The following is a 56,644-nucleotide window of genomic DNA, read 5'->3' on the forward strand; positions in this document are numbered from 1 at the left end:
CGAGCGAGGGTTCACGCCCACCCCTCGCTCGGCGCTCGGGCTCGGACCAAGAAGATCACTCGCACTCAGTGTCAGTCGTCGTCGATGGCGGCGAGAACCGCGGCCGAGAGCCGGTCGGGGCGAACGCAGAGGATTGACAGGCATAGCACGCTTCGAGCGAGTTCGTGGCTGTCGAACCAGAACCACTCGCAGGCTTCGGCGCGGAGCGCGATTCTCTCGACGCTCTCCTCAACGCCGCAGCCGGTCAGCCAGCCCATTGACTGCCATGCGTGCAACCGGCTGTAGGCACCGAACACGCCGCGGCCGTAGACGCTTCCGCCCCGGGCAGCGTTGAACAGTCCCCGGAGAGCATCGGTGCTCGACATCGGACGGAACGTCGCGGCGTGACCTTCGACGTTGCCCAGGAGACTCTGCGGGAACGCCGGCAGCCAGTCGAGTCCGTGGCGCGCGACGGTCAGGGGGCGGTCGAACACGAACGCGGCAGCATCGGCGTCGCCGTTCGACTCGGCCTGCCACTGACGGACCGCGGCGAACGCGCGGCTGCCGGCCGCCGCACGACCCAACTCGACGGGTCGCGGGGGCGGGTCCGACAACGTTCGCGATGTCGCTTGCTGCGCGGCCGTAACCTGCCATCCCTGGTTCACGAGCAGTCCGGCCTCGATCGCATGTCGTTCGAGCGGCAGCCACGCGAGCGGATGGCCGCGTTCGCGCATCGCGGCAACGTGATCCGCGACCGCTCGGCCCCCGGGCGTGCAATCGCGCAGAACGAGTTCGTGGATCAGGCACGACTTCCACTCGAACGCATCCAGCCCCTTCGGGATGCGGGCGGAAATCCGCTGCGAAGCTGTCCAATTCGCGGCCCGCTGGGCAACTTGCTCCCGGAGGGCCGCAACCTGCCGCTGTCGGTAGTGCCGCCAGTTCCCCAAGAACGCCGCTGTGTTGAGCGTGTCGCCGTACTTTCGTGCCGGCGGTGCAGCCGGGTCGAAGGCGACCGGAGTCTCTGGCGTTGTCGGAAACAGGTGCCGGTAGCGCGTGAGCATCCGGGCTGCCGGGAGAAGATCCCACGCCTCTCGCATCGCGCCGCTCTCGTAAACCTGGAACCCCCACGCCGGGACTTCGTCCCACCGCCTGAGCGAGTGCAGAAGCGGCACCAGTTGCGGCACCCCGCGGAGCGCGGTTGCGAGCGACGGTTCGTCGTGCTCGTCGAACCAGTCCGCGAGCGCCAGCGCCGGGGTCGTCTCGGCGGGGTTCGCCACCGCGGCCAGGAACAGCGCCTCGTCCTCGGTCATCGCCGCCCTCCACTCGGATTCGATAGACGGATGGATGTCGGGTGGACCGGGTTCGCTGCCCGCGATTGTACCCTCCGGGCGGTTCGCGCTTGGACGGCCGCGGGCGGCTGGTACAATTGACTTCCTCACCGCAACGAACATCAGGATTCGTTCATGCACCCCGCCCCGCACCTGTCCCGCCGCGACGTCCTCGCCCGCTGCGGCCTCGGCATCGGTTCGCTCGCGCTCGCAGATTTGCTCGCACGCACTGGGCTCCTCGCGGCGGATCAGACGGCCGGGTCGCCGCTCGCCGCACGGTCGCCGCACTTCGCCCCCAAGGCGAAGCGCGTGCTGCACATCTTCCCGGAGGGCGGCCCGAGCCACGTCGACACGTTCGACCCCAAGCCGGCGCTCGACAAGTACCACGGCAAGCTCGCGCAGGAGGTGTACGCCGACTACATCAAGAACGCCCCCGCCAGCGCCACCGACATGGGCCGCCTCAGCGGCAAGCTCCAGCGGTCCGCGTTCAAGTTCGGCAAGCACGGCCAGAGCGGCACCGAGGTCAGCGAGCTGTTCCCGATGCTCGCCAAGCACGTCGACGACCTGTGCGTCGTGCGGTCGATGTTCACCAAGAGCAGCGTCCACGAGCCGGCCCAACTGCTCATGAGCACCGGCGAGGCGACCCTCGTGCGGCCGAGCATGGGGAGCTGGGTCACCTACGGCCTCGGCACGGTGAACCAGAACCTGCCGGCGTTCGTGGGCCTCGCGCCGTCGGGAACCACGGCGAGCGGCGAGAAGCACTGGTCGGCCGCGTTCCTGCCGGGCTGGTCGCAGGGCACCGGCATCGCGACCCGCAACGCGACCGCCGAGAAGATGCTCGACAACATCCGCAGCGGGAGCACGTCGCTCCGCGAGCAGCGGCGGCAGCTCGACCTGCTGAGGGCGATGAACGGCGACTTCGCCGACCGCCGCGGCCCCGGCGACGACGCCCTCGACGGCCGCATCCAGGCGTTCGAGACCGCGTTCCGCATGCAGGTCGAGGCCCAGGAGGCGTTCGACATCGCCCGCGAGCCGCAGAAGGTCCGCGACCTGTACGGCGACACCGAGCAGGGCCGGCAACTGCTCCTGGCCCGGCGGCTGCTGGAGCGCGGCGTGCGGTACGTGCAGGCGTGGCACACCGGGTGGGACACGCACGACTTCAACGACGAGAGCCACCGCAAGCTCGCCCTCGCCGCCGACCAGCCCCTCGCGGCCCTGATGACCGACCTGAAGCGGCTCGGGATGCTCGACGACACGCTCGTGCTGTGGGCCGGCGAGTTCGGCCGCACCCCGACCACCGACAACAACGACGTGGCGACCAAGAAGAGCATCGGCCGCGACCACAACGCGGGCGGGTTCACCGTGTGGATGGCCGGCGGCGGCACGAAGGGCGGGCTCGTCCACGGCAGCACCGACGAGTTCGGCGCGATCGCGTCGCAGGACCGCGTCGAGGTCCACGACCTGCACGCGACGATGCTCCACCTGCTCGGGTTCGACCACACGAACCTGACGTACCGCCACGCCGGCCGCGACTTCCGCCTCACCGACGTCCACGGGCACGTCGTCAAGGCGCTACTGAAGTAAAGCCGGGCCGTCATCCAACACACCAAGACAGTTAATCCACAGATTACGCAGAAGACACAGATTGGAAGACAGACACCGGGGAGCAGAATTCGGGTCCGCCGTCTGTTCTTAAAATCTGTGTCCTCTGCGAAATCTGTGGATCAACTGGATTATTCGGTCCCACCACCATGCTCCGCACACTCCCCGCCCTCGTCGCCCTGTCGCTCGTTCCCGGTCCGGCCGCCGCAGCGGATGTCGCGCCGACGCCCGAGCAGGTCGCGTTCTTCGAGAACAAGGTCCGGCCGGTCCTCGTCGAGCACTGCTACTCGTGCCACGGCGAGAAGAAGGACAAGGGCGGGCTCCGGCTCGACACCCGCGCCGCCACCCTCAAGGGCGGCGACACCGGCCCCGCGGTCGTCCCCGGCAACCCGGACAAGTCACTGCTCGTGCGGGCCGTGAAGTTCACCGACCCGCACCTCCAGATGCCCCCCAAGGGGAAGCTCGCGCAGGCGCAGATCGACGCGCTCGCCGAGTGGGTCAAGCAGGGCGCGCCCGACCCGCGGACCGATGCCGGCACCGCGTCCGCCGACCCCTACGACTTCAAAAAGGTCATGGCCGGCGTGCCGACGCACTGGGCGTTCCGGACGGTCGCGGTGCCGAAGGTGCCCGAGGTGCAGAGCCCGCAGGCCGCCCGCACCGACGTCGATCGGTTCCTCCTCGCGAAGCTCGCCGAGAAGGGGCTCGCGTTCGCGCAGCCGGCCGACAAGCGGACGCTGATCCGCCGCGCGACGTTCGACCTGCACGGGCTGCCGCCGACGCCGGACGAGGTCGAGGCGTTCGAGAGGGACATGCGGCCCGACGCCTACGAGCAGCTCGTCGACCGGCTGCTCGCGAGCCCGCGGTACGGCGAGCGGTGGGGCCGGCACTGGCTCGACGTGGCCCGGTACGCCGACAACCAGGGCGGCATCTTCGGCGGCCAGGGGGTGTACCCGCACGCCTGGACGTACCGCGATTACGTGATCCGCGCGTTCAACGCCGACCTCCCGTTCGACCGGTTCGTGACCGAGCAGCTCGCCGCCGACCTGCTCCCGGCCAAGCCCGGCGACAACCGGCACCTCGCCGCGCTCGGGTTCCTCACCGTGGGCCGCAAGCCCAACGGGAACGTGGACGACGACGTGATCGACGACCGCATCGACACCCTCTCCCGCGGGCTCCTCGGCCTCACCGCCGGGTGCGCCCGGTGCCACGACCACAAGCTCGAACCGATCGCCACCGCCGACTACTACGGCCTGTACGCCGTCTTCAAGAGCACCAAAGACCCCGACGTGCTCCCCGTGCTGGAGCCGCAGGAGAACACGCCCGATGCGGTGAAGTACCGGGCCGACAGCGGGAAGGCCCGCACCGCGGCCGCTGAAGCGCACGCCCGCATCACCGCCCTGACGCTCACCGACGTGCGGGGCCGGGTCGGCGACTACCTGCTGACGGTCCACGAGGCCGGCGGCAAGAGCGTGTACCAGAACCCGAAGGCCAAGGACGACGTCGTCAAGAAGAAGCTCCACGAGTACCTGCACAACACGGTCGCCGGCGCGTGGGCCGCGTGGGTGAAGGGGAACCCGGCCGTGTTCGGGCCGTGGGAGGAGTTCGCGAAGCTCCCGGCCGCCGAGTTCGCCGCCAAGGCCAAGCCGCTCGCCGCGGCGTTCGCCGCCAACGCCGACAAGAAGCTGAACCCGCTCGTCGCGAAGGCGTTCGCGGGGCCGCCGCCCGAGTCGCTCGCCGACGCCGCGAAGCGGTACTCGGAGCTGTTCGACGGCGTCCACAAGGCGTGGCACGCGAAGGCCCCGGGCGACCTCGCGAAGCTCGCCAAACCCGAGGACGCCGACGCCACCGCGACCGGTGCGCAGCTCGGCACCAACGTCATCGCCCGGTACTACGCGCTCGAACAGGCGCTCGCGCTCGACGACGCCGACGCGGAGAAGGTGCGGAAACTGCTCGTCGATCCGAAGTCGCCGTTCGCGCCGCCGGCCAACCAGTTCGGCGGCTCGCGGCTGTACGCGAAGGCGGCGCAGGACGAGATCAACAAGGTGACGCAGGCGGTCGCGGCGCTCGACGCGCACCCCGGTGCACCGGCCCGCGCCATGGTGGTGCAGGAGGCGCAGCCGCACAACGGGAAGGTGTTCGTCCGCGGGAACCCGCGGACCCCGGGCGCACCGGCCCCGCGGGCGTTCTTCTCCGCACTCGCCGGCCCGGACCGCAAGCCGTTCCCGGCGACCAATAGCGGCCGGCTCGAACTCGCCCAGGCCATCACCGACCGGGCCAACCCGCTCACCGCCCGCGTGTTCGTGAACCGCGTCTGGGGCTGGCACTTCGGCCGCGGGATCGTCGGCACCGCCAGCGACTTCGGGTTCCGCGGCGACCGGCCGACGCACCCGGAACTGCTCGACTTCCTCGCGGCGAAGTTCGTCGCCGACGGGTGGTCGGTGAAGAAGCTCCACAAGCTCGTCATGACCTCGGCCGCGTACCGCCAGTCGTCCCGCTCGGCCGACGCGCTCGCCGCCGGGGCGAAGACCGACCCGGAGAACCGGCTGCTCTGGAAGATGCCGGTGCGGAAGCTGGAGTTCGAGGCGTACCGCGACTCGATCCTCGCCGTGTCCGGGCGGCTCGACGGCACCCGTGGGGGCAAGCCCCGCGACGTGGCGCAGCCCGCGACCCTCTCCCGCACCGTGTATGCGTTCGTGGACCGCAAGACGCTGCCGAACCTGTTCCGGAGCTTCGACTTCCCGGACCCGAACTTCTCGACCGGCGCGCGCACCAGCACCACGCTCCCGCCGCAGGCGCTGTTCCTGATGAACAGCCCGTTCGTGCTCGACAACGCCAAGGCGCTCGCGGCCGCCGCGAAGCCCGCGAGCGCCGCCGACCGGCCCGCCGCGGTCCAGAAACTGTACCGGGCGGCGCTCCAGCGCCCGGCCACGCCGGCCGAGGTGTCGCGGGCGCTCGCGTTCCTCGACTCGTACCCGCCCAACGACGTCGTCGTCCCCGAGGCGACGACCTGGAGCTACGGGTACGCCGACTACGACGACGCGGCGAAGAAGGTGACCGCGTTCACCCCGCTCGCGTTCGCCGGGAACGTCGTGAAAGGGGTGAAGCTCGCGGGCGTCGATCTCACGGGCCTGGAGATCGGCCCCGACGGCGGGAGGGCCACGAAGGTGCGGGCCGCGTGCCGCCGGTGGACCGCCCCCGAGGACGGGAAGATCGACGTCGCCGCCGAACTGAGCCACACCGCCCCGGCCGGCGACGGGGTCCTGTGCCGGATCGTGTCGAGCCGGACCGGGCTGCTCGGCGAGTGGACCGCCGCGAACGACAGCGTGCCCACGAAACTCAAGGCCGTGGAGGTCAAGAAGGGCGACGCGCTCGACTTCCTGACGTTCTCCAAGGCCGACCCGGCCGGGAACGCGTTCCGGTGGGCGCCCACGATCACGATGCCCGAGCGGCAGATGGCGGCGCTGCCCGGCACGATGATGAAGTGGGACGCGAAGACGCACTTCCTCGACACGTCGAAGCTCCCCGCTCCGCTCGGCCCGTGGGAAGAACTGGCGCAGGTGTTGCTGCTCTCGAACGAGTTCGCCGCCGCGGAGTGACCACCACGCCGACCGGCAAATACGGCGGCGGTGCCGGCGAAGTACAAGCAGCGCCCCCGGTGGCTCTGGGAATAAAACCGTCGAGATCTGCCGGAGGCGGTTGGCGGGCCGCCACGGAGGGCGGCCCCTACGATCCTTTTTGCCTTTGTTCTGTAGGGGCCGCCCTCCGTGGCGGCCCGCGTGAGGCGAAAGGTTCCAACACCGCGCCCCCCGGTCCGCCCGCACACCCCGAAGAGGTTCACCCGATGTTCACGGCCCCGGTCCTCGCACTGCTGATCGCCGCGCAGGGCGACGCCCACACCCTCCAGTGGAAGCTCAAGGAGGGCGACGTCTTCTACAACAAGTCGTCCGTGATCATGGACCAGAAGATCGAGGTCCTGGGCCAGAAGGTCGAGCAGAAGATGGGCATCAAGTCGGTGCTCAAGTTCAAGGTGAAGTCGGTGAAGGCCGGCGAGACGGTGGTCGAGATGACCTACGTCGAGATGACCGTCGACGCGCCGAACCTTCCCGGGGCCAACGCCGCCGGGAACCTCAAGGGGGTCACGTTCACCGCCACGCTCAGCGACAAATTGGAGGTGACCAAGCTCGACGGGTACGAGAAGTTCCTCGACGCGGTCGTCGGCGAGGGGGCGGCCGAGCGGAAGATGATGAAGGCGATGATGCCGCAGGCGGCCGTGAAGCAGATGTTCGCGCAGACGTTCCTGGCCGGCCCCGCCAAGCCGGTCGCGGTCGGCGGCACCTGGGACCGCACGACCGCGGTCGCGATGGGCGCGATGGGGAACGTCGAGACGAAGGAGAAGTACACGCTCGACGCCGTGAAGGGCGACCTGGCCACCCTCTCGGCCAAGGGCGACCTGAAGTTCAAGCCGGGCGACGACAACGGCGACTCGGGCCTCCCGTTCAAGATCACCGCGGCCGACCTCAAGGCCGACAAGTACGCCGCGACGCACACGTTCAACATGAAGGCCGGCCGCGTGACCGAGTCGAAGATCGAGATGGACCTGTCCGGCACCATGTCGATCGAGGCGATGGGCCAGACCGTGGACGCCAAGCTCACGATGAAGATGAAGACCGTCGGCGTCATCACCGACAAGAACCCGGTCGTGGACTGACACCAGATCCGGGTGATCGGTAGCCGTGGCGGACTCTTGCCTTCCCCCTGGTGGGGAGGGTGGCGAGGCTCTGCGAGCCGGGTGGGGGGAAACGCCTCGACACGTCATAAGGTGTCACTCCTCACCCGCCGCTCGAGGACTCGCGGCACCCTCTCCCGCAAGGGGAGAGGGGAAGAGAGACACCACGGGTGCGGATTAATCGTATTTGGCCTGACCCCGCCCCCGCTCGGTGACCGCGTCTTCCCCCCGCCCTTATAATGCCCGCATGGGACCGGGGCAGGGGAAGGTGATGTCACAGGATCTGATCGTTGGGTCGGCCGCGTGGTTGCTGTCTGTTCCGCCCGCCCGCGCGGTCGCTGTCACGCACGCACCCGTCGCGGCGCAGCCCGCGTCCCCCGCCGAACTCACCCGTGCGGCGCTCGACAGGCCGGTCGGCTTCGAGCCGCTCCGCCGCGCGCTGACCCCCGACGACCGCGTCACCGTCGTGGTTGATTCCGGCGTGGCACAGGTCGTTCCCGTCGTCGAAGCGGTGCTCGCGTACCTGCGGGACGCGGGCGTCGCGCTCGGGTCCGTCACGCTCCTCACGCCGCCCGAGGTACCCGCCGACTGGGCGGCCGCGCTCGCCGTCGAGTTCGCCCCGGTGCGGCGCGAGGCCCACGACCCGGCCGACCGGAAGCGGCTCGCGTACGTCGGGTCCACGGTCGACGCCCGGCGCATCTACTTGAACCGCACGCTCGCCGACGGCGACTTCACCGTCGTCGTCAGCGGCCGCGGGTACGACCCGCTCGCGGGGTACGCCGGGGCCGAGTGCGCCATCTTCCCGGCGCTCGGCGACGCCGAGAACCGGGCCGCGTACCAGGGTCAGGTGTCGATCGACGCCCCGGGCGAGGCCCCGTGGCCCGTCCGCGAGGAGGCCACCGAGGTCGTCGCTTTGCTCGGGATGCCGTTCTTCGTTCAGGTGATCGCCGGGGCCGGCGACGCGGTGCAGGACGTGATCGGCGGGCTACCGACCAGTTCCGCCGAGGGGGTCCGCCGCCAGGACGCTCGCTGGGCCGGCACCGTGGCCGAGGAGCCCGACACGGTCGTCGCGGCGGTGTCCGGCGACCCGGCGCAGACGACGTTCCTCGACCTCGCGAAGGCGCTGGTGTGTGCGGCCCGGGTCGCCCCGCAGGGGAGCCGCATCGCGCTGCTGACCGCCGCCGCGCCCGAGCTTGGAGCCGGGGCCGCGATGCTCCGCTCGATGGCCGCGCCGTCGGGCGCGAAGCGGCGGCTCGCGCGGCTCAAGCCGGCCGACTGGTCCGCGGCGCGGCTCTGGGCCTACGTCACGCGGACGTACAGCGTGTTCCTCGCGAGCGGCTACCCCGACGACGTCGCCGAGAGCCTGTTCACCACCCCGCTCCACACGCCGGACGAGGTGCAGCGGCTCATAGACGGCGGCGAGAAGGTGCTGCTCGTCCCCGACGCGCACAAGACGCTGCTGACACTCGCCTGACGCCCACGGGTCGCGACCCGTGGGTTTGGAGACGTTGCATGACGCCACCCGACTACGCCGCCGCCGTTTCCAGCGCCGCACTGTTCGACACGGCCGCCGCGGGGAAGCTGCTGCTCACCGGCGACGACGCGCCGATGTTCCTGGGCAACCTCTCGACGAACGACACGAAGAACCTGCCGCTCGGCGGCGGGTGCGAGGCGTACCTGTGCGACTCGCGGGCGAAGGTGCAGTTCGCGGTGTGGATCTACCACGTCCTGCTCGCCGACCGCCGGCACGCGATGTGGGTCGAGACCACCGCCGGCCGCGGCGCCGACCTCGCGAAGTACCTCGACCGCTACCTCATCTCGGAGCAGGTCGAGATCACCGACGTCACCGACCAGTTCGCCCAGTTCCACCTCGCCGGGCCGCACGCCGCCGAAGTGTTGGCGAAGGCGCTCGGCGAGCCGGTGCCCGAGTTGCCCGAGTTCGCGCACACCGAGCGGACGTTTGGTGCCAACGCAACGTGCAACGTTCGCCGCCGCGACCTGCTCGGCGTGCCGGGGTTCGATCTCGTGTGCCTGAAGGAGCGGGCCGACGGCGTCCGCGGGTTGCTCGTTGCCGCAGGGGCGGTGCCGGGAACGGCCGAGACGTTCGAGACGCTCCGAATCGAGGCCGGCACGCCGCTGTTCGGCCCGGACATCGACGCGAACCGGTTCGTGATGGAGGTCGGCCGCGCGCCGCGGGCGGTAAGCTACTCGAAGGGGTGCTACCTCGGCCAGGAGCCGATCGTGATGGCCCGCGACCGGGCCGGGCACGTCAACCGTGCGTTCCTCGGCCTGAAAGTCCTCGACGGCGGCCCGCTCCCGGCCGGCGCGAAGGTGTTCCGCGACGGGCAGGAGGTCGGCGTTGTGACATCGAGTTGTCACTCGCCGCGGCTGGGAGTGCCGGTGGCGCTGGCGTACCTGCGGTGGAAGCACCAGGAGCCCGGCACGAAGATGGAGGCCGAGACCCCAACCGGCCGCCAACCCGTCGAGGTGACCGGGCTGCCGCCGGTGGCGGGATGAGTCGAGAGTCGAGAGGGGGCGTTGGAGATTACCTCCGGCCGGACCGTTCGGCGTGGACCGACTCGCGGGACCTGGCTTGGTACTCGGGCAGGCGACCGAATTCTGCCAGGCGGCGGTGGATCCGATCCTGGAGGTCGCTTGACCGTAGAGCGATCCCCTCCCGGTCCGTGGTGCACTTCGCCGCCGGCATGAAGTAGTCGTTGACCATGTTCGGGAGCCAACGGTAGAGGAAGTCGAACAGTGGGATCGGGGCGGGCTCACCGCCCTCGAACTGATCCGCCAGGAGCTCCGCCTCTTCGCGGGTGGACCAGAAGGGCATGACCGACCACTCGCCCGTCTCCCCCGAGTCCCAGTTCGCGAAGCCCCGCGTCATGCGGATGCCCCACACGACCTCGCTGTCGGCGACCTCTCGAACGAATCGCAAGAGGTTTGCTTCGTGGTCGGTGGGGTCTGCCAAGGTCGACTCCCGATTTGGCGCCGGCTGCCTCGCTCACCCGCGGTTCTTGATGATCATGACCTGGATGATCATCTTGGCCTCGTCGTCGTCGATTTCGAGGGCGGACTGGAGCTTCTCGATCAGCTCCTTCTCGTCGTCCTCGACGGCCCCGTCGGCGAGGACGATGTCGACCGCGTTGGCGAACGCCGGGCCGCGGAGCCGCTCGGGCAGGGCGGGGGCGCACTTCTCGACCAGCGCGTCCGGCCCGCCCTTCTTGAGCACCTTCAGCAGCGTGTCCATCAGCTTGTTGAACTTGTCGGGCGTGAAGCTCGAAAACAGCTTCATCCGCTCGATCGCGCCCCACAGCCCGCGGGCCTCCTCCTCGGAGATGTGCCCGTCGGCCGCGGCCGCCGCCAGCAGCACGCCCGCGAACCCCTCGTGGGGGCCGAACGTGGTCTTGTTCTCCCCGCCCCCGAACATGTCGAACAGGCCCATGGCCGTCTCCTGTGTGCCTCGCGTGCCACAGATTCTCCGCCACGCCCCGGAGGCTGTCAAGCAGCGGGGCCGGAACGTCGCGTCACTTCCCGCCGGGGAGGTCCACCTGCGTCTTTTGCATCAGGTACGCCACCAGGTCGCGGACCTGCTCCCTCGTGAGCGAATCGAGCTGCCCCTCGGGCATGATCGACAGCGGCGAGTCCTTCACGCCGTCCACATCGTCGGGCGAGAGCGTGATGCGGTCGGTCGCCGTTTGCACCACGACGCGGGCCGCGGTGCGCTCGACGATGATGCCGGTGATGACGCGGTCGTCGGCCGTGCGGACCACCGACATGCGGTAGTCGCGGCCCACCTCGGCGCTCGGGTCGATCACGTTGCCGAGCAGGTAGTCGAGGTCCGACCGGTTCGAGCCGGTGATGTCCGGACCGACCGTCCCGCCCTCGCCGAACAACTTGTGGCACTGCTGGCACGACTTCGTGAACAGCGCCCGACCGGCCTTCAGGTCGGCGGTTCTGAGATACGCGGGCGTCAGCATCCCCTTGTACTTCGCCATCAACTCGCCGCGCTTCGGGTTCGTGTCGCGGACCTCGCCCCACACCTCCTTGAGCCGCGCGTTCAGCTTCGGGTCGCCGAGCGCGAACACCTGCCGGGCCGCGAACGCCGACACGTCCACCCGCGGGACCGCCTTCGATTCGAGGGCGTCGAGGAGCGCACCCGCGTACTCCGTGCGCGACGCGAGCGCCGCCACCGCGTCCTGCTTCTCGTCGGAACTTAGCGCCGGGTAGGCCGCGAGGATGTGCTTCGGCGTGTTCGGGTCCGAGAACGCGCCGAGCCCGCGGAGCGCGGCGCGGCGGGTGGCCTTGTCGGTGAGTTGCTCGTGCAGCACCGGCGCGAGGTCCGGGACTCGCTTGGAGATGAGCGTCTCCAGCGCCGCGACCCGCTCGGCGGCCGCCGCGGCCGGGTTTCGTGCGATCGTGCGGAGGTCGGCGAGCGCCTGCGGGTCGCCGAACACGACCGCGAGCGCCATCGCGTTCTCGCGGGTCGCGCGGTCGGCGCCGTCGCGGAGCTTCGCGTACACCGCCGCCCACCCGGCCGGCATCGGCAGCGACTTGCGGCCGCGGAGCCCCTCGCGTGCGCCGGCGAGCCAGTCGGCCTGCACCGTCGCGCCGGCCTTCGCGATCGCCTCGACGAGCGGCGTGAGGTCGCCCTTGTCCCCCTGCGTGGAAGCGTGGTCCGCGAGCCGCCGCGCCACGAACCGGCGCACCAGCGGCACCTCGGCCTTCGCAGCGAGTTCGAGCGCCTTCGCCGGGTTCTCGGGGACGAGCGGCTCGATCGCGTACCAGTACACGAGCGGCAGGTTCGCGTCGCCGGCGTCCTCCGCGTGCCGCACCAACTCGGCGGCGATGTCCCAGCGCTTGTCGAGCGGGAGCCGCTGGAGTGCGGACGCGAGTTCGAGCCGCACGACCTGCGACGCATCGGCCTTCGCCATCTCGCGGAACTTCGCGAGCACCTCGGGCGTTGGCGACTCGGCCTCGCCCGCGAGCCGCACGGCCCAGCCGCGAACGTGCGCGTCGCGATCGGCGAGCAGCGGGGCCGGGTCGAGCACGCCGAGCGCCCGGAGCGTCCACATCGCCCGCAACCGCCGCGTCTCGTCGGGGTTCTGCGCGAGGATTGCGTCGAGCAGCTTCACCGCGTTGGCGCTCACCTTGGCGTCGCTCGCGGCACGCTCTTGAAGGACGCGGCGGGCGGTGCGAACGTACCAGTCGTTCTTGTGCAGGTGCAGTTCGACCAGTTGGGCGTCGCTCAACTTCGCGAGATCGACCGGCTTCGCCTTCGCGTCGGCGTGCGAGATCTTGTAGATGCGGCCGGTGCCGCGGTCGGGCTTGAGCGTGTGGCACTCGCCCGTGTCGGACCAGTCGGACACGAACACGCTGCCGTCCGGGCCGGTGCGGAGCGTGACGCCCATGAACCACGGGTCGGCCGACAGCATGAAGTCCCTGCCGTGGCTCGCGGTGTACCCGGACCCCTTCGCCTTCAGCACGTCGTTGTTGATCCGCCGCCCGTGGACGTTGCACATGAACGCGGTGTTGCGGTAGTTCGCCGGGAACGAGTCGCCGAGGTAGACGAGCGTGCCGCAGTGCGAGTGGCCGCCGCCGAGGGCGAGCGTGTCCGGCGAGCCGAGCGCGGCCCGCAGGTCGCCGCCGGGGTAGTGCAGGTGGTCCGCGACCGTCGGGATGCGCTCGTAGGCGTACAGGCTCGACGCCCGGTTCCGCCACGGCTCGTAGTGCCCGCCGGGGATCATGTGGAACAGGTGCGGGTTCACGCAGTTCGACACGAAGCACTGGCCGTAGTCGTCGAAGTCCACGCCCCACGGGTTCGTCGTGCCGTCCGCGAACGTCTCGAACACGCGGCGCGTCGGGTGGAAGCGGTACACGCCGCCGTCGCACGGCACCCGCTTGTCGGCGGGGGTTCCCGGCTTGCCGACCAGCGACGGGCTGGTGCGGCCGTGCCCGCCGTACAGCCAGCCGTCCGGTCCCCAGGTGAACCCGTTCGCGAGGTTGTGCCGGCTCTCCTTGTACCCGAACCCGTCGAACACGACCTCGGGCGGCCCGTCGGGCTTGTCGTCGCCGTCGCGGTCCGGGACGAAGTACAGGCACGGGGGCGACATCACCCACACGCCCCCGAACCCGACCTCGATGCCGGTGGCGTAGTTGAACCCCTCGTAGAAGACGGTCCGCTTGTCGGCCTTTCCGTCGCAATCGGCGTCTTCGAGGATCGTGACGCGGTCCTTCCCGGTCGCCTGCCAGTTGCCGTAGTTGAACGCCTCCAGAACCCACACCCGGCCGCGGGCGTCGAGGGTGAAGGAGATCGGCTGCACGACCTCCGGCTCGGCGGCGAACGCCTGCATCCGGAACCCGTCGGGGAGGACCGCGTTCTTCGCGGCCCTCTCGGCGGCGAGCGGCCCGGCGTTCGGGACCGGCTCCGCGGCGGCGAGGAGTGTCGTCAGGGCGAGCAGGGCGGGCAGCGAGCAGCGCATCGGAGACCCCCGGAGACGTGACTGGGAGCAGAGCGTTACGACTGATTATGCGACCCCGCGGGGCGGAACCCAGGTGCCGAACCGCCCGATTTCGGGCCGCGGAAAGGTACTTTGGCCGGGTGATAATAGTTGGCAAGGAGAGCAATTCAGGGCCGTTTGGGCTGCGGCTTGTGTGTTCCGGTCGACGGAACCGTGTCAACGAGCGAGAATCGGTTGATTCCGTCGAGCGGCACCATTCAGGTACGGGCTGAATGGTTGTCCGAAATCCAGACTCGGTGTCGGAATTTTTTGGGCGAACCGCCCCAACCCGCAAGCCTGTGAAGTAGTATGAGACAGAGATCAAGGTTAGTCGTAAGAGGCACCATTGCCTCAAGTTCACCCCCATCTGCTTGCGGGAGGTCTGCGATGATCCGCCAACGGGTGCCTTCGCGTCGGGCAGTCGCCGCGATCGAGTTGGCGCTGGTCACGTCGGCCATCATCGTCCCCCTCCTGTTCGGCGTGTGGGAGGTCGGCCGCCTCGTGCAGGTGAAGCAGATCGTCTCGAACGCCGCCCGCGAGGGCGCACGGCTCGCGGCCCAGGGGTACACGATCAACAGCACCGGGACGCCGATCGAGGTGTACGCGACGGCCGGTTCGTACAACGTCAAGAACACCGTGTACCAGTACCTCGTGTCGATGGGCCTCAAGGCACTTCAGCCGGCCGACGTCACGGTCACGTTCCAGTTCACGTCCCCCAACGGGGCGGACGGCAAGGTGAACCCGCTCGGGACGCCGGCCGACCCCTACCAGGGGATCAAGGGCCAGCCGCTCCTGGTCACCGTGTCCGTCCCCTGGGACAAGGTCCGCTGGATCAACGCCGGGCTCATCAAGCCGACGACCGTGGCGTTCACCGTGCGGTGGGAGATGCTTCGGGACGAGGCGTTCACCGTGAACGAGAACCTCCCGAAGCCCGGTGCCGACCCGGACAACCCCGAGGACTGGTGAGCCGCCCCGCGCCTCCAGGCGAGTTCCCGTTCCATTCCCCGTGCGAGAGGGTCCGTCGATGATGCTCCGAAACACGCGCCGGACCCGCCGCGGGGCCGCCATTGTCGAGGCCGCCTTCACCCTGGCGATCTTCTGCCTGCTCCTGTTCGGGATCTTCGAGTACTGCCGGTACCTGTTCGTGCTCCACGTCACCGACCTGGCGACCCGCGAGGGCGCGCGGTACGCCTGCGTGAACGCGGACAAGCCGACGAACTTCGACACGACCCCCTACACCGACGGGGCGGGCCGGACGTACGTGAGCATCAAGACGTACGCCGAGGCGCGGATGGGCGGCACCGCGGTCCAGATCGTCGGCTACCAGTTCGCGGTGTACGCGGTGGACCCCGCCGGGTTGCTGCAGACGCCGCCGGTCGTGCGGCCGAAATCGAAGAGCGGGACGGTGTTCCCGAACCCGTTCAACCCCAGCGACTCGAACAAGCAGAGCTGGAACTTCGCGTCGTTCCCGGACCGGATCGCGGTCCACGTTCGGGGGACGTTCCGCCCGTTCCTGCCGAGCCTGTTGAAGATGTCGGACATCCCGGTCAACGTCATCAGCATGTCCGGGGTCGAGGGGTAGCGTCCCGCCCCGTCGCCCCGGGCCGCCGCGCGGCGGCCCCGTGTCGGATTCCCTCGCCGCGGCGGCACTGGCCGCCCTTCTGGAGAGCGTCATGGTCAAGCGGGTCCACCACCGCCGGCGGGACGGGACGATCCTCCCGATGCTCGCGGTCTGCCTCATCGGCCTGTTCGGGTTCATCGGCCTCGCCGTGGACCTCGGCATGCTCGCGGTCTCGCGGACCCAGTCCCAGAACGCGGCCGACACCGCGTCCCTGGCCGCGTGCCGGACGCTCAACACGAAGCCCGGGTCGGTCAACAGTAACCTGGTGAACGCCGTCGCCGCCGGGAAGTCCCGGGTGACGACGAACCGGTACATGAGCCAGAACTTCGTCAACGCCCAGATCTCGAAGATCGAGGCCGGCCAGTACCTGTACGACCCGGTGTCCGAGATCTTCCGCGTTGCGACGTGGACCGACGTGACCAATAACCAGTCGGCCACCCCGACCGGCGGGGGGTCGTGGACCGCCATCAAGGTGACGCTCGCGGTCAGCCAGCCCACGTACTTCATGCGGGTGTTCGGGGTCAACGGGATGCCGACCGGGGCCAAGGCCACGGCCGTGTTCAAGCCCCGCGACATCGCGTTCGTCCTCGACATGACCGGGTCGATGGCGTTCTCCAGCGTGTTCAACGAGGGCGGCCAATCGATGAACCCGGACGACATCATCCCGCGGTTCGGGCACTACGCGAACGCACCGACGAACTCGATCCGGGCGACGGCCAACAAGGCCAACGGCAGCGGCGAGGCCATCTCCCGGAACAACTACACGGTCACCACCCCCGGCGGCCCGCCGATCATCCGGAACTTCTACTTCGACCCGTCGAACGTCGGGTCCCCTGAAACCCCGGCGTTCCCCCTGACCGTCGTCGGGGGCTTCCCGAACCTGAAGAACGCCTTCCACCGGTGGAGCCCGGACCAGTCCGGCGGCGACTCGCCCCCCGGCTCGGGGTACACGCCTTACACCTACGACACCAGCGGGTACGACGCCTTCCACAACGGGACCGAGGGGAACCCGAAGGGGCCGACCCCCGCCCCCGCCTCGTTCGGGACGATGACCGACGCGGGGGGCAGCACCTACGAGGGCGACCGGTGGCGGCGGTCCGACGGGTCGATCGACAAGGTCGACACCACCTGGACCAGCGCCAAGCGGGCGCCCATCAACGCCGCGGAACTCCTCGGCTACACTTACACCAGTACGACGGTCGGCGGCGTGAACGTCACCCGGTTCCGCGACCCGGTGTGGGAGCAGTACGGGTACGACCTGGACATCCCCGGGTACCGCACGTTCCGGAGCAGCAGCACGACGCCCTCGAACCCGGGTGCGTACGGGGGCAACGGCGGGCAGTTGGTGCCCCCGGGCGACCGGTTCAAGGGGTACTCGATGGGGCCGGGGTACTGGGGCAAGACGTTCTTCATCTGGCCGCCCGACCCCCGCACCCCGGTCGGCCAACCGGGTGACGCCAACTACGTCGCCGGCGACTGGCGGCTCCGGTTCTTCCACCGGAACGACGGCTCGACGTGGGGCGTGAACTACGACACCCAGGGGTCCACCCCGGCCGGCGGCGTCAACAGCTCGCTGCTAAACACCGGCTCGAGCACGGTCTTGGCGACCGGCACCGGGAACTGGCGGGTCGACTACCCGGCAGTGCTCCGGTGGATCAAGAGCGGGCCTCAGGTGCTCCCTCCGAACCTCCGGGCCGGGCACGTCGTGTACTACACGTCCATCCCCAACGACGTGGACACCGGTGCCACCGGGCTGAGTTCCGTGGAGATCCTCGACCGGGTGTTCTGGAAGCGGTACATCGACTACGTCGTCGCGTACAACCGGAACGACAGTGGCGACCTGTACGGCTCGGCCGACAGTTGGTCGGTCAGCGGGGGCGGGCGGCGGGTCAACACGACCGCCATGGAGACGTGGACCGGCCCGTCGGGCGCCTGGATCGGGGGCGACGTGCGGAAGCCGTACATGGCGTACAACGACAGCTCGAACCGCCCGCGGCTACACTTCTGGTTCGGCCCCCTGTCGATGGTGGACTTTCTGGGCGCGAACAGCTCGCACAACAACTGGCTGCCCGGGACGTGCAACGAGGCCCAGTGCTGGCAGCTCAAGGCCGGCATGAACTCGGTGCTCGACGACGTTAAGAACAACCACCCGAACAACTACGCCGGGCTCGTGCTGTTCGCCAACAGCGGGTACAACAACATCCGCCGGCCGATGGGCCAGAGGTTCGAGTCCCTGAAGAACGCCCTGTTCTACCCGAAGTCGCTGCTCAACACGATCGACGCGGGCGGGGCGGCGGCGATCACCGCAGAGGTCCGGCCCTACAACAGTTCGTTCGGCAGCGTGGGGCAGGATGAGATCCCGAACGCCGACGGGTCGACCGACCCGAACACCGGGCTGTCGTACGGGTTCAACCTGCTGTCCCCGTCGGCCACGCTCCCGACGGGCACCTACGGGACCACCAAGGGCCGCCGGGGCGCGGGCAAGGTCGTCATCTTCGAGACCGACGGGGTGCCGAACAACTGGCGGACCTTCTCGTTCGTCCAGGCCGGGTTCAATTCGTACTACCCGAACTCCACTGCGAACAACTCGGCGGGCAACGGCGACGCGACCTCCATCGCCCAGACGGTCGCGGTCGTCAGCCAGATGAACGTGCAGATGGCCACCACGGCCAGCGGTAACAGTGGGCTGAGCCTGCCGAACGCTCCGGTTCGGGTGTACCCGATTGCGTTCGGCGACCTGTTCGACGAGGTCCTGGCCCCGTCCGCCACGTTCCGGCCGACCGCCCTGAAGTTCATGGCGGACATCGCCGCCGCCGGGAACACGGGGGTGGCCGGTGCCTCGACGATCGCCCCGGCGCAGATCATCACCGGCCCGTACCAGACCCGCATCGACAACCTCAAGACCTGCATGGAGAACATCTTCCAGAGCGGCGTCGGCGTCACCCTCGTGGAGTGACGCGGCACCCCTGGGGCTCACCCGGAGCCCACCCGTTCCGCGGGTGGGCTTTTTCGTTGACACGCGGCTTGCCCCCGGGCGGGATTTCCGTTCGTTGAGGGCAGGGCGAGGCGCGAACCCGCAAGCGAGGCGCGGCCGGTGACACACGCGGCACAGTTCGATCAGGTGACGAAGACCTACCCGACCGGTCTGTTCGGCCGCGGGGCCGGGGTGCCCGCGCTCCGCGGCGTGACCCTCACCGTGCCGATCGGCGGCGTGTTCGGGCTCCTCGGCCCGAACCGGGCCGGGAAGACCACGCTGGTCAAGGTGCTCCTGTCCCTGACGGCCCCGACGGCCGGCACGGTCAGCCGGCTCGGCGGGCCGCTGGGCGACCGTCGGACCCTCGGCCGCATCGGGTACATGCACGAGAACCACGCCTTCCCGCGGTACCTGTCCGCCGGCGAGTTGCTCACGTTCTACGGCGGGTTGTCGGGCGTGCCGCTGCCGGCGCTGCCCGCGAAGGTCGATCAGTTGCTCGCCCGCGTGGGGCTGGCGGATCGCCGCTCGGAGCCGATCGCCCGGTTCAGCAAGGGGATGGTCCAGCGGCTCGGGCTCGCGCAGGCCCTGATCAACGATCCGGACCTGCTGATCCTCGACGAGCCGACCGAGGGGCTCGACCTGTCCGGCCGGCAGTTGCTCCGGTCCGTCGTCCGCGAGCTGAAGGCGGCGGGGAAGACGGTCCTCCTCGTGTCGCACGTGCTGCCCGAGGTCGAGGAGCTGTGCGACGCGCTGGCCGTGCTGGTCGGCGGCCGGGTGGTCCACACCGGCCCGCTCGCGAAGCTCCTGGGCGACGCGCACCCGGCCGGCAAGCGCCTGGAGGCGGCCCTCAAGCCGCTCTACGAGAAGGAGGGCGTCGCGTGAACTCGCTACCCGTCGCGATCCGGACCGTGCGGTGGATGGTGCGGGACACGTTCCGCCAGTCGCTCGCGTCCAAGCTGTTCTGGGTCATGCTCGGCATGTCGGCGTTCTGCACCGTGTTCTGCCTGGGGATGCGGGTGGACACGCCCGGCGAGCGCGAGCGGAACCCGAACGAGATCCGCGACTTCCACCGGCCCGGCATCGACCCGAGCGACGCGGAGGTGCAAAAGGCACGCGAGGAGGGGATTCCGCCCGCCGGCGGGCGCATGTCGCTGGGGTTCGGCCTGTTCGAGCTGGACGTGCCGCGGTTCAAGGCCGACGCGGTGAAGTTCTTCCAGTTGCGGCTCGCGGGCATCGTCGCCGACACGGCCGGGGTGCTGCTGGCGCTGCTGTGGACCGGCGGGTTCCTGCCGACGTTCCTGGAGCCGAACGCGGTCACGGTGCTGCTCGCCAAGCCCGCCGCCCGGTGGGCGCTGGTGATCGGGAAGTACCTGGGCGTGGTGCTGTTCGTGGCGCTGCACGCGGTGCTGTTCGTGGGCGGGACGTGGGCCGGGATCGGCGTCGCCACCGGCGTGTGGGACGCGACGTACTGGTACGCGGTGCCGCTGCTGGTCATCAACTTCGCGGTGTTCTACGCGTTCAGCGCGTTCCTCGCGGTGTGGACCCGGAGCACGGTCGTCGCCGTGTTCGGCACCCTGCTGTTCTGGGTCATGTGCTGGGCCATGAACTTCGCGCACCACCACGCGGTCGGCCTCGAGGTCCCGGGGGTCACGCCCGCGTCGTCGGCCCTGGTCGAGGTGGGGTACTGGGCGCTGCCGAAGCCGCTCGACATGAGCGGCATCTTCTTCGACGCGATGAACGCCGGCACCCACACCGAGCCGATCCGCGAATTGGAGGCGGTGAAGGAGAAGGGGAAGTTCCACCCCGAGCTTTCGGTCCTGTCGTCGCTGGCGTTCGCGGTCGTGATCCTCGGCATCGCGGTGTACGAGTTCCGCAAGACCGATTACTGACGGAGCCGCTTGAGGTCGTCGAGGTTGGCCTGGCAGTACGGGCACCCGATCTCTTCGAGGTGGAACCGGACGTAGTCGAGCAGTTCGGGGTCGCCCGCCTCCAGGACGTAGCCCCCGAGCTGGTCGCGGGTCGGGCAGCTCACCCGCTCGCGCCGCCAGATCGCGCCGACCGTGTGCTCGCCGCGGTCCTCCTGCTCCATCACCTCCGCGAGCAGCGCCCTCACCTCGGCCGACGCCCGCAGCACGCGCTCGACCGCTGCCAGTTCCACGTCGGGCAGGGCGTCGTGCAGGTAGTCGCGCAGGACTTCCCGGGTGATCGGTGCCATCGGGGTTCCGGTACAGCGGGGGGGGCGGCGTTAGTATACGGGCCGGACCGACGGCGAACCCGTGCGACAATCGGACCGGCCCGGTTGCGGCGGGCCGGGTTGTGAGGGATAATCGGGTTGTAAGGCCCCTCTCGCTCACCGAGCACCGAAATGAAGTCTGGCACCATCGCGGCGGTCGCGGCGGCGTGCGTGGTTCTGGCGGACACCGCCCCGGCCCGCGCGCAGTTCGTCGCCGGGCCGGTCTACCGCGGCGGCTTCCCCCGCACGTTCGTCGCGCCGGGGTTCGGCTTCGGCTACCGCGGCGGGTTCTCCGGCGGCGGGTTCGTCGGGGGGTACTACTCACGGTCCGCCTTCCTCTCGCCGTTCGGGTACGGCTTCGGCTACCGCTCCGGGTTCGCGAACTACTACGGCGGCGTGTACCCCGGGTTCCCGCTCGCGCCGGTGCTGCCGGCCATCGCGCCGGTCACGCCGTTCGGGTTCGGGCCGGGGTTCCTCGGGCCGGGATGGGGCGTCGGGCCGACGTTCGGTTGGAACCCGGTGTGGGGCGGTGCGCTGGGGTGGTCCCCGTACTGGGGCACGCCGGTGTTCGGTCCCGGGCTCACGAGCCCGTTCGTGCTGCCGCCGCCGTTCGTCCCGCCGCCGTTCGGCTTCATGGGGAACGCCGACGCAAACCCGAACGGCAACGGCGTTGCGGCGGCGGGCGGCGTTCCGCCCCGTCAAGTTGCGGCGGCGCAGCCGGCCCCCGGGCCGGTGGTCGGAGCCGGCGGGTTCCTGGTGATCGAGCCGAAGCGAGACTTTCCGCCGCCGGGCGTGATCGCCCCGGACGTCGCCCGGGTCGCCGCGCCGCCCCCGCCGGGCCGCCCCGAGTTCCGGTTTGACCCGTTCGCCGACCCGGTCCTGGTGAAGTCCGAGAAGCCCGACCCTGATCCGGTGAAGGAACTCGCCCGGCTGCTCAAGCTCGGCCGCGAGGCGTTCGCGGCCGGCGAGTACGGCACCGCAATCGACCGCTTCAACCAGGCGATCGCGGCCGATGCACGCGCCGCCGAGCCGCACTTCCTGAAGGCGCAGGCCGAGTTCGCGGCGGGGAACTATGCCGTTGCCGCGGGCGACGTCCACGCCGGCCTGGCGCTCGACCCGGCGTGGCCGGCCGGCGCGTTCGACCCGAAGGAGCCGTATGGTGCGAACGCGGGGGCGTTCGCCGGGCACCTGGCGCAGCTCCGCAAGGCGATGGCGGCGAACCCGGCCGAGCCGGCGCTGGCGTTCCTGTTGGGCTACGAGTTGTGGTTCGTGGGGGAGCGGGCCGAGGCGAAGCGGTGGTTCGGGGTGGCCGAGAAGCGCCTCGCCGCCCCCGGCCCGGTCGCGCTGTTCAAGTGACCCGAGGGTGTCACTTCGCCCACGGCAGTTTCACGTCTTCGGGCCAGAGCGGGCCGAGTGCGTCGGGCGGCACCGACGTGTCGTCGGTCCACTTTCGCTGCTTCGCGAGGTACACGAGCTTGTCGAAGTCGCGGCGGATGCGCCGGAGCAGTCGCCGCACGGGCGTCTGAACGGTCGCCGCCGCGAGGATGAGTGCGGCCGCTTGTTGCGCGTCGATCTCGCCCGCGGCCGGGGCGAGTGGCGCGACCCGTGCGGCGCAGCGCGCCAGGAACGCGTGCCGGGCGGTCCGCGGGAGCGCGGCGACCTCGTCGGCGGTGGGCACGAGCGGCCGGTCGGGGGCAAGGACGTCGCCGGGAGCGGTTGCGGCGACCGGAGGGAACGCGTGCCCCTGGTCGACGATGAGTACACCATCCGCCGGGATGAGCCGGCCGCGGCTCTTCACCGGCGGCATCGGCATCGAGTAGATAAGTGGCGCGGCCTCGTCCTGAATGAAGACCTCCCCGCCCGGTTGCGGCACGACCCGCTTCCCGCCCCTGTTCGCTCGCTTCATGGCTGCCTCTCGATTCCGACGAATTCACTTCGGAGGGCCTTTCGCTCGACGCCCCACGATCGCACAAGTTCGACCTGAAGTTGGAACTCGTACGTGCCCGTGCCGGGGAACACGAGGGGGCGGACGGGCCAGGCGGCGCTGACCACCCGCGACCGGTCGTTAAATCGAACCGACCCCAGCGACCGCGAGCCGACGCTGCGTACCCCGCTCGGGGCGTCGTGCCACAGGGTCTCAAGAGCGAAGTTCCGGAGTCCGCTGCCGCTCCCGATTCGGTAGAAGCGAGCGTACACCCAGAACTCGATTTCCTCGAACGGGAACTCGGTGTCGGGCGGGATCAGATAAGCGTGCCCCACCCCTTCGAGCGTTCGCAGCGTCCGCGGGCTCGGCGCGCCTTCCCAGGCGGCGTTCAGGCACGCGACGAAGTGCTGGACGTGGAACTTCGGCCTCGCCCTCGGGCGGCCCCAGGTGCGCCGCGTCAAGTGTACCACGCCCCGCGTCACCCCGCGACGACCGGCAGCTTGCGGCGGCCCAGGCCCTCGACCTCGCCGGGCTGCCGCCCCGGGGTCGCGAGCCGGCCCGCGTTCTCGACCTCCCAGCGGGCGAGTTCCTCCATCAGCCCGTCCACGATCTCGGCCTCGGGCACGCGGCGGACCATCTCGCCGTTGCGGAAGATCATCCCCTGGCCGTTGCCGGCGGCGATGCCGATGTCGGCCTCCCGCGCCTCGCCGGGGCCGTTCACCACGCACCCCAGCACGCTGATCTTCACCGGCAGCCGCTTGCCCTGGAGCCGCGTTTCCAGCTCCGCGATGATCTTCTCCAGGTCGATCGCCAGCCGGCCGCACGTCGGGCACGCGATCAACTCCGGCCTTCGCACGCGGCGCTGGGTGGCCTGGAGGATGTCGAACGCCGCGGCGATCTCGGGGACCGGGTCGCCCAGGAGCGAGATGCGGATCGTGTCGCCGATGCCGTCGAGCAGGATCGGGGCCAGCCCCGCGGCGCTCTTCGTCACCGCGTACGGCGGCTTGCCGGCCTCGGTGATGCCGATGTGCGTCGGGTAGTCGCACAGCTGCGCGAACAGCCGGTACGCCTCGACCGCGACGAGCACGTCCGACGACTTGATCGACACGACGATGTCGTGGTACCCCTCGGCCTCGGCGACCTCGATGTACCGCAGCGCGCTCTCGACCATCGCGGGCGGGCACGGGAACCCGTACTTCTCGTTGAACTCGCGCTCCAGGCTCCCGGCGTTCACGCCGATCCGCATCGGCAGCCCGCGGTCCTTCGCCTTCCGCACCACCTGCCGGAACCGGTCCATGCCGCCGATGTTCCCGGGGTTGATGCGGATCTTGTCGACCGGGTGGTCGAGGGCCGCCAGCGCCATCTTGTAGTCGAAGTGGATGTCGCAGATGAGCGGGATGCCGATGCGGGTCTTGATCTGAGAGAGCGCCCCGGCGTCCTCGGGCTTGGGCACCGTGACGCGGACCAACTCGCACCCGGCCTCTTCGAGCGCGTGGATCTGCTTGACCGTGCCCTCGACGTCGAACGTGTCGGTGGTGGTCATCGACTGCACGGCGATCGGGTTGGTCCCGCCGATGACGACGCCCCCGATCTTCACCTCGCGGGTCTTGTGGCGGGGCTTCCCGGGCACCTTTTGCGCGGCTTCGAGCAGGCCGATGTTGAAGCGGGAAGCGGTCGTCATCGCGGGTTCCTTCCGAAGTAGTGGTGCTGACATGCTATTTCACCAACCGCAGCCGCGGCAACGCCAACAACGGCCGGTCTTGGCGAGCGGGGGACGTGCGGCCCCCGGGGCTAGAGCATTGCGGTTCTACCGGGGGACTCACGTCCCCCGCTCGCCAAGACCGACCGATCCCGCGGCTACTTGCTTCCCGCCTTCCGTCGCACAAGTAGCTGGTGCGCCGCGAACACCAGCACCGCGGCGGCCGGCCACGCGACCCAGGCCGCGAGCGCCAGCCATTCCGGGAGCGGCTCGGCGGCTTCGGCCTCGAAGGTCACCGCGTGCGTCTCCCCCACGCCGCTCACTTCGACCCGGAAGTCCCACCAGCCGCCTTCGGGCAGGTCGAACACCGCGGCGACGAGGAGCTTGTTCGTGGCCGCCTCCGCGGTGGCCGGTTCGGTGACGACGACCGGCGGCGTGGTGCGCGACGTGGCGGTGACCGTGACCCGCACGCTCGGGTCGGGGCGGGTGGTCCTCGCGTCCTGAACCAGCACGCTCACGTCGATCGGCCCGGCCCGCAGCGGCGTCGGCGAGGTGAACACCGTGACCTGCCACCGGCCCCGCGGCTCCGAGACGCGGACGGTCCCGCCGTCGGCCCGTGCGCCGGCCGCCGAGAGGAGCAGGGCGGACAGGATGAGCGGGATCGCCGTTCCCGGCTGACGCACGACCGCTCCTGAAAGTTGAGATGTTGATTGCGGCCGGTTCGGGAGACGATTATAGTACAGATGCTCTCCTGCCCGTTCACCGGGGCTGCCCCGGCCTGCCTGACTCACCGGGCCACCGACCCGGACCCGCCAAGACCGATTACCATGCTGCGAACCGCAATCACCGCCGCCGTGTTGCTCTCGCCGTCGCTCGCGTCTGCCGCGGAGCCGACCGCCGCACAGGTCGAGTTCTTCGAGAAGAAGATCCGCCCGGTGCTGGTCGAGAGTTGCTACTCGTGCCACTCGGCCGAGGCCGAGGGCAAGAAGAAGCTCAAGGGCGGGCTCCTGCTCGACACCAGGGCCGGCTGGGAGAAGGGCGGCGACACGGGCAAGGCGATCGTCCCCGGGAAGCCGAACGAGGGGACGCTCCTCAAGTCGCTCAAGTACGCCGACGAGAACCTCCAGATGCCGCCGAAGGGGAAGCTCCCCGACGCGGTCGTCAAGGACTTCGAGAAGTGGATCGCCGACGGGGCCGCCGACCCCCGCACCGCCGCGGGTGGCACCAAGACGCCGGTCGGCATCGACATTGAGAAGGGCAAGCAGTTCTGGTCGTTCCAGCCGCCGAAGGAGGCGACCGCTCCGCAAATCCGAAATCCGAAACTCGAAATCCGAACCGAGATCGACCGGTTCGTTCACGCGAAGTGGGACGAGAAGGGGCTGAAGCCCGCCCCGGCCGCCGACAAGCGCACGCTCGTCCGCCGCGTCTACCTCGACCTCGTCGGCCTGCCGCCGACCCCCGAGGACGTGGACGCGTTTCTTGCCGACAACTCGCCCGACGCGCTCGCGAAGGTCGTCGACAAGTTGCTCGCGTCGTCGGCGCATGGTGAGAAGTGGGCACGCCACTGGCTCGACGTGGCCCGGTTCGCCGAGGACCAGGCGCACACGTTCGGCACGAAGCCCAAGTCGGCCGCGTGGCGGTACCGCGACTGGGTCATCGCCGCCCTGAACGCCGACATGCCCTACGACCGGTTCGTGAAGCTCCAGGTCGCAGGCGACCTGCTCCCGGACGCGCCCGAGGACCCGTTCACGAAGCTCGCCGGGCTCGGGTTCCTGGGGCTCGGGGCCGAGTACTACAAGAACACCGCCGCGGCCCAGGCCATCGCCGAGGAACTCGACGACCGCGTGGACACGCTCACCCGCGGGTTCATGGGCGTCACCGTGAGCTGCGCCCGGTGCCACGACCACAAGTTCGACCCGTTCCCGACCAAGGACTACTACAGCCTCGCCGGCATCTACATGGGCACGTCGCTCAGCGAGGCGCCGCTCGTGTCGCCGGCCGAGGCCAAGGTGTACGCCGACGCGCTCGCGAAGGCGAAGGACGCCGAGAACAAGGTCAACGCCCACCTCGCGACGGTGGCGAAGGCCGCCCAGACCAAGGCGCAGGCCCAGACCGTGACGTACCTCCTCGCGGCCCGCAAGGTGCGAGCCGCCGGGAAGGGTGGCAAGCCGTCGGCCGATGAGGCCGCGAAGGCCGAGGGGGTGAGCCCGTACTTCGTGAACCGCTGGGTCAAGTTCCTCGACACCCCGGCCGCCAAGAACCTCCCCGAGTTCAAGGACTGGTTCTCGCTGAAGCCCGACGCCGACGCGACCGAGGTGAAGGCCGCCGCCGAGGTGATGCAGAAGGCCGTCATGCAGGGCGGGAAGAACGCGCCGGTGCAGAAGGTCGTCGTGAACGACAAGGACGCCCCGTTCTTCCTCCCGCCGGCCGACGCCGAGAAGTTCTTCCTCACCGACGCCGACAAGCCAAAGCTCACCGAACTGCGCGGCGAACTCGACAAGCGCAAGAAGGAGACCCCGCCGGCCCCGGCGACGGCGCACGTCGTCAGCGGCAACGGTGCGGGGATGAAGGTCTACGTCCGCGGCAACCCCGCGGTGCAGGGCGAACCGGCCCCGAAGGGGTTCCTGCAGGTTCTGCCGTCGGCGGCCCCCGCGGGCGAGAAGTTCACCCGCCTCGACCTCGCCAACGCGATCGGCTCGAAGGACAACCCGCTGACCGCCCGGGTGATCGTGAACCGCGTCTGGTCGTGGCACTTCGGCCGCGGGCTCGTGAACACGCCGAGCAACTTCGGCAAGCTCGGCGACGCCCCGAGCCACCCCGAACTCCTCGACTGGCTCGCGGTCAACTTCGTCAAGAACGGCTGGTCGCTGAAGTGGCTGCACCGGCAGATCGTGCTGTCGTCGGTGTACCAACTCGCCAGCGCGGCGAGCCCGGAGAACGACAAGGTGGACGCCGCGAACGTGTACCTGTGGCGCGGCAACCGGCACCGCCTCGACATCGAGGTGTGGCGCGACTCGCTCCTGTTCGCGAGCGGGAACCTGGACCCGACCCGCGGCGGCCCGACGTTCGACCTCCGCGACCAGAACGCCAAGCGCCGCACCGTGTACGCCAAGATCAGCCGCCACGAACTCGACGGCCTGTTGCGGCTGTTCGACTTCCCGGACGCGAACGTGACCGCCGACAAGCGGACCGTCACGACCGTCCCGCAGCAGCAACTCTTCGCGCTGAACAGCGAGTTCATGGCGAACCAGGCCCGCGCCTTCGCCGCCCGCGTGGACAAGCTCGGCAAGACCGACGCCGAGAAGGTCGCCGCCGCGTACCGCATCTTGTTCGGCCGCGCCCCCGAGACCCGCGAGACCGACCTCGCCGAGCGGTTCTTGAGGCTCCCGGCCAAGCCCGACGACAAGCTGACCCGCTGGCAGCAGTACGCCCAGGTGCTCCTCGCCAGCAACGAGCTGATGTACGTGGACTGAGGCGGGCCGTGGTATGATGGCTGCGGACTCGCCTTCAGGAGCCAGCTATGTCGCAGATTCACGCTGATGCCGAGATGGTTCGACAGTTGGAAGCCGCGAGCGGGCCGGTCACCGTGGTCAACGACCAGGGGGCCACGATCGCCGTGTGCATGCCGATCAAATCCCGGTCGGTGTCGAAGTACACACCCGAGGAGATTGAGCGGCGGCGGCGAGACTTGCAAGCGGTGCGTGACGAGGTGCGGAAGAACCCGGGCAGTGGTCGGCGGCTCGCGGACATTCTGGCGGACCTCCCCCGGCTTGCCGGTGACGCGCCATGACGTGGGCGGTGATCTGGATGCCGCCGGCCGAGCAACAGCTCGCCACCGCCTGGCTGACCGCGCCGGACCGGAACGCGGTGACGAACGCCGCCGACGAGATCGACTTGGTGCTGGAGACCTTCCCGACTTCGGCTGGCGAACCACTGTTCGATACGGTCTACGAGTACGAGCAACCGCCGCTGACTGTCGAGTATGAGATCGACGGTGCGAACCACACGGTCTACGTACTCAGGGTGTGGAACACCGCCGACGGGCGACCGAACCTGACGGGGAACTGATCCGCCCAGGTGCTCCTCGCCAGCACCGAACTGATGGACGTCGATTGACCGCAATGCGGAACGCGGAGTTCGGAATGCGGAATGAAGCAACCGAGCCCGCAACGCTCTCGAATCACTCAAGGGTTCTGCCGATGTCTTCGAACTCCGCGTTCCGCGTTCCGCACTCCGCGCTCGGGCTGTCCCGCCGCGAACTGCTCGCCCGCTCCGGCACCGGCCTCGGCGTGCTCGGTCTCGCCGGGCTGCTCGCCGACGAGTCGAAGGCCGCCGCGGCCGCCAGCGTCGCGAGCAACCCGCTCGCGCCCAAGGTCGCGCACCACCCGGCGAAGGCCAAGCACGTCATCCACCTGTTCATGAACGGCGGCCCGTCGCAGGTCGACACGTTCGACCCGAAGCCCGAACTCACCAAGCGGCACGGGCAGCAACCCGGCGCGGCCGGCCTCAAGACCGAGCGGAAGACCGGCGGGCTGTTCGCCTCGCCGTTCGCGTTCCAGAAGTGCGGGCAGTCGGGCATCGAGGTCAGCGAGATCTTCCCCGAGGTCGGGAAGTGCATCGACGACATCTGCGTCATCCGGTCGATGCACACGAACATCCCGAACCACGAGCCGGGCCTGTTGCTGATGACCTGCGGGAACACGCAGGCGATCCGGCCGAGCATGGGCTCGTGGCTCACCTACGGGCTCGGCACCGAGAACCAGAACCTCCCCGGGTTCGTGGTGATGTGCCCCGGCAAGCCGGTCGTCGGCCCGGCGCTGTGGAGCAACAGCTTCCTGCCCGGCGTGTTCCAGGGGTGCCACATCCAGAACCTCGACCCGAAGAAGGTCATCGACCACATCCGCAACAGCAACGTCGGCACCGGCACGCAGCGCGAGCAACTCGACCTGCTCAACGCGCTCAACGGCGTCCACAAGGAGACGCGGCCGGGCGACGACCAGCTCGACGCCCGCATCCAGTCGCTCGAGATCGCGTACCGCATGCAGACCGAGGCGCAGGACGCCTTCGACGTGACCCGCGAGCCGCTCAAGGTCCGCGAGGCATACGGCAAGGGGTACTTCGCCGACGCCTGCCTCACCGCCCGGCGGCTCGTCGAGCGGGGCGTGCGGATGGTGCAGGTCTTCTACGGCGGCGGCCAGCCGTGGGACGACCACGGCGACATCGAGAAGGGCCACCGGGCGAAGGCGAAGGACAGCGACAGGGCGATCGCTTCGCTGCTCCGTGATTTGAAGTCGAAGGGCCTCCTCGACGAGACGCTCGTGCTGTGGGGCGGCGAGTTCGGCCGCACCCCGACGAGCGAGGGGCAGAACGGCCGCGACCACAACAACCACGGGTTCAGCGTGTGGCTCGCCGGCGGCGGCGTGAAGGGCGGCATGACCTACGGGGCGACCGACGAGTTCGGGTTCGCCGCCGCCGAGAACAAGGTCCACATCCACGACCTGCACGCCACGATGCTGCACCTCATGGGCATCGACCACGAGAAGCTCACGTACCGCTACAGCGGCCGCGACTTCCGCCTCACCGACGTCCACGGCCACGTGGTGAAGGACATCCTGAAGTGACGGGCGATTCACGGTTGCCGGAACGAGACGCCGCACGATAAAGCAGAACGAAGCCGCACGATCGAAACCGAAGAACGCACGATCCGGACACAGAATTCGATTTGAACTCTGTCCTCGGTTCGGATCGTGGCTTCATCGGTTTCGATCGTGCGGCTGATTGTTTTCTGCTCTACGAACGTCCGGACGATTCGCATGCCCTGGGACTTCGCCCACGAACTCCGCCGCTGGGGGCCGACCGCCGCGGCTCCCGTCGGTCTCCCCGCCGCACGCGCCTACTGTGCGCACGTCGCACGGTCGCACTACGAGAACTTCACCGTCGTTTCGGCGCTGCTCCCGCGGCGGCTGATCCGGCACTTCAACGCCGTGTACGCCTACTGCCGCTGGTCCGACGACCTCGCCGACGAGACGAGCGGCGGGGCCGAGGCGCTGCGGTTGCTCGACTGGTGGCGCACCGAACTCCTCACCTGCTACGGCGGCCGGCCGACGCACCCGGTCACGGTCGCGCTGCGCGAAACGATCCGCCGGTTCGCGATCCCGCCCGAGCCGTTCCTGAACCTGCTCGTCGCGTTCACGCAGGACCAGCACGTCACGCGGTACGCCACGTTCGACCAACTCGTGGGGTACTGCCGCAACTCGGCGAACCCCGTCGGGCACCTCGTCCTGCACCTCTTCGAGTGCTTCGACGCGAAGCGGGCGGCGCTCTCCGACGAGGTCTGCACCGGGCTGCAACTCGCGAACTTCTGGCAGGACGTGTCCCGGGATTACGCCATCGGCCGCGTGTACCTGCCGGCCGAGGACCGCGAGCGGTTCGGCGTTTCGGAGGCCGACATCGGCGCGGGGATGTGTACCCCGCAGTTCCGCGACCTGATTCGCTTTGAGGTCGAACGCGCCCGCGGCTACTTCGCCCGCGGTGCGGCGCTCCTGCCGCTGCTGCCGCGGGCGGCCCGCGTGGACGTGGACCTGTTCATCGCCGGCGGCCGTGCGATCCTCACGGCCATCGAGAGCTCCGGGCACGACGTTCTGACGCGCCGGCCCGAGGTCGGGAAGCGCGAGAAGGTGAAACTGCTGCTCGGTGCGGCCGTGCGGGCGGTCCTGGGGTGAACTCGCGGGAAGAGTTTTGGCGGGCCGTGAACCCGGATTACGCACTTCCGTCGGGCGGTTGGCCGTTGATCCGCCCGCCCCATGCCCTCAGAATAGGGCGAAGTTCATCCGACCGGCAGAGGCTCGCAGATGGTCACCTCGCCCGTAATTTGCCAGGCGTGCAGCGCCGTGGTCCCGTCGGCCCGGTTCGCCTCGGTCGTCGCGGACGAGGCCCGGTGCCCCGCGTGCGGCGCGCCGGTCCCGCCGGCGTCGGTGAACGTCTCCCTGCAACTCGGCGAGCCGAACACCGTCATCAACGTCTCCCTCGACTCGGGGAACATCAACGTCGCGCCCGAAGGCGCGACGCGGAGTTGGGGCAATGACGCACCCGAGCCGCCGCGGTCGCGGGACTTCCCGTTCCTGGCCCCGCCCCGCGCCCCGGACGAGATCGGGTGGCTCGGGCCGTACCGCGTCCTGGGCGTGCTCGGCACGGGCGGCATGGGCGTGGTGTTCCGCGCCGAGGACCCGCAACTCAAGCGGCAGCTCGCGCTGAAGGCGATGCTCCCGTCGGCGTCCGCGAACCCGGACGACGTGACCCGGTTCCTGCGCGAGGCGCGGGCGCAGGCGGCCGTCGAGCACGACCACGTCGCGGCCATCTTCCAGGTCGGCGAGGACCGCGGGGTCCCGTACATCGCGATGCCGCTGCTCAAGGGCCAGCCGCTCGCGGGCGCGCTGCGGGCCGGCCCGCGGGTGCCCGTCGCGGAGGCCGTGCGAATCGCCCGTGAGATGGCCGAGGGACTCGCCGCGGCGCACGAGCAGGGGCTCATCCACCGCGACATCAAGCCCGGGAACGTGTGGCTGGAGGGGAAGCAGCGGCGGGTGAAGATCCTCGACTTCGGCCTGGTCCGGGTGACCGGCGAGAACGCGGCGCTGTCGGCCGACTCGGCCCCGGTGACGCAGGCCGGGTTCGTCGTCGGCACCCCCGCGTACATGAGCCCCGAGCAAGCGAAGGGCGACCGGCTCGACCCCCGCAGCGACCTGTTCAGCCTCGGCACCGTGCTCTACCTGATGCTCACCGGCCGCGAGCCGTTCACCGCGACCACGATTACGGCGATGCTGATCGCGGTCGCGACCGACGAGCCGCCGGCCCCGGCCGCGGTCAACCCGCAGGTGCCGCCGGACCTCGACGCGCTCGCGCTGCGGCTGCTCGCGAAGAAGCCCGAGAACCGGCCGGCGACCGCCGAGGAGGCCGCCGCGCTGCTGCGGCAGATCGAGGCGCGGCTCGCGGCGACCGGTGGGCCGCCCGTTGCGGCCGGCGCGGGGCCCGTCGCGCGCCCCGCCGGCGAGCCCTGGGAGGACGCCGAGGCGACCGAGTCGGAACTGCGCGAGCTGAGTTCCGCCGTGACCGCACCCGTTCCGTCGGCCCGAGCGGCGGTGGAGTTCGACGCCCCGCCGCCGCGGAGGAAGCGCTGGGTGCTCGTCGCGGCCGGGTTCGCGTTCGTGGCGCTGGCGGCGCTTGCGGCCGACGTCGTCATCCGCATCACGAACAAGGACGGCTCCGTTACCAAGATCAAGGCCCCCGAGGGCAGCACGGTCGCGCTCACGAAGGACGGCAAGGAGCTCGCCGCGGTCGGCCCGGACCCGAAGAAGGCCGGGCCGGCCGCGCCGTTCGACGCGCGGGCGGCCGCCGAGTGGGTACTGAAGCAGGGCGGGAAGGTGCGGGTGGCGGGCCGCGCCGAAGAGGTCGGGCCCGCGGCCGCGCTGCCCGCCGGGCCGCTCGCGCTGACCGGCCTCGACCTCACGGACCTCAAGGGCGTGGCCGACGACGACCTCGCCCGGTTCGCCGGGTGCTCCACGCTGACCCGGCTCCGGCTCGGGCACACCGCGGTGGGTGACGCGGGGCTCGCGCACCTCAAGGGGTGTGTGGCACTGGCGGACGTCGACCTCTCGAACACCAAGGTGACCGACGCGGCCCTGGCCCGGTTCAAGGGCTCCGTCCGGCTGACCGCGGTGTACCTGAACAGCACCGCGGTCGGCGACGAGGGGCTCGCGCATCTCGCCGGGTGCCCGGCGCTCGCCGAGGTGTGGCTCGACGACACGCGGGTCACGAACGCGGGGGTCGCGGCTCTCGCCGGGTGCAAGCGGCTGCACACCCTGAACGTCCGCACCAGCGGGGTCACCAGACCGGCGGTCGTGGCCCTGGCCGCGGCGCTGCCCGAGTGCAAGTTCGGCCTGCCCGAAGGCCCGTACGAGTACGCGCCGCTCACGCCCCGCGGGGCCGCCGAGTACGTCATCGCCCTGGGGGGGAGGGTCTGGGTGAACGGGAAGCTGGGCCCGGAGGACCGCATCGGGAAGCTCGCGGACCTGCCCGCCGGGGCGCTCGCACTGAGCGGCTTCGACCTGGGCAGCACGCGAATCACCGACGCCGACCTGGCCCCGCTCAAGGACTGCAAGGACCTGGCGCTCCTCGCCGTGTACGACACCGGCGTCGGCGACGCGGGGCTGGCGCACTTCAAGGGTCAGAGGCGGCTCCAGCGGCTCCACGTGTCCGCGACCCGGGTGACCGACGCGGGGCTCGCGCACTTCAAGGACTGTTCGATCCTGAGCGACCTGTTCGTGAACCAGACGGCGGTCGGCGACGCGGGGCTCGCGCACTTCAAGGACTGCAAGACGATCCGGGCGCTCTGGGCCAAGGGCACGAAGGTGACGGACAAGGGGCTCGCGTGCCTCGGCGGGTGGCCGGGGTTGAGCTTCGTGGACCTCAACGACACCGGCGTCGGCGACGCGGGCGTGGCCCGCCTGAAGAACTGCGAGAACCTGACCCGCGTGTCGCTCCGGGGCACGAAGGTGACGGACAAGGGGCTGGCGGTCTTCACCGGCCGCGAGCACCTGGCCCTGCTCGACGTCGCCGACACCGCGGTGACGGGCGACGCGGCCCGCGGGGTCGCCGCGACGCTCCCCCGGTGCCACGTCCTGTGGAGCGGCGGGGCGGTCGCCCCGACGCAGAAGTAAGCCGTCACCGCCGCGGCGGGCCGCCCGCGGGGACGACCTCGTTGAACGCCCCGCGGTACCCGGCCCTCGCGGCCCCCGCGTCGTCGCCCGGGGCCGCCGGGGCGGGGACCATCGGCTCGATCTTCACGTCGTCGAACAGAGCCGTGCCCACGCCCGTCAGCGCCAGCGTCACCGCGATCTGCCCGCTCGCCGGCACCCTGCGGTACAGGTGGTACTGCTTCCACCGGGGCTGGACCGAGAGCCGCACGCCGAGCGGCTCGCCGCCCGCGTCGTCGTAGAACAGCGCCCCGTCGGCCGAGCCGGAGATCTCCTCGGGCACCTTGATCCAGGCGCTGACCCGCACGAGCGTCCCCGGCGGGAGCTTCACCGGCGGACTGTCCACGGCGAGGAACGTGCGCTCCAGGGGGGCCTGGCTGATGTCCGCGGGCTTGCCGTCCCTGGCGATCTCGCCGCGGTGCCGCACGTCGAGCCGCAACAGGCTCTGGCCCAGCTCGGGCACCGGGGCCGCGTACCCGGTGTCGGGGCTGACGACCTCGCGGCCCGGGGCGAACGGCCCCCGCACCGGCACCGGCGGCTTCTTCGGGTCCGGCTTGGCGACGTGCTTCTCGGACGGCACGACCCCGGCCGCGACGTTCACCCGGTCGAGGGTGCCGAACCGGGCGGTCCACCCGGGCAGCGCGTCCACCCGCACCCCCGCGTTGGGCACCTTGCCGGCGAACTCGAACCCGCCGTGCGGCAGCGCGTTCGCGCCCGGCTGCGTCTTCTGGATCTCCTTGAACAGCTCCCAGTGCTTGGGCAGGCTGAAGAAGCTCACCGCGTAGGGGCTGGCGGTCGGGGTGTCGAGCGTGGCGACGGCCTGCTGCCAGTGGTCCCGCATGACGACCCGGAGCGGCCGCAGCGCCCGGACCGCGTCCTGATACGCCTTGTCGTACAGCTCGGCGGCGAACTGCCGGCGGGCCTCCTCGTGGAACCGCGTGGACTGCTGGAACAGGGTGTCGGCGGCCTTCACGTTCACGCCCATCGCGACCAGCTTCGCGTGGACGGTCGCGACCTTCTCGTACTCGACCGCGGCCATGTCGAGCGCCCACTTGGCCGACAGGCGGCCGTACTTGCGGGTGTAGTCCTGCCACCACGCGACGAGCCCGGGCCGGTCGCTGGTGAACACGATCGGGCACACGAGGTCGAACTCGGGGATCGTGAGCTGCGTCCCGCCGGGCACCTTCGTGGTCTGGTGCGACAGGCACTCGACGCCGGCGGGGGAGATCCGCCACGGGTCGGCCCCGTCGTGGACGAGCGGGACCACGACCGTGAGCGCGGCGCTGGCCCCCTGGTCCGGGACGAACTGCGTGCCGGGGCCGAACCAGATCGGGAGCAGCACGGCCCCCCGCTCGCCCCGCATGAGCGCGGCCTTCACGTTCGGGTTGTTCGTGTCGAGCCACTGGGTCCGCTCGCGGGCCGCGAGGACGACCGGGCTGAGCATGTCGATCTCGGCGTTGAGCAGCGCCATCCCCTGGAGCCGGTCCCGGCCCTGGTGCGAGTCGGCCAGGAACCGGTCGGACCAGAACCCGATCCCGCGGCACCCGCACGCCAGCGCGATGTACGCCATCACCCGCACCTGCTCGGGGTGCGGCCCGATCGGCTCGGTGAACGGGTCGCCGGGCTTCTGCCCCAGGACCTGCGTGACGTACCAGTCCGGGAGGTGGTTCTGCACCCAGGTCCAGTACGTGGCCCGGTCCGCGGTGAGCGACTTCCGCTGCGCGAGCCAGTCGCGGTACTTCACGAGGTCCAGGTTCGTGAACAGCGGCCACCGGTGCGCGCCGACCACGTCGAGGAAGTTCGAGTACCCCGAGAACCCGTCCCACACGTCGGCCCCTCGGGGCCGCCGCGGGTCGAGCCGGCGGATCAGGTCGGACGTGCGGAACACGCGGTCCGACTCCTCGCCGGTGCGGCCGCCGCCGAGGTCCCAGAACAGCACGTCGGTGCCCGCGAACTTCTGCATCACCGGGCTGAACTCGTCGCCCCCGCGGTCCCGGTCGGCCGACACCCGGCCGTCGTCCTCGGGGCGGGCCGGCACGAGCGGCACCGTGGGCATCACGAGCCACCCCTCGCGGTTCGCCTCCTCGATCAGGGCGACGCTGGAGTCGGCCGGCAGCGCGAGCGAGTCGAACCCGGCCTGCCGCAGGACGTGCAGCGGGGTGCCGGTGTGGCGGATGGCGCGGAACAGGAACGGCTTGCCGTCCACGAAGATCTGGCCGCCGCGCTGCTCGACCTGCCGCCCGCGGCCCTGGGTCTCGCCGCGGGCGTTCTTGGTGATCGAGGCGGTCACGCCGGGCGTCGCCGCCGGCTTCGCCGGGGCCGTCACCGGGCCGATCTCGAGGTCGTCCACCCACACCTCGACCGCGCCGGGGCCGGTGTACAGGTTCAGCACGAGCCGGTCGACGTACGCCCCGGTGGTGTTCACCGCCCGGCCGGTCTTGGCCTGGAGCACCGGCAGGTGCTTGCCGACGAGGTCGGGGACGTTGTCGAGGGTGAGCTTGTCCCACTGCCGCGACTTCTCGGACGTCTTCCCGACGATGAGCATGGTGAGCGCGGCCTGCGGGTTGGCCGGGTCCGGCTCCTTGGGGAACACGACCCGCGCCCGCAACTGCACCCCGGCCTTGGTGGACTTGACCCACACCCCGGCCGAGAGCACATCGCTGACGGGGGCCGGCGGGGTGTCGTAGTAGTAGTGGGCGAACGCGGCGTCGCCGGTGGCGGCCTCGAGCGTGAGCTTCAGGTGCTCGCTCGACGGCTGGCTCTTGAACGAGAGGGTGGAGACGTCGTGCTCGTTCTCGTCGACCTTCACGTTGGCGTCGCCGCGGACGAGGACGGTGTTGCGGCCGGCGAACCCGAGGCGGTGGATCTGCTCGGCGCGGAGCGCGGGCACGACGGCGAGGGCCGCGGCGAGGCAAACGACGGCGGTGACCGCGAGGGCGGTGGGGCGGCGCATGCGGGTCGGCTCCGGGTCCGAGTAGCTCGGGCACGCCGGGCTATAGCACCGCCCCGCGGGCGGCGGAAGGGCAACCGGGCGGGGTGACGCAGGGCGGGCGGTGAGTTGGGGGGAGTGGGCCAAGTGGGTCGGTCACGGTCGCAGCGTCGTGCGGCTGGCCGGTTCCCCGAGGCCGGTTACGGCGTCGGCCTCGGACAGCGGCAACCGCACCCGCACGCCGTTGATGCCGACCTCGAACGGCCGCCCGCCGGGTATCAGGCCCACGCGGAGGCCGATCACGTCGCCGGCAGGTCCGTGGAACCGGAACAGGTCGAACCCGTTGCCCGCTCCGAGTTCGACGGCCACCTGCGGGCCGTTGAAGTGGCACAACTCCTTGCCGCCGAGGTCGCCGCCCGGGAGGTGGACGACCAACAGACAGGCCGCACCGCTGCCCGGTTCGCGGACCCACTGCCCGGTGTCGAACCGGACCCGCCCCGACTTACCCCGGCCGGCGAGTTCGACGCTGTTGGGGTACGCGAACACGACCGGCGGCCGCGGCCGGCACGCGGCGGCCCGGAGAGTCGCCTCGAGCAGCAGAGCGGCGCACAGGCACAGCACGACAAGAGCTTCGGGCACGACGGTCACTCGGTGAGCGTCACGGGTTTCGTGCCTCGTTCGCGGGCGGGTCGGTCATTAGCCCCCGCTGGATTTGAATGGCCGCGGGGCCGACCATCACCACGAAGGCGGCCGGCAGGCAGCCCACGACCACCCACGCGGCCGCGAGCCCCGCTTGGAGGAACCACGCCACCTTGCTCGGTCCCGCCGCGTACCGGTTCACCAGCAGGCAGCCGGCCACGTACAGCACGGCGCCCGCGAGCAACACCGCGGCGGTGCCCACGCACATCCGCACCCCCAGCGGGTCGCGCACCAACAGGCTCACATAGTCCGGTTTGAGCAGCGCCAGCACTCCCACCAGCGGCGAGAGGAACAGCAGCGGCAGGCCGAGCACAACGGCCTGAGACTGCGTGACGAACCACCTCGGCCCGTGAGCGCTGGGGGCGACTTTATCGTCGAGGTCGGGCATCAGGTCTCCGTGCTGAAACCGAGCGGTCGCTCCCACCATAGCACAGACGACCCACCTTCTCGTCGGACGTTTCTGCAACGCCCATCCCCGGGGGGCGGGGGGCGTGGTACAACTGAGCGTTCGAGCCGACACCGCGAGGGGCCGCCATGTTCGCCGTTCTGGAGTGCGTCGCCGAGGCCGTCAAGAACAAGGGGTTCAAGGGGCTGTGCGAGTTCGTGCCCGGGGGCGGGTACGTCCTCGACATCGCCGCCGACGCCTACCGCATCATCCGCGAGCGGCAGAAGGACGCCGCCATCAAGGAGGAACTCGCCCGCATCGCCGCCGCGACGACCGAGGAGGCCCGCCGGGCCGCCGAGGAGGTCGCCCGGAGGGTCGCGGGCCAGGCCCGGCCCGAGGAGCGGCTCGCGCTGGAGCTGTACCTCACGCAGATCCCCGGCGCGATCCGGCAGTCGCTCAAGCGCGCCGACGACCCGTCGGGGAAGTCGGTCCCGGCCGACTTCGCGCTCAGCGGCCCGCACGACCTCGCGCGGCTCCTGCCGCCGCGCGCCCCGCACTTCCGCCCCGGGGCCGACCTCCCGCACCGGCCGGGGTGGACGCTCGACGAACTCCTCGGGGCCGGCGGGTTCGGGGAGGTGTGGCTCGCCCGGCACTCGTTCATCCCGAACCCGCGGGCCGTGAAGTTCTGCACCGACCCGCTCGTCCGCACCAAGCTCACGTCGCACGAGGGCAAGGTCATCGCGCGTGTGATGGGGCAGGGGCACCACCCGAACGTGGTGCCGCTCATCGACGCGGTCCTCGACGGCGAGACCCCGTGGCTCATGTACGAGTACGTCGGCGGCGGTTGCCTCACCGACCTGATCCACCGGTGGCAAGCGCTCCCGGCGGCGGAGCGCGAGGCGGTCGCGGTCGCCGCGCTGCACCAACTTGCGGCCGCCGTCGGCACGTTCCACCGGCTCGCGCCCCCGATCGTTCACCGCGACCTGAAGCCGGCGAACGTTTTGGTGGCAGGAGTCAGGGATCAGGAGTCCGGAGTCAGCAAGACCGGGCCGGTAGCCGCTTCCCCGACTCCTGCCTCCCGACTCCCGACTCCTGAACTGAAGATCACCGACTTCGGCATCGGCGGCGTCGCGGTCGATTACCTGCAGCAGCAGGGCCCGGCCGGGGTGTCGATGATGTCGATGATGAGCGGCTACCTGGAGACGTCGCTCCGCGGGTCGTACACGCCGCTGTACGCCTCGCCGCAGCAGCGGACCGGGGCCGCCCCCGACCCCCGCGACGACGTCCACGCACTGGGCGTCATCGGGTTCCACATGATGACCGGCCGGCTCACGGACTCGCCCGGGATCGACGCGGCCGAGGACCTGACCGACATCGGCGCGAGCACCGGGTTCATCGCGCTCATTACGAAGTGCGTCGCGAGCAAGCCCGAGCGCCGGCCGAAGGACGGGGCGGAGGTCGCCGAGCGGCTCGCGGAGCTGAAGGCCGGCCGGGCGACCGCCGAGACGAAGAAGCCGACCGAGACCGTGAAGCCCGCGGTGCCGACCCAGACGCAATCGCAGTCACAGGGGGGCGGGTTCTGGCAGAAGCAAGTGGCCGCGGTTCCGGCCGCGAAGGCGACGCCCGCGGGCGGCACGTCGAAGCTCGCGGTCGCCCCGCTCGTTGAAGCGCCGGCCGCCCCCGTGACGCCGGTGGTCCTGTCGCCGACGAAGTGGCTCGTGTCGGTCCGCGGGATCTGGTTCACCCGCCCGGCCGAGAGCGCCGATGCATCGTGGACCCCGAGCAGCGTGCGGCTCCCGGGCGAGGTCACCGCGAAGCCCGGCGAGGCGTACCGTCTGGTGCTGAACCCCGACACAACGACCGACGCCGAACTCGCGAAGCTGCGGACGCTGTCCGGGCTGCCGGGACTGGAAGCGATCGACCTGTCGGGGTGCCGGCAGGTGACGGACGCGGGGCTGATGCACCTCGCGCAGCTCCGCGGGATCAAGGCCGTGGGGCTCGCCGACACGCAGGTGACGGACTCGGGCCTGACGCTGCTGCTGACGCGGTTCCCGGACCTGGAAGCGGTCGGCCTGGCGGGCGCGGAGAGGCTGACGCAAACGGTGATCCCGTACCTCACGCGGCTCCGCAAACTCAAGGCGCTGTCGCTGCCGCCGCGGGCCGACTCGGTGGACGTCCGCGTCGAGTTCGCGAAGCGCCGCCCGGCGTGTAAACTGGCGTGAACGATCCGCATCCTCGGCGTCCTGGCCTTCATGATCGGCCCCGTGCCGCAGCCCGCAGCAGCGTGATGGTCACCCCCGCGGGTACGGGACGGTGATGGTGCGGTCGGTGCCGGGGTTGAGCAGCACCACCGAGGAGCCGTCGGGCCACGTCACCTGGACCCGCTCGGCGCGGCCGCCGGGGCCGAACCCGAAGTGCGCCACCGGTTCCATCTGGCACAGGTACCCGCTGCCCCCGCACACGCCCTTCACCCGCACCCGCCCCCCGGCCTCGGCCCGCACGACCGCCCCGCGGGCCGGCGCGCCGAACCGCGTCAGCGGTCGCACCCGCAGCCACCCGTTCCCCTCCGCAGCGCGCGCCTTGTACAGCCCGAGCGGCTGCGCCCCCCGCTCGCCGCGCGACACCAACAGTTCGAGCACGCCGTCGGAGTCGATGTCGCACACCGCCGCGCCGGTGCCGAACCCCTCGGGGTCGAGCGCGTCGCCGGGGTCGAGCATCGTGAACCCGTCGGCGGCGCGGAACAGGCGGTTCGCCTCGCCGACGTTGTTGAAGAACAACTCGTCGTGCCCGTCGTTGTCGAAGTCGGCGGCGATCACCGTCCGCACCGGTGACGGGAACGCCAGCGCCGGCGACGCCCGGTCCTTCCACGCGACGTGCCCGTCGCGGCGGACCATCGCCCGGTGCGGCCCGTCCCAGTTCCCCCAGCACAGGCCGAACTCGCCGTCGCCGGGGTCGAACGCCGTCAGCCCGCGGCCGTGCTCCTCGTGGTCGGTCAGGCCGTACTCGGCGGCGCACTCGGCGAACGTGCCGTCGCCCGTGTTGCGGAACGCGAAGTTCGGCCCGTTCTCGTTCGCGCAGATGACGTCGGGGTAGTCGGAGAACACGGGGAGGGTGAGGACGCCGCGGCCGGCGGCGGTGTGCGCCAGGTCCAGGGGCGGGGCGAGGTCGGTCAGCGCGCCGCCGGGGCCGGTCTCGTACAGCCGCATCGGGCGGCCGTGGCTGGCGACGAAGAACCCGTACCGCCCGACCCCGCGGCGGTCGATCGCGGCCACGCTCCGGCCCGCGGAGAGGTTGCGGGCGCCGCGGTTCGCGGGGTGCGAGAACAGGTCCTCCCAGCGGCCGTCGGGCTGCGGGTCGAACAGCCGGTCGGCGGCCTGCTTCACCCCCGAGAACGTGTCGGTGTTGAGGACGTAGAGTTCCTCGCGGCCGTCGCCGTCGATGTCGCCGGCGGCGAGGCCGACGGCCTGGCGCGCGGCGTCGGCGAGGTCGGGCGGGGCGGAGTCGCGGAGCGCGCCGTTGGCCCACCGCAGCACCCGGTTCGGGCCGCCGTACCCGGCGACGATGAACTCGAACCGCCCGTCGCCGTCGAGGTCGGCGACGGCCACGCCGGAGTGGAGGGCCGGGGGGTTGTGCCCGATGAGGGGCGAGACGTCGCGGAACATGGGCACCCTTCGGGAACGTCAAAATCCGAAGCACGAAATGCGAAAGGGGGACAGAACCGGCGCTGTCTCCCTTTCGGATTTCGTGCTTCGGATTTCGTGCTTCCGCCGCAGGCGGCTCAGCGGTTGAACGCCAGGCTCGCGTGCGGCCGGCGGCCGGCCTCGATGCTCGCGACCGTGACGGCCGCCGACGCCTTCACCCCGGGGCGGGCGTAGTAGACCAGCGTGCGGCCCGTGTCGATCCCCTCGGGGAGGCGGTGGCTCGGGCCGATCAGGTGGCCGGCGGCCTCGTTCGGGAGTTGCACCATCCACTGGTCGCGGCCGGGCAGGTCGTAGAGGCCCAGGGTGCGCTTCTCGGGGTCGTAGTCGAGGCGGTCGAGGTCCGGGGCGGGGAGCTTCTCGCGGCTCGTGAGCCACGCGGGGTCGTTGGCCCCGAGGGGCGCTGCCGCGGTCGGTTGCGGGCCGTGCGGGGCCGGCGGGGGCGAGGGCGTTCCACAGCCGAACACGCCCAGAACGAGCGCCCCCGCGACGCCGGCCCGCAGGGCCGGTGCGCGTGTGGGCCGCTCGGCCCCGGTTGTCCGTAACGCTGTCATGGCGACCCTCCTGAGTGCCGTGGGAATGCGGCCGCGCCCCGGCGGCGCGGTCGTGCGCTACGGGAATCGTAGCATCGGGACGGGCCGGGGGAAAGTTGGACCCGGGGGAACGCCGGGATTTCGGGCGGTGCGGCGGGTCACTCGCGGTACCCGATGAGCCCGAGCGTGAACGCCGTCAGGCCCGCGAGTCCGGCGTACATGGGGGCGATCCGCTGTTCCGTGAACGGGATCTGTACCAGCGCCGCCCCCGACATCAAGTAGTACCCGCCCCACAAGAGGATGATCCCACCGACGACAATCATGAGCATCGCAAGGAAGCGCTTCATGGTCCGTTGCTCGCTTGGCCGCGGAGAGGCTCAACTTAGTTCATAGCTCATCCGGGCGGGGTGTGGGGCCGGGGCCGCAATTTTCGCCCCCGGTCCGGAACCCGCGGTCCCGCGCAATCAGTCCTCGAGCAGCCGCTTGAACTCGATCTGGTAGCACGTCGTGTTGCCGTTGCCGCAGAACAGGTGCCGCCCGTCGGGGCTGAAGGCGAGCGAGTGGACGGCCGAGTCGAACCCGCGGGCGACCAGGAACCGGCCGCTCAGCACGTCCCACACGCGGACCGTCGCGTCGGCCCCGCCGCTGACCACGTAGCTGCCGTCGGGGCTGAACGCGACCGCGTGGACCTTCTCCTGGTGCCCGCCCAGGACGAACACCGTCTCCTGGGTGCCCACGTCCCACAGGTACACGGCGTCGTCGAACCCGGCCCCGGCGAGGTACTTCCCCTCCGGGTCGAACGCGACCGCGTACACGCCGACGTTGATCGTGAACAGCTTGTCCTTGGTCGGGATGTCCCAGACGCACACGGCCCCGTCCCGCTCGCCGGTCGAGAGGTAGTCCACGCCCCCCGCGGCGATCCGCCGCCCGTCCGGGTGGAACGCGACCCCCTCCAGGGTGCAGCCGTCGGCCGCTTCGATGAGCAGCAGTTCGGGGGCGGCGGTGTCGCACCGCCAGATCCACACCAGGCCGTCGGTCGGGCTGGTGTGGGCGACGTACTTGGAGTCGGCGGAGAACGCGGCGAACCCGATCGGCGGCTTGGTCGCCTCCAGGTCCGCGGCGCGCGTCCCCTCGGGAACGTTCCACAGGCGGGTGAAGTAGTCGGTGCCGCCGAGCGCGAGCCACGTGCCGTCCGGGCTCGCGGCGACCGAGTACGCGGGGGCCAGGCCGGTCGGGGGCACCTCCGCCCCGGTCTCGACGTCCCACACCCGCGGCCGCGGCTCGCCGGTGCTGGCGAGCTTCAGCGGGCGGCCCGGAACGACGGCGATCGCGTGGCGGCCCGTCGGGTTCGGCCCGGCGAGCAGCTTGCCGGTCTGCGTGTCCCAGACGTGGATGACCCGGTCGACCCCGGCGCTGGCGAGCCGGGTGCCGTCGGGGCTGAACGCCAGGGACCGGACCTCGTCGGTGTGGCCGCGGAGCACGGCACCGGCGACCCCCTTCTCCGCGTCGCGCCACAGGTGGACGTCGAAGTTCGAGTCGGCGCACGCCAGCAGCTTCCCGTCGCCGCTGTACGCCAGCGTGTGGACCTGGTCGGCGTGGCTGTTGAGGAGCATGACCGGGTCGGGGTGCGGCGGTCGCCACACCCGGGCCGACGTGTCCCACCCCGCCGAGACCAGCAGCTTGCCGTCCGGGCTCCAGTCGAGGGCCGGGATGCGGTCCGTGTGGCTGGCGAGTTCGCACACGAGCTTGTGGGTGACGTCGTGCCACACGCGGACGACGCGGTCCTCGCCAGCGGTGGCGATGAACTCGCCGCGGGGCGAGAACGCGACCGCCGACACCGGCAGCGGCCGGGCCGATGCCCGCACCTGGCCGAGGAATTTGTGCGCGGCCGTGTCCCAGAACCGTACGATGCCGTCGTCGTGCCCGCTGGCGAGAGTCCGCCCGTCGGCGCTGAACGCGACCGCGGTGACCCACGCCTCCTGCGGCAACCGCTTCGCGAGCTGGCCGGACTCGACCTCCCACACGACGACCGCCTCGCTCCCGCTGGCGAGGTGCCTCGCCCCCGGGGCGAACGCCCAGACCGTTTCGAGGTCCGAGAGGTAGTGCCGGGCGAGGAGCTTCCCCTCGGGGGACCACCGGCGGAGCACCCCGGCCTCGTCGACCGACCACAGGGTGCCGTCGGGCGCGTACGCGAGGGCCGCGACGTCGCCCTCGGTGTGGAACCGCGGCTCCCCGAACACCTTCGTGACCAAAGGGGACGGGCGGAGCGGGACCGGGCTGTCGGGGGTGTTGGTCTGGACTGGCATGGAACCACAGTGTTGTGGGTGGCGCGGCTCGTGAAGGGACTCCGGCTGTTGCGGTGGTGCTGGTGTTCCGACCCCGACGCGACAGTCCTTGACGTGCGCCCGCGACCGTGCGATTCGACCGACCCGTTACGCGACCCCCGGCCCCTAACACCACGCCAACCGATGTCCCAAGAATTTCATTATATCCGCTGGCTGCGGTCCCGAACAACCGCCGACCCGCGGGTACTCGTTGGGCCGGGCGACGACTGCGCCGTCCTCGCGGCCCCGACCCGGCCGCTCCTGGTCACCACCGACATGCTCATGGACGGCACCGACTTCATACTGGCCGAAGTCGGCCCGCGCCGCGCCGGCCGCAAGGCGATGGCCGCCAACCTGAGCGACATCGCTTCGATGGCCGGCGTTCCCCTCGCAGCCGTGGTGAGTGTGGCGCTGCCGCGGGCGTCGCGCGAACTCGCCGAGCAACTCTACCTCGGGCTCCGCGACGTGGCCGATGCGTTCAACGTCTCGATCGTCGGCGGCGACACGAACTCGTGGGACGCGCCGCTGGCGATCAGCGTGACCGCGTTCGGCGAGGCCACCGACCGCGGCGCGGTGCTGCGGAGCGGGGCGAAACCCGGCGACTGGGTGTTCGTCACCGGCCCGCTCGGCGGCAGCATCCGCGGGCACCACCTCGACTTCACCCCGCGGGTCCGCGAGGCGCTCGCGGTGCACGCCGCGGTCGAGCTGCGCGCGATGTGCGACATCAGCGACGGCCTCGCCGCCGACCTGGGCCACATCCTCGAAGAGAGCGGCTGCGGGGCGGTGCTGTTTGCCGACGCGATCCCGACGACCGCCGACGCGGTCGAACTCAGCCGCACGTCGGGCAAGTCGCCACTTCAGCACGCGCTCGGCGACGGCGAGGACTTCGAGCTGGTGTTCACGGTCTCGGCGAGTGACGGCGCAAAAATGTTGCGCGAGCCGCCCGTGCCGGGGCTTGCGAAGATCGGCGAGTGCGTCGAATCGGGGCTGTGGCTGGAATCGGACGGGAAGCGCGAACCGTTGCAAGCGACGGGATGGGTCCACGATTTCTGAGAGCGGATCACGTTGCGGGAAGCAAATCCGCGACCGGCACGGCGAACCCGGGGATGACGCCGTCGGCCGTCAGCGTGTCGGACGCCGCGAACACCGTCGCCGGCTGGTTCGCACGGTACGCGGTGACGGTCCGCAACTCGGGATCGGCGACCCACACGACCACGACGCTCGCGGCGAGATATTCTTGCACCTTCGCTTCGATCTCCGGCTGAGTGTCGTTCTTGCTCCGCACCTCGAGCACGATCGCTGGGATTGTTAAGAGGTAACCCTCCGGGGAGAGTTGTGCCGGTAGAGATGCCTTGGCGACGAACAGCGCGTCCACGCCAACTACTCGGTCCGGGTTGCGGCGCAAGACGACGGCGATCTCATCGCCGGCTTCGCCATAACCTCGCTGTTCGCCCTGACTGAGGAGTTGAGCGGCGATCTTCAACGCCGCCTTGCCGTGAACGTAGCCAGGGGGCGACATGGGGACGGGCACTCCATCGTGAAGTTCCCACCGCACCTCACCTGAGGGGAGCAAACGTGGGAAACGAGGGAGGTCCGCAATCGTGAGGACGCACCGAGTGCCCAGGGGTGGCAGGACCGGTGCAGTCGGGGATGCGGGCGGTGTCAGGGTCGCTGTACTCATACCCGTATCCTACACCTTCGGGCGGCGGGTGTGCCAGTCGGTGGCGGCCTCGTACATGCGGGCGATGCGGAGCAGCTTCTCCTCGTCGAACGGCTTGCCGAGTAGTTGCAGGCCGATCGGCAGGCCGGCCTTCGTGAAGCCGCACGGCATGCTGAGCCCCGGGATGCCGGCCAGGTTGCACGACACCGTGTACACGTCCGACAGGTACATCGCGAGCGGGTCGTCCGACTTCTCGCCGGCCTTGAACGCGGCCGTCGGGGTCGTCGGCCCCATCACCACGTCGCACGTCGCCAGCGCGTCGTCGTAGTCCTTCTTCACCAGCCGCCGGACCTTCAGCGCCTTGACGTAGTACGCGTCCTTGTACCCGCTCGACAGCACGTAGGTGCCGATCATGATGCGGCGCTGCACCTCCTTGCCGAACGCCTCGCCGCGGGACTTCGCGTAGGTACCGATCAGGTCCGTCTTCTCCGCCGTGCGGTGCCCGTAGTGCATCCCGTCGAACCGGGCCAGGTTGCTCGACGCCTCGGCCGGCGCGACGATGTAGTACGCGGCGAGGGCGTACTTGCTGTGGGGGAGCGACACGTCGACGAGCGTCGCGCCCTGCTTCTGGTACTCGTTGAGCGCGTCGCGGACGGCCGCCTCGACCTCGCCGTCGAGCCCCTTGTCGAAGAACTCCCGCGGCACGCCGATCTTCAGCCCCTTCACCGGCTCGTTGAGCGCCCTGCGGTAGTCGGGCACGGGCTCGTTCACGCAGGTGCTGTCCCGCTTGTCGTGCCCGCTGATCGCTTCCAGCAGGAGCGCGCTGTCGGTCACGTCGTGGGCGAACGGGCCGACCTGGTCGAGCGAGCTGGCGAACGCTATGAGCCCGTACCGGCTGACGCGGCCGTAGGTCGGCTTGATGCCGACGATCCCGCACAGGGCCGCCGGCTGGCGGATCGAGCCGCCCGTGTCGGTGCCCAGCGAGAGCGGGGCCTGGCAGCCCGCGACGCACGCCGCCGAGCCGCCCGACGACCCGCCGGGGATGCGGTCCGTGGCCCACGGGTTCCGGGTACTCTGAACCGCGCTGTTCTCGGTGGACGAGCCCATCGCGAACTCGTCCATGTTCGTCTTGCCGAACAGGACCGCGTCCTCGGCCCTCAGCCGCTCGACGACGTGCGCGTCGTAGGGCGGGACGAAGTTGGCGAGCACCTTCGACGAGCACGTCGTGGCCACGCCCTTCGTGCAGAGCACGTCTTTGACCGCGACCGGCACGCCGGCGAGCTTGCCGAGCGGCTTGCCGGCGGCGCGCTTGGCATCAACGGCGGCGGCCTGCGAGCGGACTGCGGCCTCGTCGAGCGACACGAACGACCGGAGCTTCGGCTCGCGGTCCCGGTACGCGGCGAGGAAGGCGTCGGCGATCTCGGCGGCGGTTGCCGTGCCCGCGGCCTGGAGCGCGAGGAGTTCGCTGGCGGTGCGTTCGATCATGGTCTCACCCGGTGTCGTCAAGTCATCACGTCGTCACGTCGCCACGCCGCAAGCGGGGCCGCACGGCTCCCGACTTGAAGACCTGAGGACCTGACGACGCGGTTGGGTCAGTGGCTGACGGGTTCGTCGGTGTCGAAGACGGCGGGGACGCTGAAGTAGTCGCTCCCCTTCTCGCGCTTGGGGGCGTTCTGCAGCGCCTCGTCCGGCGTCAGGGAGGGGACCGGCACGTCGGGGCGGAACACGTTCTGGAGCGGGAGCGGGTGCGCCAGCGGCTCGACGCCGTCGGTGTTGAGTTCGTCGAGTTGCGCGACGTAGTCGAGAATTGCGGACAGCTGCGACTGCATCCGCACGAGGTCGGCCTCGGGCAGTTCCAGTCGGGCGAGGGTCGCGACCTTGCGGACCTGGTCCAGTGTCAGAGACATGGCAGTTCGTCCCAGGTCATCAGGTCGCAAGTCGTCAAGTCGCAAACCGGTTCCGACTTGACGACTTGCGACCTGATGACCTGATGACGATGATTGGTCACACCTTCACGTCGCCGAACGGCTTGACCTTCAGCGGCTTCACGACGAGGCCGGCGTGGATCGCGGCGCACGAGACCCACACGCGCTTCGCCTCGCCGTCCACCATGCACAGGACCTTCTGGAGGTTCGGCTTGAACTTCCGGCGCGACGTGCCGGTGATCTTCTTGCCGACGCCGCCGAGGTACTTCGCCTTACCGCGGTAGGTCTTCTGGTTGCCGAAGACCGACTTCCGACCCGTGAAAACGCACGTCTTGGCCATGACCGTGTCTCGCAAATATCGTCGATCGCCCCGGCGAGGGGCGGAATCGGAACACTCACTATAGCGGGCCAGACCCGACCGACAAGCGGGCCGCGCGCGAACTGTTGACACGGGCCGCCCCGTGCCCCAGCATGACGGCATGAAGCGCATGCCGATGAAGAAGTTCATGGCGGTCGTCGGCGAGGCGATCGACTCGCTCCCCGAGGCGATCAAGCGGCACCTCGACAACGTCGTGATCGACGTCGAGGACGCGCCGACGCACGACTTCCTCCGCGACGCCGGGTTCACCGACGAGGAGATCGCCGCCGGCGAGACGGTGTACGGCTACTTCATGCCGCTGGGCGTGGACACGTCGGACCTGGACATGCTGGACAGCCCGAACCGCATCCTGATCTTCAAGTACCCGCTCGAAGAGGACTTCCCGGACCCGCGGGAGCTGCGGATCGAGATCCGCAAGACGGTCGTCCACGAGATCGCGCACCACTTCGGCTGGACCGACCGCGACCTGGAGCGGTTCGACGACAACCCCGACCCGTTCGGGGACCAGGGGTAACGTCAGGGCCGGTCGCTCGCGGTCTGCGGGCTCTCTGGGGGCGGCTCCGACCCGGGTAGGCTACGGTGCGGCGACAGGATCGGTCTCTCACCGTCCACAAGGACGTAGGTGACCTTGCCGTTCTCGTCGTAGAAGAAGCGGACGTGGGCACCTCTGATTCGCTGCTTTGCCGCGCAGTAGACTTCGGTCGGAAAAAGAACGACCTCGCTCAGGCCGAGCGTTATTACCGCAGGCATGGCGAGGTACTCCAGTTTCCATTGCTCCGCGAGTTTGCGGTGCGTCCGAAACTCATCGTGAAACTCGTCGCAGGTGAATGCGGGCGTGCCGAACGCCTGCCGCACCTCGTCCTTCGTCGAAAGTTCGTTCACGTTGACGCCACGACCGGCGACAAGGGCCGAACAGCCGGTCGCCGGGAGGAGTGCGGCGAGCAGGATCGGGCCAATGCGTCGCATCGTGCGTGACTCCTGACCACACCGGTGGTTACACCCCGAGCGCCTTGCGCTTCTCGGCGATGAACGGCACGTGGTGCGTGAGGTGGTTGGTCGCCATCTGGATCACCTTCTCCAGCGTCATCAGGCCGCGCTTGTTGTGACACCCGACGAGTTGAAGCTGCTCGGGCGTGAGGCCGCGGATGATGCGGGCCATGTGCCGCCGCAAGCTCTCCACGACGGCCAGTTCTTCTTCAACGTCGCGGTCGTGGTAGTTCATTTCCTTGGCGTACAACTCTTCGTCGGCGACGAGCAGCAGCGGCACGTCGCTGGTGTAGGCGAGGATCCGCTTCATGCGGTCGATGAGGATCGGGTCGAAGTCGGCGAGGTGCGCGACGACTTCGAGCGTGCTCCACTTGCCCGGGATCGGCCGGGCGACGAGTTGTTCGCGGGTCATCCCCGCGACGGCGGAGCGGAGCGCGGCGGCCCCGGCAAGGTAGTTGTCGGCGAGTTCGGTGGGGGTCATGGAGTGCGGAGTGTTGGGAGTGTTAAAGCGAGTTGAGTGTCGGTGTCCGAAGGGGCCGCGTGGTTGGTGTGTAGCTTTCGCGGTCGCCCCTCACCCGCGACTCGCAGAGCCTCGTCGCGACCTCTCCCCGTCGGAACGGGGCGAGGTGGGGCGCGCCGGATTTCTCGCATGCTGTGCGAGAGGGTGAAGCAACGATCAGGACCAGTCACCCCACCTCGCCCCGTTCCGACGGGGAGAGGTCGCCGCGCTTCGCGGCGGGTGAGGGGCAACCACGCACTCCGCTCACCCGACACGGTAACACATTCCCTACCGATTCTAAGTGTTTAGTGCCGCGAGTTCATCCCCGCCCGGTACTCTCGCACCCGGTTGGGTTGCACTCCAGACGAATCAACACTCCCAACGTCCTATGCCCGCAACTTGACCCGCAGGTACGCGACCTGGCGCAGCCGGACCTCGTCGGGCGCGTCCGGGTCGAACTCGAGCGGGGCGTGGGTGCGGGCGACGTGCTTGAGGAACTCGAACGCCCGCCGCCGCAGGACCGCGTCGCGGCGCTCCAGCGCTTCGAGGAGCGCCGGAATCGCGCGCTCGCCGCGGTTGTTCAACTCGACCATCCCGGCCCGCAGCGTGCGGTCGTCCATGAGTTGCTCGACGGCGACCCGGAGCCGCTCGGCCTCCAAGATCGCGCCGGCGGTGCCGCCGAGCGGCGCGAGCAGCCCGCCGGCCGGGGGCGGCGTGTGCGACGGGAACCGCAGCACGTCCGGCTCCGCCTCGGGCTCGGTGAGCGTGGCCGTTGCGGTCGTGGCGGGCGCGGGTTCGGTCTCGCCGTCGAGCACGCGGTTGCGGCTCGCGAAGTGGCGGGTGAACCCGTCCTCCTCGAAGCTGCGGCCCAGGTACGCCTTGATCGCGATCTCGTCGTTCACCAGTTGGTGCGGCGTGCCCTTCGTAACGACGAGCCCGTCGGTGATGAGGTACACGCGGTCGGCGGTGCGGAACACCTCGCGGACGTTGTGGTCGGTGATGAGGATGCCGATCCCCGAGTCGGCCAGCTCGCGGATGTTCTTGCGGATGTCCTCGGTGGTGATCGGGTCGACGGCCGCGAACGGCTCGTCGAGCAGGATCAGGAGCGGCTCGCACACGAGGCACCGGGCGATCTCGAGCCGCCGCTTCTCGCCGCCCGAGCACCGGGCCGCGACGTTCTTGCGGACGTGGTCGAGCTTGAACCGCTTCAGGGCCGCGTCGGTCCGGTCCCACCGCTCGGTGCGGGTGAGCTTGCGGCCCAGGCTCCGGCTCCGGGGCAGGGCCTCGAGGATCGCGAGCAGGTTCTTCTCGACGCTCAGCTTGCGGAACACGCTCGGCTCTTGCGACAGGTAGCCCATGCCGCGGCGGGCGCGCTGGAACATCGGGAGCTGCGTCACGTCCTCGTTGTTGAACGTGACGGTGCCGGCGTTGGGCACGATCTGGCCGGTGGCCATGCGGAAGCTCGTCGTCTTGCCGGCCCCGTTCGGGCCGAGCAGGCCGACGACCTCGCCGGGGTTGACGTCGAACGAGACCCCCTTCACGACCTTGCGGCGGCCGTAGATCTTCTGTAGCCCGTTGACTTCCAGTAGCGGCATGCGGCCTCCCTGCCTTCCGGGTGCGGCCCGCTGATTACCCGATCGGCCGCCGCGACGCAATGGAGAGGTGAAGTGACTGGGCCGTGTGCCTGTGGGTTTGGGCGAGCGGGGGACGAAAGTCCCCCGGTGGATGAGAATCGCGATTCCACCGGGGGACTTACGTCCCCCGCTCGCCAAGATGCCCAACACAAGAGGCACACCCAATTGAGACGGTGCTGAGAATTTCCCTTGTGTTTTCGACCGCTATCGGTATCGTTCCCCCCTTCCGGTGCCGCGGGGACGGCCCCGGGGTCCGAGGGGGACGTTCATGGCGATGCGTAAGTGTCTGTTGGGTCTGGGGCTGGTTCTGGGGATGGCGAACGTGGCCGGTGCGACGCCGCCGGTGAGCCCGATGGTCGAGGGCCGCGAGCCGAACCCGGTCGCCCGCGAGTTCTACGAGACCGAGAGCGTGTCGTTCGGGTACGTCGCCGACGCGGCCCCGGACGCGATCGGGGCCGGGTGGTGGGCGAGCCGCGCCTCGTGGGAGACGCTGCTGAACAAGCTGACGATGCCGCTCGGCACGGTCGAACTGTGGGACTGAGTTGGTTTTGGCGAGCGGGGGGCGTGAGCCCCCCGAAGTGTTGCGCACCGGCAATTATTCGCTCACGGCTTCGCCGCGGGCCGCTCGACCTTCTCGACGGCGGCCCAGTAGTCGGTGCCGGCGTGCAGCGAGAACCCGACCAGCACCTCCCGCATCCGCTCCACCTTCAGCCGGCTGTACTTGTCCTTCTCCACCCGCGCCGCGACCGCGGTCGGCTCGACCATCATGTGCGCGAACACCTCGGCCTTGTCCTCTTCCACGCCCGACGCCGCGTAGCGGTTCATGAACCCCGGGTCGTCCTTGCCGGTCGTGGTAACGGTCGGGTCGTTCTGCACCTTCGCGCCGCCGGGGCCGTACTTGAACCCGGGCGGGTTCAGCCGCGTCCACCGCTCGTCCTCGTACAGGCGGCCGTCGTCCTTCAGGTCGACGAAGTGGAAGAACTCGTGGTGGATCACCTTGCGAACGTACAGGTCGTCGTGGCGGCCGCGGGTGACGTCGAGGTACAGCGTGTCGTGCTCGAAGTCGGGGATCGCGGTGCGGTTCTGGCCGGCGAACGACAGGTTCTTGCAGAACACGACCGACTTCACCCCCGCCTTCTTCACCAACTCGGGCGGGTACAGCGACCACTCGAACGCGAAGATCGTCGCGTAGGACGCGGCGTCCCTGCGGTCCGCCTCGGCCCCGTCGATGGTCCCGTGCGTCGTCTTCACCGGGAAGACCGGGGCACGGGTCACGACCTCCAGGTCGTACTTCCGGGCAAGTTTTACCAGATCGGTTTCGGCGGGCCTGGGCTGCGCCGCGGTCAGTCCCGGCACGAGCGCGACAAGCAGAACGGGCGTCAGTGTTCGGAACATGGCGCGTGCGGGTTGTGTGGTCACCGGCCCAGCAGAAAACGCAGGGCCCGCGGCAATTCACTGTGGTCGAAGGCGAGTCCGGTGTCGAGTAGCTTTTTTGGTGAAGTTCGCAGGCTCGCCAGGAGGCCGTCGTCCGCGATCCCTCCAAACATCAACCTCAACGCGACCCGCGGGAGCCGCAGAACCGCGGGCCTCCGCAGGACCGCTCCGAGCGCCTTCGTGAACTCGCGGTTCGTGACCGGATTCGGCGAACACCCGTTGACCGGCCCGCTCACGCTCTCGGTCATGAGGCAGTGGTGCAACGCGCCCACAAGGTCGCCGATGGTGACCCACGGCACCCACTGAGTCCCCGACCCGAGGACCGCACCCGCACCGGCCCGGAACGCCGGGAGTTGCTTCCCGAGCGCCCCGTCGCGGGGGCTGAGGACGACGCCGATCCGCATGTTCGCGGTCCGCACGCCGGCGTCGCGGGCCGGGTGCGTCGCCTCCTCCCACTCCTTGCACACGTCGGGGAAGTAGCCCTCACCGGCCGCGGAGTCTTCGGTCAATACCTCGTCGCCGCGGGAGCCGTAGAAGCCGACCGCAGACGCGCAGACGAACGCCTTCGGCCGCGAGGCCGCGGGCAGGGCGGCGATCGCCGTCGCGAGGTGGCGCGTCGGCACGGTGCGGCTCTCGCGGATCTTCTGCTTCTTCTCCTCGTTCCACCGTCCAGATGCGACGTTGTCCCCCGCGAGGTGAATCACCGCGTCGACGCCGTCCAGCGCGGCCGGGTCGAGCGGCCCCGACGGGTTCCACTTCACCCACTTCGTCCCGTCGTCGAACTTTGGCGTGGTGCTCCCGCTGACGAGCCGCACGACGCGGTGCCCGCCCGTGAGGAGGAACGGCACGAGGTCCGAGCCGACGAGCCCGCGCGAGCCGGTGATCGCGACCGTGAGCCGCGGGCGGTCGCGGTACAGGTTGTGCCGCCGCAGGTCGCTCGCGGTGACGGCGTGGCGGTACGCGAACATCGCTCCGAGCCGCCGCCCCACCATCCCGCCGCCGAACGCGCTGCCGACCGACCCGAGCGGCACGCGGTAGGTGATGTGGTCTTCGAGGAACGACGCGTTCGGCCCGTCGGGGATGCAGCGGTGCGTGTGGTTCCAGAACGCGAACGGCCCCTTCACCTGCCGGTCCTGGAACTGGCGGCCGGGTTGGAAGTCGTACAACTCCGCGACCCACGCCGCCGTCACCGGGCCGAACAGAGCGGTCCGCATCTCGACGCGGTGCCCGTCGGTGCCGAACGCGCCGTGACTGGCGGTCTGCTCGACGTGCTCCCACGGCGGCTGCAACCGCTGGAACGCGAGCGGGCGGCCGTGCCAGGCGTACAATTCATCCGCCGACACGGGCATCGGGGACCGCAGCGTGAACGTGGCGTCGGACATGGTGCAACCCGTGGTGGTATTGGCGAGCGGGGAGCGGGAGCGACCGGAGTGACGTTGCTCCGGTCGCTCACGCTCCCGGCTCGCCCAAATCAGGTAACCGCAATGCCGCCGCCCCGCATCACCGTCCGCACCTTGCACGCCGACCTCGCGGCGAGCGCCGCGTACTTCCGCTCCGACACGTCGGCGGTCGAGGCGAGTCGCGCGCGGGTCGAGGCGGCGACCGCCGACGGCCGCGCGCACTACGGCATCAACACCGGCTTCGGCGTCCTCGCGAACAAGCGCGTCCCGGACCTCCAGCTCCACCTGCTCCAGCGGAACCTGCTGCTCAGTCACGCCGTCGGCGTCGGCGAACCCGTGCCGCCCGAAATCACCCGCGTCATGCTGCGGGCGAAGGTCCACGGGCTCGGGCTCGGCTACTCCGGCGTGTCGCTGCCAACGTTCCGCCGGCTCCTCGACTTCGACGAACGCGGGTTGGTGCCGGTGGTCCCCAGTCGAGGCAGCGTCGGGGCGAGCGGCGATCTCGCGCCACTCGCGCACCTGTGCCTGCCGCTCATCGGCCACGGCGAGTTCTGGAACGACGCCCGCACCGCACCCGTCCCCGCGGCCGACGTGCTTCGAGCGCACGACCTGCCGCCGCTCGAACTCGGCGCGAAGGATGGCCTCGCGCTCATCAACGGCACCCAGCTCATGAGCGGGTACGGGGCGTTCGTTCTGGAGAAGTGTACGCGGTTCGTCGACCTGTTCGACCTGAGTGCCGCGATGTCGCTCGAAGCGCTCCAGGGGAGCATCCGGCCGTTCGACCCCCGCATCCACGCCGTCCGCCCGCACCCCGGGCACGGCGTTGTTGCAGCGAACGTGCGGCGGCTGCTGGAGGCGAGCGAGATCCTCGAAGCGCACCGGAACTGCGGGAAGGTGCAGGACCCGTACTGCCTGCGGTGCGTGCCGCAGGTCCACGGCGCGAGCCGCGACGCGCTCGGGTACGCGATCGGCGTGCTCGAAACCGAGCTGAACGGCGTCACCGACAACCCGCTCGTGTTCGACAACGGCGACATCGTCAGCGGCGGGAACTTTCACGGCCAGCCGCTCGCACTCGCACTCGACTTCGCCGCGATCGCGCTGGCGGAACTGGCGAGCATCTCCGAGCGCCGCATCTACCTGCTGCTCGAAGGCCACGACGGGCTGCCGAAGTTGCTGATGCGCGAGACCGGGCTGAACTCGGGGTTCATGATCCCGCAGTACACGGCCGCGGCGCTCGTGAGCGAGAACAAGGGGCTGTGCCACCCGGCGAGCGTCGACTCGATCCCCACGAGCCTCGGCCAGGAGGACCACGTCAGCATGGGGAGCATCTCGGCGGTGAAGCTGCTGCGGGTGTTCGACAACGTCGAGACGGTACTCGCCATCGAGGTGCTGACCGCGGCGCAGGCGCTCGACTACCGCCTGCCGCTGCGGCCCGGCCGCGGGGTCGAGGCGGCGCACCGCGTGGTCCGCGCCGCGTGCCCGCACCACGAGGTCGACTACCTGTTCCGCGACGACCTGGAGAAGGCGTTCGCGCTGGTCCGCGGCCGCGAACTGCTCGACGCCGCCGGGTTCTAAGCGTCCACGTCCCAGAGCACGACCTGCCCCTTCTCGCCGCCGGCCGCGGCCACGTTCCCGTCCGGGCTGAACGCGACCGACCGGGCGCGGCCGATGTTCCAGTCGAACGTGCGGGCGACCGCCCAGTTCGCGTCGCGGTCGCGGAACCGCACCGTCCCGTCGTTACTCCCCACCGCGAGGTAGCGGCCCGACGGGTGGAACGCCATCGCCGTCAGCTCCATCCGGTTCGTGCGGCGGAACGTGAA

48 protein-coding genes (1 of these 48 cut by a window edge) are annotated in these 56,644 nt (G+C 70.3%); 22 read left to right on the plus strand and 26 right to left on the minus strand.

What is annotated here, in order from left to right; all coding sequences use genetic code 11:
- Positions 1-71 precede the first annotated feature (71 nt).
- Positions 72-1,289 carry a DUF6183 family protein gene (locus ACTIGN_RS17930; protein ID WP_439626274.1) on the minus strand — a complete coding sequence of 406 codons (1,218 nt, stop codon included), beginning with the start codon at positions 1,287-1,289 and terminating at the stop codon, positions 72-74.
- Positions 1,290-1,442: 153 nt separating this feature from the next.
- Between ACTIGN_RS17930 and ACTIGN_RS17935 the strand changes: the two genes are divergently transcribed.
- The 5 genes from ACTIGN_RS17935 (at position 1,443) to ACTIGN_RS17955 (ending at position 10,152) form a co-directional block, all read left to right on the plus strand.
- Positions 1,443-2,891, plus strand: coding sequence for a DUF1501 domain-containing protein (locus tag ACTIGN_RS17935; protein ID WP_439626276.1), 1,449 nt, complete (start codon positions 1,443-1,445; stop codon positions 2,889-2,891).
- Between the two features lie 167 nt (positions 2,892-3,058).
- The gene (locus tag ACTIGN_RS17940; RefSeq protein ID WP_439626278.1) at positions 3,059-6,505 is read left to right on the plus strand and encodes a PSD1 and planctomycete cytochrome C domain-containing protein; all 3,447 of its coding nucleotides are present in this window, start codon (positions 3,059-3,061) and stop codon (positions 6,503-6,505) included.
- 245 nt (positions 6,506-6,750) lie between these two features.
- On the plus strand, positions 6,751-7,617 hold the full coding sequence (locus tag ACTIGN_RS17945; protein ID WP_439626280.1) for a DUF6263 family protein: 867 nt from the start codon (positions 6,751-6,753) through the stop codon (positions 7,615-7,617).
- Positions 7,618-7,906: 289 nt separating this feature from the next.
- A complete protein-coding gene (locus tag ACTIGN_RS17950; protein WP_439626282.1) occupies positions 7,907-9,109 on the plus strand; it encodes a lactate racemase domain-containing protein in 1,203 nt (400 codons plus the stop codon).
- Positions 9,110-9,147: 38 nt separating this feature from the next.
- The gene (locus ACTIGN_RS17955) at positions 9,148-10,152 is read left to right on the plus strand and encodes a glycine cleavage T C-terminal barrel domain-containing protein (protein WP_439626284.1); all 1,005 of its coding nucleotides are present in this window, start codon (positions 9,148-9,150) and stop codon (positions 10,150-10,152) included.
- 28 nt (positions 10,153-10,180) lie between these two features.
- Here the strand turns inward: ACTIGN_RS17955 and ACTIGN_RS17960 are convergent, their stop codons facing one another.
- The 3 genes from ACTIGN_RS17960 to ACTIGN_RS17970 form a co-directional block, all read right to left on the minus strand.
- Positions 10,181-10,576, minus strand: coding sequence for a DUF2750 domain-containing protein (locus ACTIGN_RS17960; RefSeq protein ID WP_439626285.1), 396 nt, complete (start codon positions 10,574-10,576; stop codon positions 10,181-10,183).
- 66 nt (positions 10,577-10,642) lie between these two features.
- Positions 10,643-11,083 carry a tellurite resistance TerB family protein gene (locus ACTIGN_RS17965; RefSeq protein WP_439626287.1) on the minus strand — a complete coding sequence of 147 codons (441 nt, stop codon included), beginning with the start codon at positions 11,081-11,083 and terminating at the stop codon, positions 10,643-10,645.
- 82 nt (positions 11,084-11,165) lie between these two features.
- Positions 11,166-14,120 (minus strand): PVC-type heme-binding CxxCH protein, encoded by a 2,955-nt coding sequence (locus ACTIGN_RS17970; protein WP_439626289.1) that lies wholly within the window; start codon positions 14,118-14,120, stop codon positions 11,166-11,168.
- A 405-nt stretch (positions 14,121-14,525) separates the two neighbouring features.
- Between ACTIGN_RS17970 and ACTIGN_RS17975 the strand changes: the two genes are divergently transcribed.
- From ACTIGN_RS17975 to ACTIGN_RS17995, 5 genes are all read left to right on the plus strand, one after another.
- Entirely contained in the window at positions 14,526-15,104 is a 579-nt protein-coding gene (locus tag ACTIGN_RS17975) for a TadE/TadG family type IV pilus assembly protein (RefSeq protein ID WP_439626291.1), read from the plus strand.
- A gap of 58 nt (positions 15,105-15,162) precedes the next feature.
- Positions 15,163-15,720, plus strand: coding sequence for a TadE family protein (locus ACTIGN_RS17980; protein ID WP_439626293.1), 558 nt, complete (start codon positions 15,163-15,165; stop codon positions 15,718-15,720).
- Positions 15,721-15,760: 40 nt separating this feature from the next.
- The gene (locus ACTIGN_RS17985; RefSeq protein WP_439626295.1) at positions 15,761-18,715 is read left to right on the plus strand and encodes a pilus assembly protein TadG-related protein; all 2,955 of its coding nucleotides are present in this window, start codon (positions 15,761-15,763) and stop codon (positions 18,713-18,715) included.
- A 138-nt stretch (positions 18,716-18,853) separates the two neighbouring features.
- Entirely contained in the window at positions 18,854-19,615 is a 762-nt protein-coding gene (locus ACTIGN_RS17990) for an ABC transporter ATP-binding protein (RefSeq protein WP_439626297.1), read from the plus strand.
- Positions 19,612-20,622: an ABC transporter permease gene (locus ACTIGN_RS17995; protein WP_439626299.1), complete on the plus strand. Its 1,011-nt coding sequence runs from the start codon at positions 19,612-19,614 to the stop codon at positions 20,620-20,622. The genes ACTIGN_RS17990 and ACTIGN_RS17995 overlap by 4 nt, the downstream gene beginning before the upstream one ends.
- Here ACTIGN_RS17995 and ACTIGN_RS18000 read toward each other — a convergent pair.
- On the minus strand, positions 20,616-20,948 hold the full coding sequence (locus tag ACTIGN_RS18000; RefSeq protein WP_439626301.1) for a hypothetical protein: 333 nt from the start codon (positions 20,946-20,948) through the stop codon (positions 20,616-20,618). The genes ACTIGN_RS17995 and ACTIGN_RS18000 overlap by 7 nt on opposite strands.
- Before the next feature lie 150 nt (positions 20,949-21,098).
- Between ACTIGN_RS18000 and ACTIGN_RS18005 the strand changes: the two genes are divergently transcribed.
- Positions 21,099-22,322 (plus strand): hypothetical protein, encoded by a 1,224-nt coding sequence (locus tag ACTIGN_RS18005; RefSeq protein ID WP_439626303.1) that lies wholly within the window; start codon positions 21,099-21,101, stop codon positions 22,320-22,322.
- A 10-nt stretch (positions 22,323-22,332) separates the two neighbouring features.
- On the opposite strand, the gene ACTIGN_RS18010 is transcribed toward ACTIGN_RS18005, so the two are convergent.
- The 4 genes from ACTIGN_RS18010 to ACTIGN_RS18025 all read right to left on the minus strand — a co-directional run bounded on the left by ACTIGN_RS18010 (position 22,333) and on the right by ACTIGN_RS18025 (position 25,272).
- Positions 22,333-22,872, minus strand: a complete 540-nt coding sequence (locus ACTIGN_RS18010; RefSeq protein WP_439626305.1) for a hypothetical protein — start codon at positions 22,870-22,872, stop codon at positions 22,333-22,335.
- Positions 22,869-23,351: a hypothetical protein gene (locus ACTIGN_RS18015; protein ID WP_439626307.1), complete on the minus strand. Its 483-nt coding sequence runs from the start codon at positions 23,349-23,351 to the stop codon at positions 22,869-22,871. Before ACTIGN_RS18015 ends, ACTIGN_RS18010 begins: the two co-directional genes overlap by 4 nt.
- A gap of 17 nt (positions 23,352-23,368) precedes the next feature.
- Complete coding sequence (gene ispG / locus ACTIGN_RS18020) at positions 23,369-24,571, minus strand: flavodoxin-dependent (E)-4-hydroxy-3-methylbut-2-enyl-diphosphate synthase (RefSeq protein ID WP_439626309.1); 1,203 nt, start codon at positions 24,569-24,571, stop codon at positions 23,369-23,371.
- A gap of 176 nt (positions 24,572-24,747) precedes the next feature.
- Complete coding sequence (locus ACTIGN_RS18025) at positions 24,748-25,272, minus strand: hypothetical protein (RefSeq protein WP_439626310.1); 525 nt, start codon at positions 25,270-25,272, stop codon at positions 24,748-24,750.
- Between the two features lie 144 nt (positions 25,273-25,416).
- On the opposite strand from ACTIGN_RS18025, the gene ACTIGN_RS18030 reads away from it, so the two are divergent.
- From ACTIGN_RS18030 to ACTIGN_RS18055, 6 genes are all read left to right on the plus strand, one after another.
- Positions 25,417-28,062 carry a DUF1553 domain-containing protein gene (locus ACTIGN_RS18030; protein WP_439626311.1) on the plus strand — a complete coding sequence of 882 codons (2,646 nt, stop codon included), beginning with the start codon at positions 25,417-25,419 and terminating at the stop codon, positions 28,060-28,062.
- A gap of 47 nt (positions 28,063-28,109) precedes the next feature.
- A complete protein-coding gene (locus ACTIGN_RS18035; RefSeq protein WP_439626312.1) occupies positions 28,110-28,379 on the plus strand; it encodes a hypothetical protein in 270 nt (89 codons plus the stop codon).
- A complete protein-coding gene (locus ACTIGN_RS18040) occupies positions 28,376-28,657 on the plus strand; it encodes a type II toxin-antitoxin system RelE/ParE family toxin (RefSeq protein ID WP_439626314.1) in 282 nt (93 codons plus the stop codon). The genes ACTIGN_RS18035 and ACTIGN_RS18040 overlap by 4 nt, the downstream gene beginning before the upstream one ends.
- A 131-nt stretch (positions 28,658-28,788) precedes the next feature.
- Positions 28,789-30,210, plus strand: a complete 1,422-nt coding sequence (locus ACTIGN_RS18045) for a DUF1501 domain-containing protein (RefSeq protein ID WP_439626316.1) — start codon at positions 28,789-28,791, stop codon at positions 30,208-30,210.
- A gap of 192 nt (positions 30,211-30,402) precedes the next feature.
- A complete protein-coding gene (hpnC, locus tag ACTIGN_RS18050) occupies positions 30,403-31,311 on the plus strand; it encodes a squalene synthase HpnC (protein ID WP_439626318.1) in 909 nt (302 codons plus the stop codon).
- Positions 31,312-31,440: 129 nt separating this feature from the next.
- A complete protein-coding gene (locus tag ACTIGN_RS18055; RefSeq protein WP_439626320.1) occupies positions 31,441-34,302 on the plus strand; it encodes a protein kinase domain-containing protein in 2,862 nt (953 codons plus the stop codon).
- A 4-nt stretch (positions 34,303-34,306) separates the two neighbouring features.
- Here the strand turns inward: ACTIGN_RS18055 and ACTIGN_RS18060 are convergent, their stop codons facing one another.
- The 3 genes from ACTIGN_RS18060 to ACTIGN_RS18070 all read right to left on the minus strand — a co-directional run bounded on the left by ACTIGN_RS18060 (position 34,307) and on the right by ACTIGN_RS18070 (position 38,354).
- On the minus strand, positions 34,307-37,291 hold the full coding sequence (locus tag ACTIGN_RS18060; protein ID WP_439626322.1) for a hypothetical protein: 2,985 nt from the start codon (positions 37,289-37,291) through the stop codon (positions 34,307-34,309).
- A 132-nt stretch (positions 37,292-37,423) separates the two neighbouring features.
- The gene (locus tag ACTIGN_RS18065; protein ID WP_439626324.1) at positions 37,424-37,906 is read right to left on the minus strand and encodes a hypothetical protein; all 483 of its coding nucleotides are present in this window, start codon (positions 37,904-37,906) and stop codon (positions 37,424-37,426) included.
- A 19-nt stretch (positions 37,907-37,925) separates the two neighbouring features.
- Positions 37,926-38,354, minus strand: a complete 429-nt coding sequence (locus ACTIGN_RS18070) for a hypothetical protein (protein WP_439626325.1) — start codon at positions 38,352-38,354, stop codon at positions 37,926-37,928.
- 146 nt (positions 38,355-38,500) lie between these two features.
- On the opposite strand from ACTIGN_RS18070, the gene ACTIGN_RS18075 reads away from it, so the two are divergent.
- On the plus strand, positions 38,501-40,573 hold the full coding sequence (locus tag ACTIGN_RS18075; protein WP_439626327.1) for a protein kinase domain-containing protein: 2,073 nt from the start codon (positions 38,501-38,503) through the stop codon (positions 40,571-40,573).
- 69 nt (positions 40,574-40,642) lie between these two features.
- Here ACTIGN_RS18075 and ACTIGN_RS18080 read toward each other — a convergent pair whose 3' ends face one another.
- The 4 genes from ACTIGN_RS18080 to ACTIGN_RS18095 all read right to left on the minus strand — a co-directional run bounded on the left by ACTIGN_RS18080 (position 40,643) and on the right by ACTIGN_RS18095 (position 44,888).
- Positions 40,643-42,013 (minus strand): CRTAC1 family protein, encoded by a 1,371-nt coding sequence (locus tag ACTIGN_RS18080; RefSeq protein WP_439626329.1) that lies wholly within the window; start codon positions 42,011-42,013, stop codon positions 40,643-40,645.
- 116 nt (positions 42,014-42,129) lie between these two features.
- Positions 42,130-42,603, minus strand: a complete 474-nt coding sequence (locus ACTIGN_RS18085) for a hypothetical protein (protein ID WP_439626331.1) — start codon at positions 42,601-42,603, stop codon at positions 42,130-42,132.
- A 137-nt stretch (positions 42,604-42,740) separates the two neighbouring features.
- Positions 42,741-42,929 carry a hypothetical protein gene (locus tag ACTIGN_RS18090; RefSeq protein ID WP_439626332.1) on the minus strand — a complete coding sequence of 63 codons (189 nt, stop codon included), beginning with the start codon at positions 42,927-42,929 and terminating at the stop codon, positions 42,741-42,743.
- Positions 42,930-43,046: 117 nt separating this feature from the next.
- Positions 43,047-44,888 (minus strand): hypothetical protein, encoded by a 1,842-nt coding sequence (locus ACTIGN_RS18095; protein WP_439626334.1) that lies wholly within the window; start codon positions 44,886-44,888, stop codon positions 43,047-43,049.
- Between the two features lie 162 nt (positions 44,889-45,050).
- Here ACTIGN_RS18095 and thiL point away from each other — a divergent pair, with 162 nt between their 5' ends.
- Positions 45,051-45,959 carry a thiamine-phosphate kinase gene (thiL, locus tag ACTIGN_RS18100; RefSeq protein WP_439626336.1) on the plus strand — a complete coding sequence of 303 codons (909 nt, stop codon included), beginning with the start codon at positions 45,051-45,053 and terminating at the stop codon, positions 45,957-45,959.
- Positions 45,960-45,966: 7 nt separating this feature from the next.
- Here thiL and ACTIGN_RS18105 read toward each other — a convergent pair whose 3' ends face one another.
- The 4 genes from ACTIGN_RS18105 to rpmB all read right to left on the minus strand — a co-directional run bounded on the left by ACTIGN_RS18105 (position 45,967) and on the right by rpmB (position 48,831).
- Positions 45,967-46,587 (minus strand): Uma2 family endonuclease, encoded by a 621-nt coding sequence (locus ACTIGN_RS18105; RefSeq protein ID WP_439626338.1) that lies wholly within the window; start codon positions 46,585-46,587, stop codon positions 45,967-45,969.
- 9 nt (positions 46,588-46,596) lie between these two features.
- On the minus strand, positions 46,597-48,051 hold the full coding sequence (gene gatA, locus ACTIGN_RS18110) for an Asp-tRNA(Asn)/Glu-tRNA(Gln) amidotransferase subunit GatA (RefSeq protein ID WP_439626340.1): 1,455 nt from the start codon (positions 48,049-48,051) through the stop codon (positions 46,597-46,599).
- Between the two features lie 107 nt (positions 48,052-48,158).
- A complete protein-coding gene (gene gatC / locus ACTIGN_RS18115; protein ID WP_439626342.1) occupies positions 48,159-48,473 on the minus strand; it encodes an Asp-tRNA(Asn)/Glu-tRNA(Gln) amidotransferase subunit GatC in 315 nt (104 codons plus the stop codon).
- 97 nt (positions 48,474-48,570) lie between these two features.
- A complete protein-coding gene (gene rpmB, locus ACTIGN_RS18120) occupies positions 48,571-48,831 on the minus strand; it encodes a 50S ribosomal protein L28 (RefSeq protein WP_439626344.1) in 261 nt (86 codons plus the stop codon).
- 121 nt (positions 48,832-48,952) lie between these two features.
- On the opposite strand from rpmB, the gene ACTIGN_RS18125 reads away from it, so the two are divergent.
- The gene (locus tag ACTIGN_RS18125) at positions 48,953-49,384 is read left to right on the plus strand and encodes a metallopeptidase family protein (RefSeq protein ID WP_439626346.1); all 432 of its coding nucleotides are present in this window, start codon (positions 48,953-48,955) and stop codon (positions 49,382-49,384) included.
- A 2-nt stretch (positions 49,385-49,386) separates the two neighbouring features.
- Here the strand turns inward: ACTIGN_RS18125 and ACTIGN_RS18130 are convergent, their stop codons facing one another.
- The 3 genes from ACTIGN_RS18130 to lptB all read right to left on the minus strand — a co-directional run bounded on the left by ACTIGN_RS18130 (position 49,387) and on the right by lptB (position 51,951).
- Positions 49,387-49,836, minus strand: coding sequence for a hypothetical protein (locus ACTIGN_RS18130; RefSeq protein ID WP_439626348.1), 450 nt, complete (start codon positions 49,834-49,836; stop codon positions 49,387-49,389).
- A 28-nt stretch (positions 49,837-49,864) separates the two neighbouring features.
- Entirely contained in the window at positions 49,865-50,338 is a 474-nt protein-coding gene (locus tag ACTIGN_RS18135) for a DinB family protein (RefSeq protein ID WP_439626350.1), read from the minus strand.
- A gap of 404 nt (positions 50,339-50,742) precedes the next feature.
- Positions 50,743-51,951, minus strand: a complete 1,209-nt coding sequence (lptB, locus tag ACTIGN_RS18140) for an LPS export ABC transporter ATP-binding protein (protein WP_439626352.1) — start codon at positions 51,949-51,951, stop codon at positions 50,743-50,745.
- 307 nt (positions 51,952-52,258) lie between these two features.
- On the opposite strand from lptB, the gene ACTIGN_RS18145 reads away from it, so the two are divergent.
- Complete coding sequence (locus ACTIGN_RS18145; protein WP_439626354.1) at positions 52,259-52,531, plus strand: hypothetical protein; 273 nt, start codon at positions 52,259-52,261, stop codon at positions 52,529-52,531.
- A 62-nt stretch (positions 52,532-52,593) separates the two neighbouring features.
- On the opposite strand, the gene ACTIGN_RS18150 is transcribed toward ACTIGN_RS18145, so the two are convergent.
- Together ACTIGN_RS18150 and ACTIGN_RS18155 are read right to left on the minus strand one after the other, a co-directional pair.
- Entirely contained in the window at positions 52,594-53,385 is a 792-nt protein-coding gene (locus ACTIGN_RS18150; RefSeq protein ID WP_439626356.1) for a hypothetical protein, read from the minus strand.
- Between the two features lie 20 nt (positions 53,386-53,405).
- Complete coding sequence (locus ACTIGN_RS18155; RefSeq protein ID WP_439626358.1) at positions 53,406-54,806, minus strand: TIGR01777 family oxidoreductase; 1,401 nt, start codon at positions 54,804-54,806, stop codon at positions 53,406-53,408.
- A gap of 102 nt (positions 54,807-54,908) precedes the next feature.
- Here ACTIGN_RS18155 and hutH point away from each other — a divergent pair, with 102 nt between their 5' ends.
- Positions 54,909-56,399 carry a histidine ammonia-lyase gene (hutH, locus tag ACTIGN_RS18160; protein WP_439626360.1) on the plus strand — a complete coding sequence of 497 codons (1,491 nt, stop codon included), beginning with the start codon at positions 54,909-54,911 and terminating at the stop codon, positions 56,397-56,399.
- Here hutH and ACTIGN_RS18165 read toward each other — a convergent pair.
- Positions 56,396-56,644 carry the 3' portion of a WD40 repeat domain-containing protein gene (locus tag ACTIGN_RS18165; protein ID WP_439626362.1) on the minus strand. The gene runs 765 nt beyond the window's last position, so the window shows 249 of its 1,014 coding nt (coding positions 766-1,014); its start codon lies off the right edge, out of view — the gene reads right to left on this strand; it ends in the stop codon at positions 56,396-56,398. The genes hutH and ACTIGN_RS18165 overlap by 4 nt on opposite strands.

It is taken from the genome of Gemmata sp. (assembly GCF_051859125.1).
Taxonomy (GTDB): domain Bacteria; phylum Planctomycetota; class Planctomycetia; order Gemmatales; family Gemmataceae; genus Gemmata.

What these genes read in the sequence shown, in the direction of transcription:
- ACTIGN_RS17930 (WP_439626274.1), bottom strand. Translation starts at nt 1,289, where the DNA reads ATGACCGAGGACGAGGCGCTGTTCCTGGCCGCGGTGGCGAACCCCGCC.
- ACTIGN_RS17935 (WP_439626276.1), top strand. Translation starts at nt 1,443, where the DNA reads ATGCACCCCGCCCCGCACCTGTCCCGCCGCGACGTCCTCGCCCGCTGC.
- ACTIGN_RS17940 (WP_439626278.1), top strand. Translation starts at nt 3,059, where the DNA reads ATGCTCCGCACACTCCCCGCCCTCGTCGCCCTGTCGCTCGTTCCCGGT.
- ACTIGN_RS17945 (WP_439626280.1), top strand. Translation starts at nt 6,751, where the DNA reads ATGTTCACGGCCCCGGTCCTCGCACTGCTGATCGCCGCGCAGGGCGAC.
- ACTIGN_RS17950 (WP_439626282.1), top strand. Translation starts at nt 7,907, where the DNA reads ATGTCACAGGATCTGATCGTTGGGTCGGCCGCGTGGTTGCTGTCTGTT.
- ACTIGN_RS17955 (WP_439626284.1), top strand. Translation starts at nt 9,148, where the DNA reads ATGACGCCACCCGACTACGCCGCCGCCGTTTCCAGCGCCGCACTGTTC.
- ACTIGN_RS17965 (WP_439626287.1), bottom strand. Translation starts at nt 11,083, where the DNA reads ATGGGCCTGTTCGACATGTTCGGGGGCGGGGAGAACAAGACCACGTTC.
- ACTIGN_RS17970 (WP_439626289.1), bottom strand. Translation starts at nt 14,120, where the DNA reads ATGCGCTGCTCGCTGCCCGCCCTGCTCGCCCTGACGACACTCCTCGCC.
- ACTIGN_RS17975 (WP_439626291.1), top strand. Translation starts at nt 14,526, where the DNA reads ATGATCCGCCAACGGGTGCCTTCGCGTCGGGCAGTCGCCGCGATCGAG.
- ACTIGN_RS17980 (WP_439626293.1), top strand. Translation starts at nt 15,163, where the DNA reads ATGATGCTCCGAAACACGCGCCGGACCCGCCGCGGGGCCGCCATTGTC.
- ACTIGN_RS18000 (WP_439626301.1), bottom strand. Translation starts at nt 20,948, where the DNA reads ATGGCACCGATCACCCGGGAAGTCCTGCGCGACTACCTGCACGACGCC.
- ACTIGN_RS18005 (WP_439626303.1), top strand. Translation starts at nt 21,099, where the DNA reads ATGAAGTCTGGCACCATCGCGGCGGTCGCGGCGGCGTGCGTGGTTCTG.
- ACTIGN_RS18010 (WP_439626305.1), bottom strand. Translation starts at nt 22,872, where the DNA reads ATGAAGCGAGCGAACAGGGGCGGGAAGCGGGTCGTGCCGCAACCGGGC.
- ispG (WP_439626309.1), bottom strand. Translation starts at nt 24,571, where the DNA reads ATGACGACCGCTTCCCGCTTCAACATCGGCCTGCTCGAAGCCGCGCAA.
- ACTIGN_RS18030 (WP_439626311.1), top strand. Translation starts at nt 25,417, where the DNA reads ATGCTGCGAACCGCAATCACCGCCGCCGTGTTGCTCTCGCCGTCGCTC.
- ACTIGN_RS18035 (WP_439626312.1), top strand. Translation starts at nt 28,110, where the DNA reads ATGTCGCAGATTCACGCTGATGCCGAGATGGTTCGACAGTTGGAAGCC.
- ACTIGN_RS18040 (WP_439626314.1), top strand. Translation starts at nt 28,376, where the DNA reads ATGACGTGGGCGGTGATCTGGATGCCGCCGGCCGAGCAACAGCTCGCC.
- ACTIGN_RS18045 (WP_439626316.1), top strand. Translation starts at nt 28,789, where the DNA reads ATGTCTTCGAACTCCGCGTTCCGCGTTCCGCACTCCGCGCTCGGGCTG.
- hpnC (WP_439626318.1), top strand. Translation starts at nt 30,403, where the DNA reads ATGCCCTGGGACTTCGCCCACGAACTCCGCCGCTGGGGGCCGACCGCC.
- ACTIGN_RS18055 (WP_439626320.1), top strand. Translation starts at nt 31,441, where the DNA reads ATGGTCACCTCGCCCGTAATTTGCCAGGCGTGCAGCGCCGTGGTCCCG.
- ACTIGN_RS18060 (WP_439626322.1), bottom strand. Translation starts at nt 37,291, where the DNA reads ATGCGCCGCCCCACCGCCCTCGCGGTCACCGCCGTCGTTTGCCTCGCC.
- ACTIGN_RS18070 (WP_439626325.1), bottom strand. Translation starts at nt 38,354, where the DNA reads ATGCCCGACCTCGACGATAAAGTCGCCCCCAGCGCTCACGGGCCGAGG.
- ACTIGN_RS18075 (WP_439626327.1), top strand. Translation starts at nt 38,501, where the DNA reads ATGTTCGCCGTTCTGGAGTGCGTCGCCGAGGCCGTCAAGAACAAGGGG.
- ACTIGN_RS18080 (WP_439626329.1), bottom strand. Translation starts at nt 42,013, where the DNA reads ATGTTCCGCGACGTCTCGCCCCTCATCGGGCACAACCCCCCGGCCCTC.
- ACTIGN_RS18085 (WP_439626331.1), bottom strand. Translation starts at nt 42,603, where the DNA reads ATGACAGCGTTACGGACAACCGGGGCCGAGCGGCCCACACGCGCACCG.
- ACTIGN_RS18090 (WP_439626332.1), bottom strand. Translation starts at nt 42,929, where the DNA reads ATGAAGCGCTTCCTTGCGATGCTCATGATTGTCGTCGGTGGGATCATC.
- ACTIGN_RS18095 (WP_439626334.1), bottom strand. Translation starts at nt 44,888, where the DNA reads ATGCCAGTCCAGACCAACACCCCCGACAGCCCGGTCCCGCTCCGCCCG.
- thiL (WP_439626336.1), top strand. Translation starts at nt 45,051, where the DNA reads ATGTCCCAAGAATTTCATTATATCCGCTGGCTGCGGTCCCGAACAACC.
- ACTIGN_RS18105 (WP_439626338.1), bottom strand. Translation starts at nt 46,587, where the DNA reads ATGAGTACAGCGACCCTGACACCGCCCGCATCCCCGACTGCACCGGTC.
- gatA (WP_439626340.1), bottom strand. Translation starts at nt 48,051, where the DNA reads ATGATCGAACGCACCGCCAGCGAACTCCTCGCGCTCCAGGCCGCGGGC.
- gatC (WP_439626342.1), bottom strand. Translation starts at nt 48,473, where the DNA reads ATGTCTCTGACACTGGACCAGGTCCGCAAGGTCGCGACCCTCGCCCGA.
- rpmB (WP_439626344.1), bottom strand. Translation starts at nt 48,831, where the DNA reads ATGGCCAAGACGTGCGTTTTCACGGGTCGGAAGTCGGTCTTCGGCAAC.
- ACTIGN_RS18130 (WP_439626348.1), bottom strand. Translation starts at nt 49,836, where the DNA reads ATGCGACGCATTGGCCCGATCCTGCTCGCCGCACTCCTCCCGGCGACC.
- ACTIGN_RS18135 (WP_439626350.1), bottom strand. Translation starts at nt 50,338, where the DNA reads ATGACCCCCACCGAACTCGCCGACAACTACCTTGCCGGGGCCGCCGCG.
- lptB (WP_439626352.1), bottom strand. Translation starts at nt 51,951, where the DNA reads ATGCCGCTACTGGAAGTCAACGGGCTACAGAAGATCTACGGCCGCCGC.
- ACTIGN_RS18145 (WP_439626354.1), top strand. Translation starts at nt 52,259, where the DNA reads ATGGCGATGCGTAAGTGTCTGTTGGGTCTGGGGCTGGTTCTGGGGATG.
- ACTIGN_RS18150 (WP_439626356.1), bottom strand. Translation starts at nt 53,385, where the DNA reads ATGTTCCGAACACTGACGCCCGTTCTGCTTGTCGCGCTCGTGCCGGGA.
- ACTIGN_RS18155 (WP_439626358.1), bottom strand. Translation starts at nt 54,806, where the DNA reads ATGTCCGACGCCACGTTCACGCTGCGGTCCCCGATGCCCGTGTCGGCG.
- hutH (WP_439626360.1), top strand. Translation starts at nt 54,909, where the DNA reads ATGCCGCCGCCCCGCATCACCGTCCGCACCTTGCACGCCGACCTCGCG.